The 43,980-nt window shown below is 68.3% G+C and carries 40 protein-coding genes and 4 tRNA genes; 12 read left to right on the plus strand and 32 right to left on the minus strand.

Annotated features, from left to right (window positions below):
* The first annotated feature begins 239 nt into the window (after positions 1-239).
* Together MR1_RS02120 and MR1_RS02125 are read left to right on the plus strand one after the other, a co-directional pair.
* Positions 240-1,598, plus strand: a complete 1,359-nt coding sequence (locus MR1_RS02120) for a DUF349 domain-containing protein (protein ID WP_084344296.1) — start codon at positions 240-242, stop codon at positions 1,596-1,598.
* A gap of 77 nt (positions 1,599-1,675) precedes the next feature.
* Entirely contained in the window at positions 1,676-2,266 is a 591-nt protein-coding gene (locus tag MR1_RS02125; protein WP_067242972.1) for a hypothetical protein, read from the plus strand.
* Here the strand turns inward: MR1_RS02125 and MR1_RS02130 are convergent.
* The 8 genes from MR1_RS02130 to MR1_RS02165 all read right to left on the minus strand — a co-directional run bounded on the left by MR1_RS02130 (position 2,245) and on the right by MR1_RS02165 (position 10,932).
* On the minus strand, positions 2,245-4,494 hold the full coding sequence (locus MR1_RS02130; protein WP_067242974.1) for a RelA/SpoT family protein: 2,250 nt from the start codon (positions 4,492-4,494) through the stop codon (positions 2,245-2,247). The two genes, MR1_RS02125 and MR1_RS02130, sit on opposite strands and share 22 nt — an antisense overlap.
* A gap of 65 nt (positions 4,495-4,559) precedes the next feature.
* Positions 4,560-5,555, minus strand: coding sequence for a protein translocase subunit SecF (gene secF / locus MR1_RS02135; RefSeq protein WP_067242976.1), 996 nt, complete (start codon positions 5,553-5,555; stop codon positions 4,560-4,562).
* Positions 5,555-7,285 (minus strand): protein translocase subunit SecD, encoded by a 1,731-nt coding sequence (secD, locus tag MR1_RS02140; protein WP_067242978.1) that lies wholly within the window; start codon positions 7,283-7,285, stop codon positions 5,555-5,557. Before secD ends, secF begins: the two co-directional genes overlap by 1 nt.
* A 38-nt stretch (positions 7,286-7,323) precedes the next feature.
* Entirely contained in the window at positions 7,324-7,737 is a 414-nt protein-coding gene (locus MR1_RS02145; RefSeq protein WP_067243043.1) for a preprotein translocase subunit YajC, read from the minus strand.
* 91 nt (positions 7,738-7,828) lie between these two features.
* Positions 7,829-8,857 carry a Holliday junction branch migration DNA helicase RuvB gene (ruvB, locus tag MR1_RS02150; protein ID WP_067242980.1) on the minus strand — a complete coding sequence of 343 codons (1,029 nt, stop codon included), beginning with the start codon at positions 8,855-8,857 and terminating at the stop codon, positions 7,829-7,831.
* On the minus strand, positions 8,850-9,476 hold the full coding sequence (ruvA, locus tag MR1_RS02155) for a Holliday junction branch migration protein RuvA (RefSeq protein ID WP_067242982.1): 627 nt from the start codon (positions 9,474-9,476) through the stop codon (positions 8,850-8,852). Before ruvA ends, ruvB begins: the two co-directional genes overlap by 8 nt.
* 9 nt (positions 9,477-9,485) lie before the next feature.
* A complete protein-coding gene (gene ruvC / locus MR1_RS02160) occupies positions 9,486-10,058 on the minus strand; it encodes a crossover junction endodeoxyribonuclease RuvC (RefSeq protein ID WP_067242983.1) in 573 nt (190 codons plus the stop codon).
* Between the two features lie 115 nt (positions 10,059-10,173).
* A complete protein-coding gene (locus MR1_RS02165; protein ID WP_067242985.1) occupies positions 10,174-10,932 on the minus strand; it encodes a YebC/PmpR family DNA-binding transcriptional regulator in 759 nt (252 codons plus the stop codon).
* A gap of 136 nt (positions 10,933-11,068) precedes the next feature.
* Between MR1_RS02165 and MR1_RS02170 the strand changes: the two genes are divergently transcribed.
* A complete protein-coding gene (locus MR1_RS02170) occupies positions 11,069-11,992 on the plus strand; it encodes a phosphotransferase (protein ID WP_067242987.1) in 924 nt (307 codons plus the stop codon).
* 19 nt (positions 11,993-12,011) lie between these two features.
* Here the strand turns inward: MR1_RS02170 and pdxT are convergent, their stop codons facing one another.
* Both pdxT and pdxS read right to left on the minus strand, forming a co-directional pair.
* A complete protein-coding gene (pdxT, locus tag MR1_RS02175; protein WP_067242989.1) occupies positions 12,012-12,602 on the minus strand; it encodes a pyridoxal 5'-phosphate synthase glutaminase subunit PdxT in 591 nt (196 codons plus the stop codon).
* 4 nt (positions 12,603-12,606) lie between these two features.
* A complete protein-coding gene (gene pdxS, locus MR1_RS02180; RefSeq protein WP_067242991.1) occupies positions 12,607-13,512 on the minus strand; it encodes a pyridoxal 5'-phosphate synthase lyase subunit PdxS in 906 nt (301 codons plus the stop codon).
* Positions 13,513-13,609: 97 nt separating this feature from the next.
* Between pdxS and pdxY the strand changes: the two genes are divergently transcribed.
* Positions 13,610-14,461 (plus strand): pyridoxal kinase PdxY, encoded by an 852-nt coding sequence (pdxY, locus tag MR1_RS02185; protein WP_067242993.1) that lies wholly within the window; start codon positions 13,610-13,612, stop codon positions 14,459-14,461.
* 25 nt (positions 14,462-14,486) lie between these two features.
* Here the strand turns inward: pdxY and MR1_RS02190 are convergent, their stop codons facing one another.
* Complete coding sequence (locus MR1_RS02190; protein ID WP_067242994.1) at positions 14,487-15,062, minus strand: HIT family protein; 576 nt, start codon at positions 15,060-15,062, stop codon at positions 14,487-14,489.
* The gene (gene thrS / locus MR1_RS02195; protein ID WP_067242996.1) at positions 15,059-17,068 is read right to left on the minus strand and encodes a threonine--tRNA ligase; all 2,010 of its coding nucleotides are present in this window, start codon (positions 17,066-17,068) and stop codon (positions 15,059-15,061) included. The genes MR1_RS02190 and thrS overlap by 4 nt, the downstream gene beginning before the upstream one ends.
* Before the next feature lie 38 nt (positions 17,069-17,106).
* Here thrS and MR1_RS02200 point away from each other — a divergent pair, with 38 nt between their 5' ends.
* Both MR1_RS02200 and MR1_RS02205 read left to right on the plus strand, forming a co-directional pair.
* The gene (locus MR1_RS02200; protein ID WP_217996166.1) at positions 17,107-18,378 is read left to right on the plus strand and encodes a low temperature requirement protein A; all 1,272 of its coding nucleotides are present in this window, start codon (positions 17,107-17,109) and stop codon (positions 18,376-18,378) included.
* A gap of 93 nt (positions 18,379-18,471) precedes the next feature.
* Positions 18,472-18,645 (plus strand): CsbD family protein, encoded by a 174-nt coding sequence (locus tag MR1_RS02205; protein WP_067242998.1) that lies wholly within the window; start codon positions 18,472-18,474, stop codon positions 18,643-18,645.
* A gap of 97 nt (positions 18,646-18,742) precedes the next feature.
* Here the strand turns inward: MR1_RS02205 and MR1_RS19975 are convergent, their stop codons facing one another.
* The 5 genes from MR1_RS19975 to MR1_RS02225 form a co-directional block, all read right to left on the minus strand.
* Positions 18,743-18,907, minus strand: a complete 165-nt coding sequence (locus tag MR1_RS19975; RefSeq protein WP_169797637.1) for a hypothetical protein — start codon at positions 18,905-18,907, stop codon at positions 18,743-18,745.
* 123 nt (positions 18,908-19,030) lie between these two features.
* Entirely contained in the window at positions 19,031-20,176 is a 1,146-nt protein-coding gene (locus MR1_RS02210) for a calcium:cation antiporter (RefSeq protein WP_067243000.1), read from the minus strand.
* 114 nt (positions 20,177-20,290) lie between these two features.
* Positions 20,291-20,362 (minus strand) — tRNA-Val (locus tag MR1_RS02215).
* A gap of 25 nt (positions 20,363-20,387) precedes the next feature.
* Positions 20,388-20,458, minus strand: a tRNA-Cys gene (locus tag MR1_RS02220).
* A gap of 54 nt (positions 20,459-20,512) precedes the next feature.
* Positions 20,513-20,585: transfer RNA gene (locus tag MR1_RS02225), tRNA-Gly, on the minus strand.
* Between the two features lie 235 nt (positions 20,586-20,820).
* On the opposite strand from MR1_RS02225, the gene MR1_RS02230 reads away from it, so the two are divergent.
* A tRNA-Val gene (locus MR1_RS02230) sits at positions 20,821-20,893 on the plus strand.
* On the opposite strand, the gene MR1_RS19210 is transcribed toward MR1_RS02230, so the two are convergent.
* The 7 genes from MR1_RS19210 to dprA form a co-directional block, all read right to left on the minus strand.
* Complete coding sequence (locus MR1_RS19210; RefSeq protein WP_084344301.1) at positions 20,853-22,553, minus strand: recombinase family protein; 1,701 nt, start codon at positions 22,551-22,553, stop codon at positions 20,853-20,855. The genes MR1_RS02230 and MR1_RS19210 overlap by 41 nt on opposite strands.
* 353 nt (positions 22,554-22,906) lie before the next feature.
* On the minus strand, positions 22,907-23,512 hold the full coding sequence (locus MR1_RS02250; RefSeq protein ID WP_067243008.1) for a hypothetical protein: 606 nt from the start codon (positions 23,510-23,512) through the stop codon (positions 22,907-22,909).
* An 8-nt stretch (positions 23,513-23,520) separates the two neighbouring features.
* Positions 23,521-23,979: a single-stranded DNA-binding protein gene (locus tag MR1_RS02255; protein WP_067243010.1), complete on the minus strand. Its 459-nt coding sequence runs from the start codon at positions 23,977-23,979 to the stop codon at positions 23,521-23,523.
* A 45-nt stretch (positions 23,980-24,024) separates the two neighbouring features.
* Complete coding sequence (locus MR1_RS02260; protein WP_067243012.1) at positions 24,025-25,821, minus strand: type IV secretory system conjugative DNA transfer family protein; 1,797 nt, start codon at positions 25,819-25,821, stop codon at positions 24,025-24,027.
* Positions 25,818-26,336 (minus strand): hypothetical protein, encoded by a 519-nt coding sequence (locus tag MR1_RS02265; RefSeq protein WP_084344299.1) that lies wholly within the window; start codon positions 26,334-26,336, stop codon positions 25,818-25,820. Before MR1_RS02265 ends, MR1_RS02260 begins: the two co-directional genes overlap by 4 nt.
* Positions 26,337-26,570: 234 nt before the next feature.
* Positions 26,571-29,579, minus strand: coding sequence for a hypothetical protein (locus tag MR1_RS02270; protein ID WP_157517864.1), 3,009 nt, complete (start codon positions 29,577-29,579; stop codon positions 26,571-26,573).
* A gap of 90 nt (positions 29,580-29,669) precedes the next feature.
* The gene (dprA, locus tag MR1_RS02275; RefSeq protein WP_067243016.1) at positions 29,670-30,692 is read right to left on the minus strand and encodes a DNA-processing protein DprA; all 1,023 of its coding nucleotides are present in this window, start codon (positions 30,690-30,692) and stop codon (positions 29,670-29,672) included.
* A 175-nt stretch (positions 30,693-30,867) separates the two neighbouring features.
* On the opposite strand from dprA, the gene MR1_RS02280 reads away from it, so the two are divergent.
* The 3 genes from MR1_RS02280 (at position 30,868) to MR1_RS02290 (ending at position 33,431) form a co-directional block, all read left to right on the plus strand.
* A complete protein-coding gene (locus MR1_RS02280; protein WP_067243018.1) occupies positions 30,868-31,233 on the plus strand; it encodes an ArsR/SmtB family transcription factor in 366 nt (121 codons plus the stop codon).
* A gap of 41 nt (positions 31,234-31,274) precedes the next feature.
* Entirely contained in the window at positions 31,275-32,522 is a 1,248-nt protein-coding gene (locus tag MR1_RS02285) for an MFS transporter (RefSeq protein ID WP_067243020.1), read from the plus strand.
* A 285-nt stretch (positions 32,523-32,807) separates the two neighbouring features.
* Positions 32,808-33,431 carry a CueP family metal-binding protein gene (locus MR1_RS02290; protein ID WP_067243022.1) on the plus strand — a complete coding sequence of 208 codons (624 nt, stop codon included), beginning with the start codon at positions 32,808-32,810 and terminating at the stop codon, positions 33,429-33,431.
* Between the two features lie 64 nt (positions 33,432-33,495).
* Here MR1_RS02290 and MR1_RS02295 read toward each other — a convergent pair whose 3' ends face one another.
* Positions 33,496-33,705: an HAD family hydrolase gene (locus MR1_RS02295; protein ID WP_067243024.1), complete on the minus strand. Its 210-nt coding sequence runs from the start codon at positions 33,703-33,705 to the stop codon at positions 33,496-33,498.
* 45 nt (positions 33,706-33,750) lie between these two features.
* Positions 33,751-35,172, minus strand: coding sequence for a mercury(II) reductase (gene merA / locus MR1_RS02300; RefSeq protein WP_067243026.1), 1,422 nt, complete (start codon positions 35,170-35,172; stop codon positions 33,751-33,753).
* A gap of 105 nt (positions 35,173-35,277) precedes the next feature.
* Here merA and MR1_RS02305 point away from each other — a divergent pair, with 105 nt between their 5' ends.
* Positions 35,278-35,667 (plus strand): heavy metal-responsive transcriptional regulator, encoded by a 390-nt coding sequence (locus MR1_RS02305; protein ID WP_067243028.1) that lies wholly within the window; start codon positions 35,278-35,280, stop codon positions 35,665-35,667.
* Positions 35,668-35,930: 263 nt separating this feature from the next.
* Here MR1_RS02305 and lspA read toward each other — a convergent pair whose 3' ends face one another.
* The 3 genes from lspA to cmtR are packed head-to-tail and all read right to left on the minus strand — an operon-like array spanning position 35,931 to position 38,838.
* Entirely contained in the window at positions 35,931-36,578 is a 648-nt protein-coding gene (gene lspA / locus MR1_RS02310; protein ID WP_409366234.1) for a signal peptidase II, read from the minus strand.
* A complete protein-coding gene (locus MR1_RS02315; protein ID WP_067243029.1) occupies positions 36,575-38,521 on the minus strand; it encodes a heavy metal translocating P-type ATPase in 1,947 nt (648 codons plus the stop codon). Before MR1_RS02315 ends, lspA begins: the two co-directional genes overlap by 4 nt.
* Positions 38,479-38,838 (minus strand): Cd(II)/Pb(II)-sensing metalloregulatory transcriptional regulator CmtR, encoded by a 360-nt coding sequence (cmtR, locus tag MR1_RS02320; RefSeq protein ID WP_067243031.1) that lies wholly within the window; start codon positions 38,836-38,838, stop codon positions 38,479-38,481. The genes MR1_RS02315 and cmtR overlap by 43 nt, the downstream gene beginning before the upstream one ends.
* A gap of 112 nt (positions 38,839-38,950) precedes the next feature.
* Here cmtR and MR1_RS02325 point away from each other — a divergent pair, with 112 nt between their 5' ends.
* The gene (locus MR1_RS02325; protein WP_067243033.1) at positions 38,951-39,931 is read left to right on the plus strand and encodes an arsenic resistance protein; all 981 of its coding nucleotides are present in this window, start codon (positions 38,951-38,953) and stop codon (positions 39,929-39,931) included.
* Positions 39,932-39,997: 66 nt separating this feature from the next.
* On the opposite strand, the gene MR1_RS02330 is transcribed toward MR1_RS02325, so the two are convergent.
* The 3 genes from MR1_RS02330 to MR1_RS02340 are packed head-to-tail and all read right to left on the minus strand — an operon-like array spanning position 39,998 to position 43,742.
* Positions 39,998-41,485: an ATP-binding protein gene (locus MR1_RS02330; RefSeq protein ID WP_067243035.1), complete on the minus strand. Its 1,488-nt coding sequence runs from the start codon at positions 41,483-41,485 to the stop codon at positions 39,998-40,000.
* Positions 41,482-42,258, minus strand: a complete 777-nt coding sequence (locus tag MR1_RS02335; RefSeq protein WP_067243036.1) for a hypothetical protein — start codon at positions 42,256-42,258, stop codon at positions 41,482-41,484. The genes MR1_RS02330 and MR1_RS02335 overlap by 4 nt, the downstream gene beginning before the upstream one ends.
* A gap of 14 nt (positions 42,259-42,272) precedes the next feature.
* On the minus strand, positions 42,273-43,742 hold the full coding sequence (locus MR1_RS02340) for an SCO6880 family protein (protein ID WP_067243038.1): 1,470 nt from the start codon (positions 43,740-43,742) through the stop codon (positions 42,273-42,275).
* Positions 43,743-43,980 lie beyond the last annotated feature (238 nt).

The raw sequence follows: 43,980 nt of genomic DNA on the forward strand, positions 1-43,980 counted from the left end.
CCCCGACCCCGACCGGCACCCCTTCCCCGGCGCCATCGGGCTCGCCGTCCCCGTCCGGGACCCCGACCCCCGCGGCCACGCCGTCCGCGACGCCGACGACGGCTCCTGCCCCGACGCCCACCCGCACGTCCGCCGACTGATCCCTCGTCACGGCGTCCTGTGCCGCGTCCGTCCGCCGTATTAGGCTGAGCCTTGTCCTTTCCGCCTCCCGCGGTCCTGCCGCGCAAGGAGTTCCCATCGTGTCTGCCGAAGAGTCCGCGAACAGCCCCGTCCCCGCCCCGCCGAGGATCCCGCGGCCGAGTCCGTCCGCACTGAAGCCCGCCGCTGCCGCGGTTCCGGCGGCGCCGGTCGTCCCGGCCGTGCCGTCCGTCGACGCCTCGGAGTGGGGCCGTGTCACCGACGACGGGACCGTCTCCGTCCGAGAGGGCGACGACTGGCGCGTGGTCGGCCAGTATCCGGACGGCACTCCGGCCGAGGCGCTGGCCTACTTCGCCCGCAAGTACGAGGACCTTGCCTTCAAGGTGCGCGCGCTGGAGCAGCGGCATCAGGCCGGCGGCGCCGCCGCCGGCGACCTCGCGAAGCAGGCCCGCCATCTCCTCGGCGAGGTCACCGACGCGGCGGCCGTGGGCGATCTGGCCGGCCTCCGGGCACGACTCGACGCCCTCGTCGCCTCGCTGGCCGACGCGTCGGCTGCGGAGGCCGAGGAGGCCAAGGCCGCGCTCGACCAGGCCATCGCGGACCGCACCGCCCTCGTGGAACGCGCCGAGGCCATCGCTGCGCAGGACCTCTCCTCCGTGCAGTGGAAGAAGGTCACCGCCGAGGTGACCGAGCTCTTCGACAGCTGGCAGGCTCAGCAGCAGTCGGGGCCCCGCCTTCCCAAGGGCGTGGCGAACCAGCTGTGGAAGCGCTTCCGTGACGCGCGCGCGACGGTCGACCGCCAGCGGCGGGCCTTCTACGCCGAGCTCGACGAGAACCACAAGGCGGCCCGCGACCGGAAGGCGCGCCTCGTCGAGCGCGCCGAGGCGCTCGCGCCCCGCGGCGTGGACGGCATCCCGGCGTACCGCGGTCTGCTCGACGAATGGAAGGCGGCGGGTCGGGCCGGACGCAAGGCCGACGACGCCCTCTGGGCGAAGTTCAAGGCCGCCGGCGACGCCCTCTACGCCGCCCGCGCCGAGCAGTCCGCTGCCGAGGAGGCCGAGTCCGCTCCGCGCATCGAGGCCCGCACGGCGCTGCTCGAACAGGCGAAGGCCGTGGCCGACGAGGCCGACCTCGGCAAGGCGCGGGCCCTGCTCACGCGCATCCAGCGCCAGTGGGACGAGGTCGGGCGCATCTTCCCGCGGGACAAGGAGCGCGCGCTCGACGACAAGCTGCGCGTCATCGAGCAGGCGCTGAAGACGCGCGAGGACGTGGACTGGAAGCGGAACAACCCCGAGACGAAGGCACGTGCCGGCGACATGAGCCGTCAGCTCGTCGAGGCGATCGAGAAGCTCGAGTCCGAGCGCGCCGCCGCGGAGGCGGCGGGCGATGCCAAGGCCGTCGCGGCCGCCGACGAGGCGCTGTCGGCCCGGCGTGCCTGGCTGCGGGCGCTCGAGGGCTGATCCCTCGCACGGTCGACTGTCCACAGGGCGGGGGTCTTCGGACCACCCGCCCTGTGCGTGTGCGGCACACTGAGCGGGTGCATCCCGTCTTCCTCTATCGTCCGGGCGACCGCCTCTCCGAAGCCGAGCTCTGTGCCGCCCGGCTGGACGGCGACGTCATCGACATCGACGACATGTTCGTGCCGGCGGACCTCGTCGACTCCCCGGCGCTGCGGGCAGCGGTCCTCGTCGCCCACCGGCAGGGACGAGAGCGACTCGCCTTCACCGGCGCCAGCGCGGCATGGGTCCACGGAGCCGGGGATCGGCCGCCGCACCGACACGAGGTGCAGCCGGTCGGTGACCGGCGGGTACGGATGCCCCCGTCGCCACGGCTGCTCCTGCACGACCTGCGCCTGGATCCGGGCGACACGGTCGTGATCGGCGGAGCCCTCGTCGCCACGCCCGTACGGACCCTTCTGGACCTCGTCCGCGGAATCACGAGGCACCCCGGAAACGCGGTCTGGGCACGCGCGCTCTTGTCGGTGCGGCCCGACATCCTGGACGAGACCGCCGACCGCCTCGACGCCTACCGCAGGACCCCCGGTCACCGCCAGGCGCGAGCGGTCCTCGACGAGGCCCTCCGGGAGACCTCAGCGGCGCGGCTGCCTCAGGACGACGTGACCCGGTAGACGTCGTAGACCGCGTCGATCCTCCGGACCGCGTTCAGCACGCGGTCGAGGTGCACGGTATCGCCCATCTCGAACACGAATCGGCTCAGAGCCAGGCGGTCGGACGTGGTCTGCACCGTCGCCGAGAGGATGTTCACGTGATGCTCGCTCAGCACACGGGTCACGTCGGAGAGCAGCCCGGAACGATCCAGCGCCTCGACCTGGATCTGGACGAGGAACACGCTGCGAGTGGTCGGGGCCCATTCCACGTCCACGAGCCGATCCTTGTCGGCGGACAGCGCCTTGACGTTGACGCAGTCCGCCCGGTGCACCGACACCCCGCTGCCCCGGGTGACGAAACCCACGATCTCGTCCCCGGGAACCGGGGTGCAGCACTTGGCCAGCTTGACCAGGATGTCGGCCGCACCGCGCACGAGGACGCCGGAGTCCGCCTCGCGGGGGATCCGAGCGCGCCCAGGCGCCGGGATGTCGATCGCACCGGTGTTCGTGTCCTCGTCGCCGCCGACGAGGGCCGTCACCTTCTCCAGCACGGACTGGGTGGAGACGTGCCCCTCCCCGACCGCGGCATACAGGGCCGAGACGTCCTCGTAGCGCAGCTGCTGCGCGACCTCGGCGAACGACTCCTGGCTCATGAGGCGCTGGAGCGGCATGTTCTGGCGACGCATCGCCCGGGCGATCGCCTCCTTGCCCTGCTCGATCGCCTCTTCGCGCCGCTCCTTCGTGAACCAGCCGCGGATCTTGTTGCGCGCGCGCGTGCTGCGGACGAACGTGAGCCAGTCCTGGCTCGGACCGGCGTCGGGGTTCTTCGAGGTGAACACCTCCACCACGTCGCCGCTCTTGAGCACCGACTCCAGCGGCACCAGCCGCCCGTTCACCTTCGCACCCATCGTCCGGTGGCCGATCTCGGTGTGCACGGCATACGCGAAGTCGACGGGTGTGGCGCCGGAGGGCAGGCCGATCACGCGGCCCTTCGGGGTGAAGACGTAGACCTCCTTCGCCCCGATCTCGAAGCGGAGGGAGTCCAGGAACTCGCTGGGATCGGCCGTCTCGGCCTGCCAATCCGAGATGTGCGCCAGCCACGCCATGTCGGTGTCCGAGGCGCGCAGCTCGGTGCGCCCGCCGTTCATCCGCTCCTTGTACATCCAGTGCGCCGCGACGCCGAACTCCGCCTGCTGGTGCATCTCGTGCGTGCGGATCTGGATCTCGACGGTGCGTCCGCCCGGACCGATGACCGTCGTGTGCAGCGACTGGTAGAGATTGAACTTCGGCGTCGCGATGTAGTCCTTGAACCGGCCGGGCAGCGGCGTCCAGCGGGCGTGGATGGCGCCGAGGACGGCGTAGCAGTCGCGCACGGTGCCGACCAGGACCCGGATCCCGATGAGGTCGTAGATGTCGTCGAACTCGCGCCCGCGCACGACCATCTTCTGGTAGACGGAGTAGAGCTGCTTCGGGCGGCCCGCGACCTTGCCGCGCACGCGGAGGTCGCGCAGGTCGCTCTCGACCGCCTCGACGACCTCGCCGATGTACTTCTCACGCTGCGGCGTGCGCTGCTTGATGAGACTGTCGATCTCCGCGTAGATCTTCGGATGCAGGACCGCGAAGGAGAGGTCCTCGAGCTCGGACTTGATCGCCTGGATACCGAGGCGGTGCGCGAGCGGAGCGTAGATCTCCAGCGTCTCGGTCGCCTTGCGCGCCGCCTTCTCGGGAGGCACGAAGCCCCACGTGCGGGCGTTGTGCAGCCGGTCGGCCAGCTTGATGAGCAGGACCCGGATGTCCTTGGACATCGCGACGATCATCTTGCGGACGGTCTCCGCCTGCGCACTGTCGCCGTACTTCACCTTGTCGAGCTTGGTGACGCCGTCGACCAGCATCGCGACCTCGTCGCCGAACGTCGCCGTCAGCTCCGTGAGGGCGTAGCCGGTGTCCTCCACCGTGTCATGCAGCAGCGCCGCTGCGATCGCGCGCGGCCCGAGGCCGAGCTCGGCCAGGATCTGCGCGACCGCCATGGGGTGCGTGATGTAGGGCTCGCCGCTCTGGCGCTTCTGTCCCGCGTGCTTCTCCGCCGCCACCGCGTAGGCGCGCTCGATGATCGCCAGATCTCCGCGGGGATGGTTCTGCCGGACCGTGCGGATCAGGTTGTCGAGGTCGTTGATCCGCGGGGCGCGCGAGAAGATGCGCGGAACCAGCCGGCGCAGGCTCGATCCCTGCGCGGTGCTCGCCTCGCTCATGCGCCCACCTCCCCGAGAGTGAACATCCTACGCGCGCGCGACACCGCGGGGACCGCCGGCACGGATCAGGCCTGCGCCGTCGTGACCGCGCGTTCCCGCGCCTCGGCCACCCGCCGGTCGTGCTCCGCGATCGACCCCTCCTTCTCACGGAACAGCGAGTACAGCGGCGCTGCCACGAACAGGGTCGAGTACGTCGCGACGAGGATGCCGACGAAGATCGACAGCGAGATGTCGGTAAGCGTCTCCGCCCCGAGCCACACGGCGCCGATGAACAGGATCGCCCCGACCGGGAGGGCCGCCACGATCGACGTGTTGATGGAGCGGATGAGCGTCTGGTTCACGGCGAGGTTCACCGACTCCCCGAAGGTCCGACCGGATCTGATCCCCTCCTCGGACGTGTTCTCGCGGATCTTGTCGAACACGACCGTGGTGTCGTACAGGGAGTAGGCGAGGATCGTGAGGAAGCCGATGACGGCCGCCGGCGAGATCTCGAAGCCGAAGGCGGCGTAGACGCCGACCGTGATGACGAGCACGTCCAGCAGACCGATGATCGCTGCGGCGGACATCTTCCACGTCCGGAAGTAGATCGCCAGGATCAGGAAGGTCAGGGCCAGGAAGATGGCCAGGCCCCACAGCGACTGCCGGGTGACGCTCTCCCCCCAGCTGGGTCCGATGAACGACGAGTTGACGGCGTCCGGCTCGACCCCGTAGGCCGAGGCCAGCGCCTCGGCGACCTTGTGGGTCTCCGCGTCGGTCATCTGGTCGGTCTGGACGCGGATGTCCTTGCCGCCGACCGTGGTGACCTTCGTGGTCGCACCGGGCACGACCGTCCGCACGGCCTCGCCGGCCAGGGACTGGTCTGTGGTGGCCGGGGCCTCGACCGTGAACTGCGAGCCGCCCGTGAACTCGATCGAGAACTGGATCGGCCGGAACAGCGGCACGAGGGCCGATCCGACCACCAGGAGGATGGCGAGGACGAACCACAGCCGGCGCTTGCCGACGAACGGGAACGAGGTCTTGCCGCTGTAGAGGTCGTTTCCGAATTGATTCATGGACCGCATCAGGCGTTCTCCTCCGGGCCGCCCGCGGCGGGTCTGTCGTTCACGAGGGTCTCCGCGCGCTTGCGCTCCGCGATCGTCTGGCGACGCTCCGCCTCGCCGCGCGAGCGTCCTGCCCGCGCCGCCTTGCCCATCGAACCGGCGGCGACCGCGCGGTACTGGGTGCGGGTGCGGTACACGGCGCCGAGGGCCTCGGGGTCCATTCCGGAGAGCGGGTGGCCGTCGCCGAAGAACCGGGTTCGGGCCAGCAGCTGCATCACCGGGTGCGTGAAGATCACGAAGATGAACACGTCGATGACCGTCGTCAGGCCGAGGGCGAAGGCGAAGCCCTTCACCGTGGCGTCGGCGAGGATGTACAGGACCACGGCCGCGAGGATGTTGATCGACTTCGAGATGTAGATCGTCCGCTTGGCACGACCCCAGCCGTCCTCCACCGCGCTCGTGATGGACTTGCCGTCGCGCAGCTCGTCCCTTATTCGCTCGAAGTACACGATGAACGAGTCGGCGACGAACCCGATGGACACGATCAGACCGGCGACGCCGGCCAGGGAGAGCCGGAAGCCGAGGCGCCACGCCAGGATGCAGACGATGATGTACGTCAGCACCGCCATCACGGCGATCGAGGCGATGATGACGAAGCCGAGGGCGCGGTAGCTCAGCAGCGAGTACACCGCGACCAGGCCGAGGCCGATCAGGCCCGCGATCAGGCCAATCTGCAGCTGCTGGGACCCGAGGGTGGCCGAGACCGTCCCCGAGCTCTGCACCTCGAAGCTCAGCGGCAGGGCGCCGTAGCGCAGCTGATCCGCGAGCGTCTTCGACGTCTCCTGTGTGAACGACCCGCTGATGGACGGCTTTCCGTTGAGGATGATCCCGTTCATCTGCGGGGCGGAGATCACCTTGCCGTCGAGCACGAACGCGAACTGGTCACGGGGCGTGAGTCCCTGGCCCTTGTAGCCGAACAGACGCTGGCTCACGTCCGCGAAGGCCTTTGTGCCCTTGTCGTCGAACGTCAGGTTGACGACCCAGCGGCCCGAGTCCTGCTCGCGGCCGTTGGTCGCATCGTCGATGGACGAGCCGTCCAGTGCCACCGGTCCGAGCAGGTACTTGACCTGACCCGCCGGGTCGCACGAGATCAGCGGCTGGTCCGCCGGCGCGCCCGCGGGGTCCTGGTCCGTGGCGGAGCAGGGCGTGGACAGGAACTCCGCCTGGAGCTTCTCAGTGATCCACGCCAGGTCGCTGCCGTCCGTCGGCTCCGGAGAGGGCGTCGACGGCATGGTCTCGTTCGGCGTCGGGTACGCGGTCTCGTTGCCGTCTTCGCCCACGAACGACGTCGCCGGACTGGTGGCGGCGAGCACCGGACGCAGCTCGAGCTTCGCCGCGGACTGGATGCGGTTGCGCGTCTCCTCGTCCGCGGTGCCGGGGATCTGGACGACGATGTTGCGCCCGCCCTCGGTGGTGATGTCCGACTCACCGACGCCGGCGGCGTCCACGCGCTGGCGGATGATCGCGGCGGCCTGGTCCAGCTGCTCCTGGCTGGGGTCCGCGCCGTCCTCGGTCTGGGCGCCGAGGATGATCTGCGTCCCGCCCTGGAGGTCGAGCGCGAGCTCGGGGGTCCACGAGCTCTTTCCGAAGCCGTACACGCCGATGGCGTTGATGCCGAACAGCACGGCGGTGGCGATCAGGAGGCCGATCAGGACCCGCCAGGCGTGCTTGACGGGAGAGGAAGATGCCACGGAGTCTCAGGGCTTTCTGTGCGGGGCGTGCGCGCGAGTCACTTGTCGTCGTCGGAGTCGCGCTCCAGGCGGGCGCGCGTCTCCTCCGGCGTCTCGACGCTCGGTTCGGCCGGAGCGTCGCCGGACGGCTCGCGCTCGTCGAGCGGCGTCACGGGCGTCTGCGGCGCCGGCTCGTCCGTGACGACGCGCAGGATCGCCTGGGAGTGGACGTCGATGACGACGCCCGGGGCGACCTCGATGCGCGCGGGCCGGTCCAGGTTCTCCGCGTCGAACTCGACGATGGTCCCGTAGAGCCCGCCCTGCAGGAGCACGCGGGCACCGGGGACGCTCTCGCGCTGCTTCTCCTCCTGCTCCGCCTTCATCTTCTGGTTCCGCTTGCGCGTCGAGAAGATCATGAAGACGAGGAGGAGGGCCAGTACGAAGAAGAGGCCGTACTGGGAGAGGAAGGTCATGAAGGCGTTGTCCATGCGAGTGCGTGGCCTTTCAGCGCGTGCGCGCCGCCCTTGGCGGGCATCGGGGAACGAGGGGTGAAGTCTTCAGCGATTATAGGTCATCGAACAACGCGGCCCCCTCGGGATGCGCCACGCCCAGGTGCGCATACGCCGCGGGCATCGCGATCCGTCCTCGCGGCGTGCGCCCCATGAAGCCGATCCGCACCAGGTACGGCTCGACCACGCTCTCGACGGTGTCCGCCTCCTCGCCGACGGAGACGGACAACGTGCTGAGCCCCACCGGCCCGCCGCGGAAGCGGCGCACCAGGGCGTCCAGCACCGCCCGGTCGAGACGGTCGAGCCCCAACGGGTCGACGTCGTACAGCTCGAGCGCGGCACGGACGTCCTCGATCGTGGCGGCGTCTCCCCCGCCGTGCACCAGGGCGTAGTCGCGCACGCGCCGCAGCAGTCGGTTCGCGATGCGCGGGGTGCCCCGGGAGCGGCGAGCGATCTCCGCACGCGCCGCCGACGGCACCTGCACGCCCATCACCACCGCCGACCGCTCGACGACCTGTTCCAGCTCATCGGCCTCGTAGTACTCCAGGTGGGCAGTGAAGCCAAACCGGTCGCGCAGCGGGTTGGGCAGGAGGCCCGAACGGGTCGTCGCGCCCACGAGCGTGAACGGCGCGAGCTCCAGGGGGATGCTCGTCGCGCCGGCGCCCTTGCCCACCATGATGTCGATCCGGAAGTCCTCCATCGCGAGGTACAGCATCTCCTCCGCGGAGCGCGCCATGCGGTGGATCTCGTCGATGAAGAGCACCTCGCCCGGGGTCAGGCTGGACAGCAGCGCGGCGAGATCCCCCGCGTGTTGGATCGCCGGGCCGCTCGAGAGCCGGAGCGCACGCCCGCTCTCGTGCGCGACGATCATCGCGAGCGTGGTCTTGCCCAGTCCGGGAGGCCCCGAGAGCAGGATGTGATCCGCCGGCCGGCTCTGGATCCGGGCGGCCTCCAGCAGCAGCTTCATCTGCCCGCGCACCTTCTGCTGGCCGACGAACTCCTCGAGGCTGGTGGGCCGCAGGGCCCCCTCCATCGCCAGCTCGATCTCGTCGACGGCCTCGCCCACGTCGCGCGGATCAGCCACGGCCGCTCCCCGGTGCGGGCTGCTGGGCCGGCCCGAGCGTCGCCAGCGTCCGCCGGAGCAACAGCGAGACGGAACCGAGCTCGGTGGCGCTGGCGCCGTCGGTGCTCTGTGCGGCCGCCTCCGCGGCGACCTTCTCCGACCACCCCAGCCCCACGAGCGCCGCCACCAGCTGCTGCACGATCTCCGTGGGCGCGGACGAGGCGGCCGGCGCGGGAGCCGGTGGCGCGAGCTTGCCCGCCAGCTGGACGACGATCAGCTTCGCGGTCTTCGGCCCGATTCCGGACACGCGACGGAACGGCGCGTCGTCGTCGTCCGCCACGGCCGCGGCGATCTGGTCGACGGAGAGGTGCGAGAGCACGCCGAGCGCGGACTTCGGCCCCACGCCGGTGACGCTCAGGAGGTGCCCGAACACCTCCAGCTCGGTCGCCTCCGCGAAGCCGAACAGCGACAGGGAGTCCTCCCGAACGATGAGCGAGGTGTGCAGCAGGATCTGCTCGCCCACCCGCGCCGTGTGGGCGACGTCGCCGGGGACCGCGACCGAGAACCCGACGCCGCCGACCTCGACGACGACCGAATCGGAGGCCGTGGCCAGGACGGTGCCACGCAAGGAGGAGATCATCGTCCCAGTCTAGGCCCGGGCTCGTACGTATGTTCGAGCGACACGCTCCGCCTCGGCCCAGGCCTTCTGGGCGGGCGTCGCGGCGACGTCGGATCCGGTCGCCGCCCCCCGCCGCCACGCGTGGCAGAGGGCGATCGCGAGAGCGTCCGCCGCGTCGGCCGGCTGAGGCGGCGCGTCGAGGCGGAGGATGCGGGCGATCATCGCCTGCACCTGCTTCTTGTCCGCGGACCCGTATCCCGTCACCGCCGCCTTCACCTCGCTGGGTGTGTGCGTGGCCGCCGGGAGGCCCGCCTCGGCCGCCACGAGCAGCGCCACGCCGCTCGCCTGCGCCGTTCCCATCACCGTCTGCCGGTTCTGCTGGGCGAACACCCGCTCCACGGCCACCGCATCCGGACGATGCACGGCCACGACCTCGCGGATGCCGGCGGCGACCGCGGCCAGACGTTCGCCGATCGGGGCGTCCACCGGGGTTCGGATGACGCCGACGTGCACCAGCGTGCCGCGCCGCCGCGCATCGACGTCGACGATGCCCACACCGCAACGGGTGAGACCGGGGTCGATGCCGAGGACGCGTCTGCTCACCGTCCCAGGCTAGGCGCGCCGCCGCCCGCAGGGGCGACGGCGCGCCCGTAGCGGGCGTCCGGATCGCACGCCGCGCGGTCCCGACGGAGCCGAGGTCCGCCGTGTCACCTCCGCGTCAGTCGTCGTTCTGGAGCTCGGCCTGCACCTCGGGCGTGAGGTCGAAGTTGCTGAAGACGTTCTGCACGTCGTCACTGTCCTCGAGCGCGTCGATGAGGCGGAACACCTTCCGCGCCGTCTCGGCGTCGACCTCGACCTTGAGGTTCGGCACGAACTCGACGTCGGCGGACTCGTACTCGATGCCCGCCTCCTGGAGCGCGGTGCGGACGGTGACCAGATCCGTCGCCTCGGTGATGACCTCGAACCCCTCGGCGTGCGGCTCGACCTCCTCGGCGCCGGCCTCCAGCACCGCCATCATCACGTCGTCCTCGGTGGTTCCCTCGGAGCCCACGACGATCACGCCCTTGCGGGTGAAGTTGTAGGCGACGCTGCCGGGGTCGGCGAGCGTGCCGCCGTTGCGGGTGAGCGCCGTGCGCACCTCCGCGGCCGCGCGGTTCTTGTTGTCGGTCAGACACTCGATCATCAGCGCGACGCCGTTCGGGCCGTAGCCCTCGTACATGATCGAGGTGTACTCGACGGCCTCGCCGCCGATGCCCGCGCCGCGCTTGATGGCACGGTCGATGTTGTCCTTCGGGACCGAGGTCTTCTTCGCCTTCAGGACGGCGTCGAAGAGGGTCGGGTTGCCCTGGAGGTCGGGGCCGCCGAGCTTCGCCGCCACCTCGATGTTCTTGATGAGCTTCGCCCACGACTTCGCACGGCGCGCGTCGATGACGGCCTTCTTGTGCTTGGTCGTGGCCCACTTGGAATGCCCGGACATAGATCTCCGCTCGTCTTCGGCCTGCGGGTCCGCCCGCAGGGCGTCGTCCATTCTAAAACGTCCGGGCGCGCCGTGCGGGGATCCCGGGGTCATGACGGAAGCCGAGCACTCGTCCGGTCCGTCATAGGATCGCGGGATGCGCATGGGTGCCGAACGTCTGCGACCGGAGTGGAGCGCTCTCCCGGAGGGGCTGCGTGCGCGGATCCTCGCGGCCCTCGGCGGGGCCTATGTCTCGGACGCGCCCGCACACGGCGGATTCAGCGCCACCTACGCCGGCGTCGTCCGCACGACCGCGGGCGTCGGCTTCGTCAAGGCGACCGGCCATGGCGGCCACGCCGACTCCCGGGACTTCCTCCGGCAGGAGATCGCCGTCCTCACCCGGACGGAGGCGTCGACCGCTCCGGGCTTGCGAGCCGGGATCGACGACGACTTCGGGATCGCCCTCGTGACGGAGGCGATCGACGGCGTGCACCCGGGGTCCCCCTGGACGCCGGCCCAGCTCCATGCCGTCGCCGAGGCCCTGCGCGCCGTGGCCGAATCGCCGGCGCCGGCGGGGCTTCCCGAGGCCGCCTCGTCGATGCCGCCCCGCTTCCTCCGCTGGGGCCGGATCTCCGCCGACGCGGACCTGCGAGGGGGGCTCCCGGACGCGGTGCGGCGACGCCTCCCGGACCTCGTCCGCCTGGAGCAGCGGTTCCCGGAGGCGGTGGCCGGCACCCGCCTCGTGCACGGCGATCCGCGCGCCGACAACATCCTGCTCCAGGGGACACGCGCTCGCCTGCTCGACTGGCCGCATGCCCTGGCCGGCGCGCCGTGGCTCGACCTCCCCCTCCTCCTGCCGTCCGTGGAGGCGGGCGGCGGGCCGCGGTGCGAGGAGGCGTGGGAGATCTTCCGGCAGCACGGCGCACCGGCCGCGTCGGAGCTCCTGCCGATGATCTCCGCCTTCGCCTCGTTCCTGTGGTTCGAACAGGCGCAGGCGGAGATCCCCGACCTGCCCGGGCTGCGCGCCTTCCAGCGGGCGCAGGCGGTGCCCGCCCTGCGCTGGATCGGCGACCTGCTCTGACCGCGGTCCGGATGGCTCGTCAGGCGGCCGCGCGGACCTGATCGAGGAAGCGCCGGTGGAACCAGGTCTCGCCGTTCATCTCCGGGTGGAAGCTCGTGCCCAGGAGGGCTCCCTGCGCGACGGCGACGACCCGGCCGTCGGGGAGCGCCGCGACGGGCCGCGCGCGAGCCCCGACGTCGGTGACGAGCGGGGCGCGGATGAAGGTCGCCGACACCGGGGCCTCCGCGCCGTCGACCTCCAGCAGGGTCTCGAAGGAGTCGACCTGCGCGCCGAAGGCATTGCGGGCCACCGTCACGTCGAGCCCGCCGAAGGTGCGTTGCCCCTCGATCCCTCCCGTGATCCGGTCGGCGAGCAGGATGAGCCCGGCGCACGTTCCGTACATCGGCATCCCCGCCCGGACGGCGGCGCGGATCGGGCCGTCCAGGCCGAACGTGCGCGACAGCTTGTCGATGACGCTGGACTCGCCCCCGGGCAGCACCAGCCCCCGCACCAGGGCGAGGTCGGCGGGGCGTCGCACGAGGACGACCTCCGCGCCGAGGGCGTACAGCACCGCCACGTGCTCGCGGACGTCGCCCTGGAGCGCGAGAACGCCGACGACCGGTGCGGTCACCGCGTCACCAGCCGCGCTCCGCCAGGCGGTGCGGCGCCGGCAGATCGGACACGTTGATGCCGACCATCGCCTCGCCGAGGCCCCGGGACGCCGCGGCGATCGCTGCGGCGTCATCGTACGCGGCGGTGGCCGTGACGATGGCGGCGGCGCGCGCTGCGGGGTCTCCCGATTTGAAGATCCCGGACCCGACGAAGACGCCGTCCGCGCCGAGCTGCATCATCATCGCGGCGTCGGCGGGCGTCGCCACTCCCCCGGCGACGAACATCACGACGGGCAGCCGCCCTGCGGCCGCGACCTCGGCGACGAGCTCATAGGGCGCCTGGAGCTCCTTGGCAGCGACGAAGAGCTCGTCCTCGGCGAGCGATCCGAGTCGGGCGATCTCGCCGCGGATCGTACGGATGTGCTTCATCGCCTCGGAGACGTCGCCCGTGCCGGCCTCGCCCTTGGAGCGGATCATCGCCGCCCCCTCCGTGATCCGCCGCAGCGCCTCGCCCAGGTTCGTCGCGCCGCAGACGAACGGGACCTCGAAGCGCCACTTGTCGATGTGGTTGACGTAGTCCGCCGGCGAGAGCACCTCCGACTCGTCGATGTAGTCGACGCCGAGCTCCTGGAGCACCTGGGCCTCGACGAAGTGGCCGATCCGCGCCTTCGCCATGACGGGGATCGAGACCGCGTCGATGATGCCGTCGATGAGGTCCGGGTCGCTCATCCGTGCCACGCCGCCCTGCGCGCGGATGTCCGCGGGGACCCGCTCCAGGGCCATGACGGCGACGGCGCCCGCGTCCTCCGCGATCTTCGCCTGGTCCGCGGTGACCACGTCCATGATCACCCCGCCCTTGAGCATCTCCGCGAGCCCCCGCTTCACGCGAGAGGTCCCGGTCGTCGTCTGATCTGCGCTCTCATTTGTCATAGGCCAAAGCATAGCTTGACTGCAGGGCACCACGCCAAGCGACAGACAGATCACGGAATGTGCGGCGACGACGCTCACGAGATGCGAGGATCGGAGGATGAGCATCCTCTCGATCCAGTCCGCGGTCGCGTACGGCCACGTCGGCAACTCCGCCGCGGTCTTCCCTCTCCAGCGCATCGGCGTGGAGGTGCTGCCGGTCTACACGGTGAACTTCTCCAACCACACCGGGTACGGAGCGTGGCGCGGCCCCCTGATCTCCCCCGAGGACGTGCACGAGGTCATCCTCGGGATCGAGGAACGCGGCGCGTTCGCGGGCGTGGACGCCGTGCTCTCCGGCTATCAGGGCGGCGAGGGCATCGGGGACGTGATCATCGACGCGGTCGCCAGGGTGAAGGCCGCCAACCCGTCGGCGGTGTACGCGTGCGACCCGGTGATGGGCAACGCCAAGTCCGGCTGCTTCGTCGCCCCGGCGATCCCGGATCTGCTGCGCGACCGGGTCGTCCCGGTCGCCGACATCATCACGCCGAATCAGTTCGAGCTCGGATACCTCACCGGCACGCAGCCGGACACGCTGGAGTCCACGCTGGCCTCCGTGGACGCGGCGAGGGCCATGGGGCCGCGCACCGTGCTCGTCACGAGCGTGGAGCGCCCCGACCGCCCCGAGGGGACGATCGAGATGCTCGCGGCGGACGACGACGGCGCCTGGCTCGTGCGCACCCCGCACCTGCCGATGAAGGCGAACGGCTCCGGCGACGTCACCGCCGCGCTGTTCACCGCGCACTATGTGCGCAGCGCCTCCGCGGCCGAGGCGCTCCGCAAGACGGTGTCGAGCGTCTTCGACCTCCTGAGGACGACCCTGGACGCCGGCGCCCGCGAGCTGCAGCTCATCGAGGCGCAGGACTTCTACGCGAACCCCCGCGAGCAGTTCGAGGTCGTCAGGGTCCGCTGACCCCCGCCCCGGCGACGCGCGCGGGTCAGCGGGGCCAGGCGGCGGCCAGCGTGTGCCGGACCTCACCGAGCAGCTGCGGCAACGCCTTCGTCTTGGCGATGATCGGGAAGAAGTTCGCGTCCGACGTCCACCGCGGCACGACGTGCTGGTGCAGGTGGGCGTCGACGCCGGCGCCGGCGACCGCGCCCTGGTTCATGCCGATGTTGAACCCGTCGCAGCGGGAGACCTCGCGGAGCACGCGCATCGCCGTCTGGGTCAGGTCGCCGATCTCGGCGACCTCCTCCTCGGTCGCCTGGTCGTACGTCGCGATGTGCCGGTACGGGCAGACCAGGACGTGGCCGGAGTTGTACGGGAACAGGTTCAGCAGCACGTACGCGGTCTCGCCGCGGGCCACGATCAGACGCTCGGCGTCCTCGTGCTTCGGCGCCTCGCAGAACGGGCACTCCTCGCGCAGCGGCTCGGGCCCGGCCTGGATGTACGCCATGCGGTGCGGGGTCCACAGTCGCTGGAACTCGTCCGGGACCCCCGCGAGGTGCGCGGCGTCCTCCGCGGGCGCCGCGGCCGGACCTTCCGGCCCCTGGTCGGTCGCCCGGTCGGTCACGCCGACGCCCCCTCCGGCCGCAGATCGGCGGCGGAGGAGACCAGCGCGTGGGCGTCGATCGCCCGGCGGACGAGCTCCACGGCGTCCGCCAGCGGGACGCCGTTCTCCTGGGAGCCGTCGCGGAAGCGGAACGACACCGTGCCGGCCGCACGGTCCTGTTCTCCGGCGATGAGGATGAGCGGGACCTTGCCCGTGGTGTGCGTGCGGATCTTCTTCTGCATGCGGTCGTCGGAGTGGTCGACCTCGGCGCGGACGCCCGCAGCGCGGAGAGCCGCCACCGCGTCGTCCAGGTAGTCCGCGTACTCGTCGGCCACCGGCACGCCGACGACCTGGACGGGGGCGAGCCAGAGCGGGAAGTCACCGGCGTAGTGCTCCAGCAGGATCGCGAAGAACCGCTCGATCGAGCCGAACAGCGCGCGGTGGATCATGATCGGACGCTTCTTCTCGCCGTCCCGGTCCGTGAACTCCAGTTCGAACCGCTCCGGAAGGTTGAAGTCGAGCTGCACGGTCGACAGCTGCCACGAGCGGCCGATGGCGTCCGTGACCTTGAGGTCGATCTTCGGGCCGTAGAACGCGGCCTCGCCCGGCTCCTCGATGAGTTCGAGGCCGGTGGCGAGGGCGACCCGACGCAGTGCGTCGGTCGCCGTCTCCCAGACGTCCTCCTCGCCGATCCACTTCGACTTCTCGTCGTCGCGCATCGACAGCTCCAGGCGGAAGTCGCTCAGCCCGAAGTCCTTCAGCAGCGACAGGACGAACTCGAGGACCTTCGTCGTCTCCGCCTCGAGCTGGTCGGGAGTGACGAACAGGTGCGCGTCGTCCTGCGTGAAGCCGCGGACGCGCGTGAGCCCGTGCAGGGCTCCCGAGAGCTCGTTGCGATAGACGGTCCCGTTCTCCGCCAGCCGGAGCGGGAGGTCGCGGTAGCTCCGCGCGCGCTCCTTGTAGATGAGGATGTGCATGGGGCAGTTCATCGGCTTCAGGTAATAGTCGACGCCCTGCTTGGTGACGTTGCCCTCGTCGTCGCGCTCCTCGTCCATGCGGATCGGCGGCCAGATGCCGTCCGCGTACGTGACGAGGTGGTTGGAGGTGACGAAGAGGTCCTTCTTCGTGATGTGCGGGGTGTAGACGTAGCTGTACCCCTCGGCGATGTGCCGACGACGGGCGTGCTGCTCCATCTCGCCGCGGACGATGCCTCCGCGCGGATGCCACACGGACAGGCCGGATCCGATCTCGTCGGGGAAGGAGAACAGGTCGAGCTCACGGCCCAGGCGCCGGTGGTCGCGCTTGGCCGCCTCCTCGAGGCGGTGCTGATACGCGCGCAGCTCGTCCTTGCTCGGCCACGCGGTGCCGTAGATGCGCTGCAGCTGCGGGTTCTTCTCGCTGCCCCGCCAGTACGCCGCCGCGATCCGCGTCAGATCCCAGCCGTTGCCGATCATGCGGGTGTTCGGCAGGTGCGGGCCGCGGCACAGGTCCTTCCAGACGACCTCGCCGTCCTTCGTGACGTTGTCGTAAATCGTGAGCTCCCCCTCGCCGACCTCGACCGAGGCGCCTTCCGCGGCGGACGGGCTCTTCAGCCCGATGAGCTCCAGCTTGAACGGCTCGTCGGCGAGCTCGGCATGCGCCTCCTCGTCGGACACGACACGGCGGACGAACCGCTGCCCCTCCCGGACGATCCGCTGCATCTCCTTGGAGATCGCCTTGACGTCCTCAGGGGTGAAAGGCGTGTCCACGCCGAAGTCGTAGTAGAACCCGTCGGTGATCGGCGGACCGATCCCGAGGTTCGCCTGGGGCTTGATCCGCTGGACGGCCTGCGCCAGGACGTGCGCGGTGGAATGGCGCAGGATGTTCAGTCCGTCCGGGCTGTCGATCGTGACGGGCTCGACCGCGTCCGTGTCCGCGACCGTCGTTGCGAGGTCCTTCAGCTCGCCGTTGACGCGCAGGGCGACGACGGAACGATCGGGGAACAGGGCGAAGCCGTCGCGGGTGCTCGGCTGGGCGTTCTCAGGCACAGACACTCTCCATCCAGGGTCGCCTCTAGGCTACTCGCATGAGCAGCACCACCCCGACGGGACGCGAGCACCGCCTGCGCCGGATGATCGGCCGTGACCCCGAAGAGGCGCACCGCGCCGCGAGCCCCCTGGAGCTCCTCTACGACCTCACCCTGGTCGTCGCCTTCAGCCAGGCCGGCACCCAGATGGCGCACCTTCTGGAGGTCGGGCACTTCGGCGCGGCCGTCGGCGCCTTCGCCTTCGCCTTCGCCATGTTCGCCATCTGCTGGGCGTGGATCAACTACACGTGGCTCTCGTCGGCGTTCGACAACGACGACGTCTTCTTCCGGCTCGCCACGATGGTCCAGATGATGGGCGTGCTCATCATGGCGCTCGGCATGCCCGCACTGTTCCACTCCATCGACGAGGGGGTGCACGTGGACAACGCGATCGTGGTCGCCGGTTACGTCGTCATGCGCCTGTCCACCCTCGCCCTGTGGCTGCGGGCCGCCGCGCACAATCCGGGGCTCCGCCGCACGGCCCTGACGTACTCCGCCCTGATCGCGGTGGCGCAGGTGTACTGGATCGTCCTCATCTTCATCAACCCGCCGATGGGCGTGACCATCGCGCTGACCCTCGTGGTGGCGGTGTTCGAGATGGCGATCCCGGTGATCGCCGAGCGACTCAAGGGCGCCACCCCGTGGCACCCGCACCACATCGCGGAGCGGTACAGCCTGCTCGTCATCATCGCGCTCGGCGAGGTCGTGCTCGGCACCATCCTGGCCATCTCGGCCGTCGTGGAGGACCAGGGCTGGACTATGGAGGCGGCTCTGGTGGCGTTCGGCGGGACGGCGCTCGCCTTCGCCCTGTGGTGGGTCTATTTCACGATGCCCTCCGGTGAGGTCCTGGCCCGGCATCGCGAGCGCGGCTTCGCGTGGGGCTACGGCCACATCGTGCTGTTCGGCGCCATCGCGGCCGCGGGCGCCGGCCTCCACGTGGCGGCCTTCGTGATCGAGGACAAGGCCCACATCGACCACACCGCAGCGATCCTCACCCTCGTCATCCCCGTCGCTGTCTTCACGACCGCGCTGTTCGTCCTCTACTCGGTGCTGCTGCGGCAGGTGGACACGCTTCACCTGTGGCTCTTCGTCGGAGCGCTGGCGGCACTCGCCATCGCCGTCGCCGCGGTGGCCGGCGGGGCGAGTTTCGGCACCGGCATCCTGCTCACGGTCCTCGCGCCCGTCGTCGTGGTCGTCGGCTACGAGACCGTGGGGCACCGCCACCAGGCGGAGGCCGTCGCCCGGATCGTCGAGGCGCCGCGGGCCTCATAACGCCTCCCTCTGACCGAGTCAATCCCTTCGACGCCGACGGTCCGCCCCGGCATCGTGGGCTGCGACCACCGAAGGACGGATGAGGAGGCTCCCATGAGTGCCGGCGACAAGATGAAGCACACCGCCGAGAAGGTCGGCGGGAAGGTGAAGGAAGGCGTCGGGAAGGTCACCGACAACGAGGACCTCGAACGCGAGGGCCAGGCCGACCAGGCGAAGGCGAACCTGAAGAAGGCCGGAGACGATCTCAAGGACGTCGTCGACGAGTAAGACGGACCGAGGGGCGGGGAGGCGGGCTCAGGCCCGCCTCCCCGCCCCTCGGGGTCTGTACGCGGGCGCGGGGTCGACGACCTCGCGCCCGCGGTTCTCAGGTGCTGTTCCGTCCGGACATCGCGCGGATCAGCCAGGCGATGACCGTCAGCGCGAGCAGCACCAGCCCCACCCACAGCAGGAAGTTCAGCGACTGCACGAACCCGCCGGTGAAAGCCAGGATCACGGCGATGATCGCGATGACGATGAGAAGGATGTTCATGTCGTCGGCTCCTCTCGGCGAACGCGTCTGCGTCACCGGTCCCCACGCTAGAACGCCCCGATCCGCTCACGGAGGGGCTTGACGGCCGGGCCGCTCCCCCGCTAGCGCTCCTCCGCCCGCGGGTCAGGAGAAGACCGTGATGCCGTACAGCGCGAACACGAGCAGATGCGCGGCGCCGTGGAGCGCGGTGAGGCGGCGCCCTGCCACCGTGGCGACGGACAACAGCAGCGTGACGCCGAGCAGGGCGAGATTGACCGGCGTCTCCGCCAGAACGACCTGCTGGCCGGTGAGGAGACCGATCGCCAGCACGGCCGGGATCGTGAGCCCGACCGTCGAGACGAGGGCGCCGTGGCAGAGGTTGCTGACGCGCTGCATCTCGCCCGTGACCGCGGCACGGATCGTGGTGATCGTCTCCGGGAGGAAGACGATCATCGCGATGAGGATCCCCGACAGAGCCACCGGCGCCCCCGCTCTGTCCAGGCCGTCGTCGAGCAGAGCCGCCATGTCGTGGGACAGCAGGACGATCGGGATCACGGTGATGATCAGGACGAGGGCGCGCGCCACGAGCTCCCCCCGGTGCGCGGCGACGACGGCGGCGAGCGTCTGCGGCCGACCGGGGACGGCTGCGACCGCCGCTGACCCCGCCTCCTGGAAGTCCCCGCTCTGCGCGCCGGTCTGGCGCGCGAGGAAGAAGGCGTAGAGCAGGACCGTCATCACGAGGACGGGCACGGCCTGAGCGGGTGCGTACGCTCCCCCTTCGCCGATGAGTCCAGAGACGGCGAAGGCGGCCGCCAACAGCACGATGAGCACGGCGAGATAGGCGGAGGCGCCGGTGCGATTGAGTCGGAGGTCGCCGCGACGAAGGCCGCCGACGACGAGCGCCGCGCCGAAGACGAGGTTCAGGATGATCATCGACACGGCCATCACGGAGTCGCGCGCGATCGTGGTGTGCTCGCCGGGGCCGAGCATGACGGCCGAGATCAGGATGACCTCGATCAGCACGATCGACAGCGTGAGGACCAGCGTCCCGTAGGGATCGCCGAGACGGTGAGCGAGATGCTCGGCCTCGGTGACCACGCCGAACGCGCAGACGACGATGATGCCGACGATCGCGGCGAGGACCGTCCAGAGCACGAGTGTGGGCAGCCCCTCGGCGAGCACCGGGGCCAGCAGCGTGACGACGAGATAGCCTCCCCAGCCGACCGCGAGTCTGAGGATCACGGTCGGCGTGAGGACGGCACGGAGAGAGGACGCAGAAGTGGTGGACACGGGTGATCAGCCGATCTGCGAGGCCGTCCCCGCTTCGGACCACTCCGCCGGGTCGTCCCGTCGGTGTCTTTCACAGTGCACGAAAACCCCCGGGAGACCGGGGGTTTTCTTCTGTGCGCGATACTGGGATCGAACCAGTGACCTCTTCCGTGTCAGGGAAGCGCGCTACCGCTGCGCCAATCGCGCCCATGGGCTATTCAGTTGTGCGGAGAGGTGGCGACGGGATTCGAACCCGTGTAAACGGCTTTGCAGGCCGGTGCCTAGCCTCTCGGCCACGCCACCGCGAGGTGGATTCGAACCCACATGCCGAAACCCCCGAAGGGGCTCCTGCACTCGAGCGGATGACGAGACTCGAACTCGCGACCCTCACCTTGGCAAGGTGATGCGCTACCAACTGCGCTACATCCGCATTTCGTTCCCGGCGTCCCGGGCACTTCAAATACATTAGCCGAGGATCGGCGCTTCGCCAAACCGGCCCGGGTCGTCGGGCGTGTCCCGCAGCCTCCCGCACTGTCGGCGCTCACCGCCGCCGTCCTCCCCTCCCCGAGCGCGCGGCGGCACGCCCGGGACGCGGGCCTGGTCGGCGCACCGCCCGGGATCGGGTATGCTCAATACCTGTGCCGCACGGCACCACAACTCCACACGGGCGATTGGCGCAGTTGGTAGCGCGCTTCCTTCACACGGAAGAGGTCATCAGTTCGAGTCTGGTATCGCCCACCCAATGTTCGATGTTCAAACTTGCGACGTCCGCAGGTTTGACATCCTCCCCCGCACGCATCCTGGCCTCGTAGGTCAGCGCTGCGGCGTGGAGTTTCGGATCGAGAAGCGCATCGAACGGTTCACCGGGTTCGCCTTCCACCATGTCGACGTTCTCGACTTCGTAGACATGGATGCGTTCGAAGAACGCCTGGTTGCAGATGCGTCGTAGTGAGTCGTCAATGCTCATGTAGATCGCGTGCATGTCACCCGCCAACGCAAGGCAGTCTTCCAGGTGCGCTTTGGCTTGGTCATACTCGATCTGGCCGGCGTCGATCTGCGCGTCGAGGAACGTCAGCCGTCTGGCGATGCGGTCTTGTTCTTCTTTGAGCAGGTCCAGCGGGACTGCCCCCGAATGGTGTGCGTGCAGCAGGCTCCGGCGTTCGTCACGAAGCTTGTCGCGCTCAGCAGCGAGCGTGTGACTTTCTGCTTTGTTCGCGGCGTGGAGGTCATCGAACTGGCGGACGAGCATGTGGCGCAGTGCGGTGACGATGTGCTCGGGTATCTGCACACGCCGGTAGTAGTCCTCTACTTGCCGTTCGATGTCCTCGATGGGCATGGCCTGACGGACGCAGTTGGTGCGCTTGGAGTGCCGACCCGCGCACATGAAGTACGGGTAGATGACGCCCTTGCCGTTTTTAGCATGACTGACCATGAGCCGAGCGCCGCAGTCGCCGCAGTAAATCGTGCCTTTCAGGTAATGCTCGTGCGTCTGAGTTTTCTCCCCGGAGACTTGGTGCGCGGTGAGGACGTTCTGCACCCGGTACCAGAGCTCCGCGCTGACGAGTGGTTCGTGGAGCCCGTCGTAGCGAGCACCGCGAAAGATCACGTCGCCCTTGTAGTAAGGGTTGGAAAGCATCTGCTGGATCGTGGATAGCCCCGGCGCTTTGGACGGACGTTTCGGCGTCGGCACGGTCATCAAACCACGGTCAACCACCTCACTGTGCAGCATCGAGGTCGAATAGTTCCCGGTCGCGTACGCCTCAAACGCCCACCGCACCAGCGCGGCACGGTCGGGGTCAGGGATGACCGTGGGAACGTCGCGGCCGAGCTCGTCGCGGCTGTGGACATTGAGGTATCCAAGGGGCGCACGGCCGACTGTGCCTCCGGTGGCGGCCTTCTGAGTCATGCCCTTGGCTACCTCGCTGGCGAGGTTGCGGGAGTAGAACTCCGCGATGGTGGACATGATGCCGTGCAGCAGCATCCCCGATGGTGTCTCATCGATGTTCTCGGTGGCTGAAACGAGGATCACGCCGGCGTCTTTGAGGGCGAGGTGGATTGCTACATCGTCGGCGCGGTTGCGGGCGAGCCGGTCGACTTTGTGCACGATGCAGTACGCGACCTGGTGCGTTTTGACGTACTCGATCATCCGTATCAGCTCGGGACGGTCGGCCTTGCGGGCGGATTCGCCCGCGTCGATGAACTCTTCTACGACGATCGCGTTGAGGTCGCGGGCTTTGCGGAGGTTCGCGTCCCGCTGGGCTGGGATCGAGAATCCTTCGTCGCGGCCTCCGCGCTCGGCTTGCTCCTTGGTAGAAACGCGCAGGTAGGAGACAGCAAGGGTCGTGGTCTCGCCGAGGCGGTCGATGCTGGTAGGTGGTACCGGGGGCGCAAGTGTCATGAGTCGTGTTCCTCTCACCGGTGGTGGGAGCCAACGCGACGAAGGAGCGTCACGCGGTGCGACTCGTAAGTGGGAAACACGACCCTCCGGCACGAGGCCGGGGGTAAGCCACGAGGGCAAAGGGACTGCGCACCCGACCTGGCATGGTCGTGGCGTTGGGTTCTATTCTACGTTGTCGGGCTCAGAAGGCCCAGGATCGCCAGTATCGGGCATGGGAGCGTCGGAGTGCTTCGCTCTGGCGATCGCCATGCCGAGGAAGACCTGAGCGAGTTTGTGCAAATCGGGCTGACTGCGTGGGACTGTCTCAACCCGGAAATAGCGGTTTTTACGTCGGCTACGCCTCTCCTGCCGGTTCATGGTACTTCTCCGGTGTCTAGATTGACGCTAGAAATGATGAACTCGTCCTCGATGCGGAGTCGGGCTTGTACGTCGGCGTGCATGTACTCCACGAAGTCTTCTTCACGGTTGGTGATGATGATGTCTTCGACTGGATCGGTCGGTGCTTCGCCGGGCCATGCGGTTTGACGTGTCGGCCGGTCACGGTCCAGTCTCGTGCCGGATGCTGCGACCCAGTCGCGGAGGCGTTGGCGGGCTTCGGCGAAGTCGCGGTGCCAGACGAGCGGCGCGCTGCCTTTTGCGTCCGGGTCGTAGGCGCACAGCCAGTGCAGGTGCAGTGCGGACAGCTCCCAGACGAGTTCAGGGTGCCGGTGCCAGAACGGTGGGACTACGGCGGCGGGGATCCCGTAGGTGTGGCGCAGCCAGTGCACCCATTTGTTCAGCGCAAGCCATTCCTCCTCGGCGGCTTCTCCGGTCAGAAGGTTCCAGTTGATCGGGTTGGGTGGTCCCGATGGTTCTTCCTGTTCCTGGGCGTCGTCGGGGTCGTAACTCTCATCGAACTCGTCATCTTCGATGTCTTCGGTGTCAGGCTCGTCCAGGTTGAGTCTGTTGTTGCCTGTCATGACCGGACTCACCTTCCGATCGCGGATGCTGCTGCCGAGGTGCGCGGTGCCTCGGGTGACATTTCGGGGTCTTCGATCCCGCTGTCCAGCGCCTCGGGTGGGGTGCGTCGGGGGCGGTCGACGGTGTAGTTGGTGCGGGCTAGGTCGTGGCCGATCTTCTTGGCGACGAACTCTTCAGCCTGAAGCGGCTGCCCCTCCGAGTCGGTGCGGTCGTAGCGGTGGGTGTAACCCTCGGCAACGAATTTGTCACCCTTGGCGAAGCGGGCGTGCGCGCGTTCGGCGGTCTTCCGGAACGCGACAAGGTCGTGGAAAGTGGTGTCGGTCTGCGTGAACGATCCGTCGTCCTCGCGCCGGTAGTGTTCCTGCCCGATCTTCATGTACAAGCGGGCATCCCCGCGTTCGGTGACGGTCAGCTGCGGGTCGGACGCGATAAACCCCGATAGGGACTCTTGCGTGTGGATAGCCATTGGACGCTCCTTGTGACGGTGGCACCCCCGGGCGGGGGTGCTCTGTCAGGCAGGTGCGCCCTCGCCTCCCAGCGGCACCTGGTGCAGCAGATTCTCGATGTCGGTGCGCTGTTGACGGAGCTCGGCAGCGTCACGCCTGGTTGTCCAGGCGCGAAGGCGGGTGACGATCGGTGGTGCGGAGCGCAGCAGCACGAGGCCGGTGCCGAACGGGAGCGTGCGGATTACGTCGGGCGGCATGATCGGCACCCGGCGGATGGAGCGTTGCGCGGAGCGGGAGCCGTGGTCGCCGATGGTGGTGGAGTCGGTGATTTCGTCGCGTTCCCCGATGAGGGTGGTGAGGTCGTGCAGGTCGCGACTGTTGGACGCGCCGCCGAGGATGATCTTCACGATGGACGCGTCCCAGATCGCACCGGCCCCGTTCTCTGACCACTTCTCCCGTGCTTGAGCTAGTGACTGCAACACCGGCATGGTCGTGATCCCGGTGCCGCCGCCTTCGGCCATCAGCGTGGGCAGGGACGGAAGCGGGGCGAGGTTCCCGATCTCATCGAGTGCGAGCAGGAGGGGCGGGTCGAGGCGCGCGGCGGGTGATCGTGCGGCGATGCGGCGGGCAGTTTCGACGAGGTCTTCCACGAACGCCGCGACCAACGCTGAGGAGTTGTTCGCCCCGGCCCCGGTGGCCAGCAGATACACCGTGCCCCGTTTACGGAGGAACGCTTCGGGATCAAACTGCTCCTCCGGGCCGGGACTCACCGCGTCAAGCACGCGCGGATCAGCAAGGGCTGCAAGCGAGAGGGAGACGCCTTGCCAGATGGAGTCGCGGGTTCGGGGGTCGGAGTCGATCATCGCTTGCAGCGAGTCCGCCCACCCGGTCGCCGCTCTCGGGTTGGCGGTGAGGATCGCGACCGCATCGGACGCAGCAGCAGGGTCGAGCGTCCACCGGAACAGCTCTGCCGGTGAACGGCGATCGAGGGCAGCGGCGTGCAGGAGCGCTTGGAGGGCGGTGCGGGTTTTGCCTTCCCAGAAGTCGCCGCCTTCAACACCGCCGGCCGAGAGCCCGGTGCCTGCGGCGAGTCCGGTGGCGCGGATCATCGCCGTCAGAGGGTCATCACATCCGCGGATGGGTGACCAGCGCAGCCCTGCCGGGATGCCTTCGGCCAGGCGTTGCGGGTCAAACACCGCCACCGGCCCGTGGTTCTGCCGTGCACGGAGCGTCGCGGTGAGGTTGTCTGGGCGGGTGGAGGTGGTGATGACCGCGCCGGGCGCGTCCAAGATCGCGTTGATGACGATATGTAGGCCTTTCCCGGAGCGGGGTGGGCCGATGAGGAGGATCGAGTCCTCGACGCTCGCCCACACTTCGGCACCTCGGGACACCCCGAGCCGGTATCCGACATCCCCCGGCGTGGGCTTCGCGAGCGAAGGCCGAAGCTGGTGCGCGCGGCGAAGTAGCGCCTTCTCGGACGCGGCACTATGCACATCGGTGCGGGTGGCGATCCCGACGATCCGATACGGGTCGACCTTCGTTTGCCTCCCGTGCTCGCGCATCGCCTGCCACACCCACCACAAGGCTGTGCCGACGGCAAGCATCAGTAGTCCGGCGGTGATCCAGTACACGACAGGGTGCAGTCTGTCCGCGCCGAGCGGCACACCGGGATCGGCGGGATTGAGCAGCACCCCGAGACCTGCTTCGATACCACCTGTGGGTTGCGCGATCCCCGTGACCCATGCGGCGAAAGAGCCTGCGCCGCGGAGGATGCCGGCGAGGATCGCGGCGGCAATGAGGACGAGGATGCCGAGGTTTGTGAGCTCATCTCCCAGCACACCGCCCTGACGCGGGGTGCTCATTGCGGGCGTCCGATTACGAACGTCCCGGAGATTCGGCCGAGCAAGATGATCTCGCCGGTCGGTGACGTGGCGAGTTGTTCCAGGGTGAGGAGGGCGCGGGCGGTGCCGTCATTGCCGGCGTCGCTGTGCGTGTGGACGATCGCGACGGCGACATCCTCACCCGGCACGAACCCTTCGCCGACCACCTGATGCACCACCGGCATGGTCGCCGCTGTCGGTTGGGTGATGGCCAGTGGAGACGCATCGGGCGGTGGTGACGTGATGGATGCCGGTGGGGGGTCGGTGCGGCGGGTGCGGGGTGGGGTGATGATGTCGGTGAAGGTCGAGCCGTCGGCTTCGCGGACCTGGACACGCAACGGGGTCTGCAGCCGGGTGGTGAGTGCGTCGAGGATCGCGGGGAAGGATTCGCGGCGCCACGGCGGAGCGAACGGTGCTGGGGCGTGCGGGGTGCCGTCGATGGTCACGGTCATCGTGCCATCGACGGCCACGGTGAACTCCACCACCGGCACTGCCATCGGCCCCTCGGGAGTGCTCGGCGACCCTGGTGCTTCGTCGGGAGAGGTCGGGGTGGTTCGGCGGTAGCGGGGTTTCGGGGTCACAGGGTGTCCTTTCTGACGTGGGCACGGGTCGTCATGCAGGTGCGCCGACTGGTACCGGTGCAGAAAGGTGGGAGGGCACGACCCTGGGGTGGTTCGTGCCCTCCCTGAGCTGACCTGCCCTACTGGGGGTGCCGGGCAGTTCAGCCGTCTTTAGTCCCCCTTTGCCTCGAACAGGTCCTGGAACTCCTGGAACGCTTCGTCTTCCTCCCGGACGTACCCGGCGCGATCGCGGGCGATAGCGAGGCGGCGGCCGAACAGCAGCACCCCACCTGTGGCAGCGGCGATGAGTCCACCGGCGAGGCCGAGGGGCCACCAGTCGCCCCCGCCTGTCTGCGCCAGCTTCCCGGGTGTTCCAGGATGCCCTGGTTCCTCCGGTTCCGGGGTGACGGTGGTGGTCTCATCCGGCGCCCCGCACAGGCCACGATGCAGCACCGTGCCATCGGCATCCGTGACTGTCTCGACCCAGTAGTACGTGCCCACCTGGTCGAATACCACCTCATTGGAGCGGTACTCGCCCGGCCCATTCAGCTCGATGAGCTTCGAGGTGAAGACGAGCTCATCCGGGGTGCAGATCGCGCTCTCGCCGTCCTGCCGGTACGCCTCGAACACCAGCCGTGCCCCGTCGGGAATCGTGCCGGTGACCGTGGCGACATCGTGCGCGGGCTCACCCAGCACGACCTCCGGCAGGGCGGTTGTCTTCACGGTGAGGTTTTCGGGCTGCTCGTGGATCACTGTTGTCTCACCGGGTGCCCCGCACTGGCCTTCGGCGATGATCTCGCCGTCCGCGCCGTACAGCGTCTCGACCCAGAACACGTTGCCCGCCGCATCGGCGATCGTAGTCCCGGAACGGTAGACGGCGGCTTGAGTAACAGGGATCTCCTCACTGGTGAAGAACGGTGCTTCACAGACCGCACCGACCTCTACCGGGTGGGGTCCGTAGGCGCGGAACACGAGGTTTGCGCCGTCGGGAATGGTGGTGCCTTGCACGAGCGCGGTGTCTTCGAACGGCTGCCCCACGAATGCTTCCGGGGTTGCCTGTGTGATGACCGTCACCGGCGCCTGGCTTCCGGTCGGTGGTAGGTAGAAGCGTTCCAGCACATCCGCCGGAGACGACGCATAGGGTTGCACCCGGTCATCTCCTGCGAAGGTGGTGACGAGGACGTAGTAGCCGGGCTCGGTCGGCACGATCTTGTCGGCGTCGGTGTAGCCGAGCTGGTAGACCCCGTTGCGTGCCGGCGTCGTCAACTCGATCAGCACCGGCGCGCCCGCCAGGTCCAGATCCTCAGTGAGTTCGGTGTCGGTGGCGAACGGGCCGTAGATGGTGTGTGCCAGTTTGTCCACGTCGGCGGTCCAGTAGCCGTCGCCGGAGAAGTCGCCGTGGTTCGCGGGGAACCCGGTGACGGTGATGACATCGAATGCCCGCCCGCCGGGATGCACGTTGTACTCCCGCATCAGCGAGGTGACAGTGATCGGCCACCGCACCGAGGTGGTTTCGATGCTGATGCCGTACTCGTCCCGCCAGTCAGCGGCGAGGTAATCGCGTACCCACTCGGGCTGCGACGACTTCTGCACCTTCCATACCCAGGTGATGAACCCGCCCGTCGGCGCGATCACCTCTGGAGATGTGTAGACGCCGGGGCCGTCGGCGGTGATTGTCACTGTGCCGAGCGGCACCGCGGCTGGGTCGATCGTGACGGATTGTGCTGGGGGCAGGGTGCCGGGCACCTGGTAGGCGGTGCCCTCGAATACCACCGGAATGTGGGTGCCATCCTTCTTCAACCACGCACCGTTGGCACTGGAGACGGTGATGGTGTCGGTGAGTGCGTCGCCGGGGATCGCGAGGCGCTGATCCGCCTCTGACACCGCGACCGGCTGGAACGGGACCACCGATGTTTCCGCGACCTGACCGTATCGGTCGGTGAAGGAGTCGGTGAGGTATTTCGCGTTCTCGCCGTGGGCATCCTTGTCGATTGCCCACACCCACGTGTAGAACCCCGACTCCGCAGCGATGATCGAGCCCGGCGACGTGTATGAACCGGCACCCGTCAACGTGACGATCTCGGTGCCCGCGACGGGCGCGCCACTCGGCGCAGTGTCGGCTTCGGCAGGTTGCTCATCGAACGGCCCATACAAGGTCCCGTTCGCGGTGACCTCGATCGGGTTTCCGTTCAGGTGAATCCAGGTGCCCTTCGTCACTGACACGGCGAGCTCATCGGTGAATGCGTCTCCTTCGGCGACGAACCGAGACGACACCTGCGTAGCGATCACGGGTTGGAAGTCCAGCTCGATCACCGGCGACTGCGCGGTAGCGGACAAGCCTGTAGAGGAGCTGGCGACGGAGGCGACCAGCCGTTGCGCGCCGGGCGTCGTGTACAGGTCAATCACCGCGCCGTACCCGGCTGCGGGAACGCTCATCGACGCGGCAATCTGGTACGAGGGGACTCCGTCTGCCGGGGTACCGGTGACCAGATGAGCACCGGCTCCCAGAGTGCGGGTAGCCAACCCATTAGTGAAGGTGGCATCGGTGAGGGTCGCGGTGCCCTGCAATCCGGCCGGGTGGGTGCCGACGGTGAGTGTCCCGGCGTACTGATCCGTCATCGTCAGGCTCAGCGTCAGCGTCGGGTCGGTCACCGCGTTGACCGCGGCTTGCTGGCGCATGGTGCTGAGGTTCGCCAGGATCGCCGGACGCTCCGACGCCGGCGCGCGCCCGACGTAGTAGATGTCGCCGGACATGCCGTGCGAGTTGTACGTGCCCGGATCGGTGATCGACCAGGTGAACAGCGCTACGGCGGCGGTGATGTTGCGGTCGCCGGACTGCCCCCACCGGTCCAGCACGAAGTTCAGCTCCGCAAGCTGCTGCCGAGTGAGGGAATCCAGCGAGGTGATCGTGTGGGGTCCGGAGGTCTGCCCGAACGGGGCCGGGGCACCCAGGTCGGCGCAGTACGCCTGACGGCCGTCGACATCGGTGTTGTATGCGCCGAGGAACCCCAGCCCAATGTTGTAACCCACCCCCTCGCTCCCCGCATATGCAGGCGGAGCAGTGAGGGTGAACGTGCTGGCCATCAGCAACAGCGCGACGAGCACTGACAGCACCCGCCGGAGCGCTGTTGGTGGTGGAGCCGTGTTCTGCTCCGGATTATGGGTAAGCGATCCTGACACGACGTGCCTCCTGACTTGCAGTCCAGACAGCGACCCAACCGGCCGCCTTCACAGCAGGTGCACCACCACCGCCCAGGCGGCCACCGCTTGTCAGAGGCTTAGCCCGCGTCCCGACGGCCGAGCTGACGCCCGGGACGCGGCGGATGGGTCCAGCGGGTCGTTCTCGAGTCCCGCCGTGCGCCGCACTGCCCGCTGCGCACCCTCGCGCACTTCGTGAAGCAGGGCGCGGATGTCGTCGTATCCCGTGATCACGGACGCGAGCCTGTCGTGCAGCAAGCGGTGGCATCCCGCCGACGCAGCGGACGTGATCGGCCCCGGCACTGCCCCGACGGGTCGGCGCAACTCGACGGCCTGGGCGGCAGTGTGTAACGCCCCCGACCGGTACCCGGCCTCCACGACGACGACCGCGCCGGACAGTGCCGCGAGGAGCCGGCCACGTTGCAGGAACCGCCACTTCGTCGGCGCGGCCCCCGGCGGCAACTCACTCAGCAGCAGCCCATCCCGCCCGACGCGGGCGAGGAGTTCGGTGTGCCCGGCCGGGTAGAGCCGATCCAGCCCGCCGGCCATCACCGCGATCGTGGAACCGCCCGAAGCCAACGTGGCACGGTGCGCAGTCCCGTCGATCCCATACGCTCCGCCCGAGACGACCTGGCGCGTATCGGTCACCGCTGAGTGGGCAAGCTCCATGGCGACATGCTCCCCATACCCGGTCGCCGCCCGAGCTCCCGTCACCGTGACCCGATCCCACACCGGCGCGGCCAGCACACTCGTGTCGCCTTTCGCCCAAAGTACGACCGGGGCACGGTCACCGAGCGCATCCACCCCGGCCGGCCATTCCTGGTCACCGGGGATCAATACCCGCAGGCCGTGCCGTTCGGTATCGGCTAGCACTCGCCGTATCTGGGCGGTGTTGATGCGCGGCGCGAGACGCCGCTGCCACGTATCCCCATCCGGCCCTGGCGGCGGCTCGTCAGCGACTGCGCGGGCGACGGTCTCGGTCGCGCCGACCGTGCGCAGCAGTTGCCCCGTCGCCGAGTCTGCGGGTTCTGATGCCAGCGCGAGGATTACCCTCGCCGTGCGCTCATCCGCTGCCAGTTCCTTGATCGTCTCCATGATCCGCTCCCTTGTTATCTCGGATGGGTCGAGGGATAGGTGCGAACCCGCACGCCGAGAGACCTCAAGACCGTGGTGCAGGGCGAGGCCGATATCGGGAACTCGACCCCTCAGCGGGTGCGCTTGGGTCTTCCTCCGCGTTCCAACAATTCCAACAGAGTGTTATTATCTGCGTATGAATGCGGATACGAAGGTTTGTGGTCTGGACCCGTCTTCGGAGTATGTCGACCTGGCCGCGGAGGTGCTGAGTCTCCTATCTGACCCGACGCGGATCAAGATCGTGCTCGCCCTCCGTCAGGCTGACGAGCTGCCGGTGAACGCGTTGGCGGAGATCGTGGGCAAGAAGCCGTCCGGGGTTTCGCAGCATCTCGCGCGGTTGCGGATGGCGCGGATGGTGACCACGCGGCAGGAGGGCACGAGCGTGCTCTACCGCCTCACCGACGAGCACGCCCTCGCGCTCATAGTCGAGGCAATCAAACAGGCTGAACACGCGGTCGCAAACGGACAGATCCCGCCCCACCATCACGCACCCCAGCAGTAACCCCCACCTGATCCTTCTCACCGACTTGTTAGGCGCGAAGCATGATAGCCGTCCTCCGAAACCCGACCTACGCCAAGCTGTTCAGCGCGCAGATGATCGCGCTGCTGGGCACCGGCCTACTCACGGTCGCGCTCGGCCTGCTCGCCTTCAATATCGCCGGCGGGGATGCCGGGATCGTGATGGGTGTGGCGATGACGATCAAGATGGTCGCCTACGTCGCTGTCTCGCCGATCACCACCGCCTTGACGGCACACCTTCCGCGCAAGCCCGTCCTCATCGGCGCCGACCTGATCCGGGCCGGGGTCGCCGTCTCACTGCCGTTTGTCACCGAGGCGTGGCAGATCTACATCCTGATCTTCCTGCTCCAGTCCGCGTCAGCGACATTCACGCCCGCATTCCAAGCCGTCATCCCCTCCGTACTGCCGGATGAAGGCGACTACACCCGAGCCCTGTCACTCTCGCGTCTCGCCTATGACCTGGAATCGCTCGTGAGCCCGATGCTCGCCGCCGCCCTGTTGACGGTGATCAGCTTCCATAATCTGTTCGTTGGCACCGTGATCGGGTTCCTCGTCTCCGCCGCCCTGGTGATCGCATCCCGCTTCCCGCACATCGACATACCACCGCCCTCCAGGTTCTTCGACAGGCTCACCCGCGGAGCCCGAATATTCTGGACCAGCAGGGAGTTGCGCGGCCTGATGGGTCTCAACCTCGTCGTCGCCACGACCACCGCGATGGTCATCGTGAACACAGTCGTCCTCGTCCAGGGCGACCTCGGGCGCCCACAGCTCGATGTCGCGCTACTGCTGGGAGCCTATGGCGGCGGCTCCATGATCGTCGCCCTCGGGATGCCCAAGCTCCTGGAGAAGCTTCCGGATCGGCGGGTCATGCTCACCGGCGGTATCGCCCTGCCCGTCCTGCTCCTGATTGGGACCGGGGTCATCGCGTGGATGGACGGCACACCGCAGTGGGCGACCCTCCTCCTCGTGTGGGCGCTGCTCGGGGCCGCGACCTCGACAATCCTCACCCCATCGGCACGCCTCCTACGCCGCAACAGCACCGAGCAAAACCGGCCCGCGGTCTTCGCCGCACAGTTCTCCCTCTCCCACGCCTGCTTCCTGATTACCTACCCCCTCGCCGGCGTCGTCGGCGCGACCATCGGACTCTCCGCGGTCGCGCTCGTGCTCGTCGCCATCGGCATCCTCGGAGCTGTTCTCGCTGTCTTGACCTGGCGTGGCATCCCGGACGCTATGGAGCAAGGCTCCAGACAGCACACCGAGGCCCGGGATTGACGAAAGAAGGCTGAACCCTCTTGCGCTGTAGACAGATCTATCCCCAACGGTTCTACGACTTCGTCACCACCGTATTACCAAACGAAAGCGCCCCAACCCGCGTTAGCGTGAGGTTGGATTGCGGCGCTCTCAGCGACCGACCTTAAACTGTGGGATCCGTGGTGGCGACGCGAACCATGCACGCCGCCAGGTTTTTTACATTCATGCTGTTGGACGGTCTGCTCGCAGTCGGCGTCCGTTTCTGACACTGATACTGCTTCCGACTTCTCTTGAAAGATCATTGCCATGAGCCACCGCACCACCATGCCTCGCAGAAGGCTGTTCGCCGCGGCCGCCGCCGTACTTGTTTCTGGGCTCGCCCTGACCGGATGCGCCGCCCCCGCGCCTACCGCTGCACCGTCCGCAGCGAGCAGTGAAACCAGCGACAGTGAGTTCCTTGCCGAGCACAATCTGGATGGCCTCGGCGCGGCCCAGATCATCGAACGGCTCGACACCCTGCCCGTTGCTGACCGTCCGACTAACCTGATCGCATCCGTGCGGCCCGACGTGCTCGTCCTCACCGACGGCCAGGGCCGCGAAACCCAGGTCGCGATGCCCGAAGACGAGGTGTACATCTCGGTCGCCCCCTTCCGGGCGCAAACCCACTACTGCTACTTCCATAGCTTGACCACCTGCCTCGGTGAACTCGCGAACACCGAAGTGCAGGTCACACTCACCGACGAGGCAACCGGTGACGTGCTGATCAACGACCTGCGGCAGACGTTCGACAATGGTTTCGTCGGATTCTGGGTCCCTCGCGGTCTCGAAGCCACCCTGACCATCGGACTCAACTCGCAGACCGGCACCGCGACTATCTCAACGGTGAACGCAGACGACCCGACGTGCATCACCACGCTGCAACTGACCTGACCCAGCGGTAGGCCCGCCGCGCCCCGGTCACACCTCAGGGTGCCGGCCATCCTATTGCTCCCGGCTACGCCGCTGTAGGCGCCGTTAAGCGTGCCGTGATGTGGGGTGCTTGTTCAGCGGCAGTGTGGCGGCGGGTGCGTGCGGTGCGGAGCCCGTTGGCGACCACGATCACCTCGGCAACTTCGTGGACGAGCACGACGGCCGCGAGGCCGAGTACACCGGTGATCGCCAGCGGCCGCAACACGATGATGATCAACAGCGACTCGGCCAGCACCCGCCGTATCTGGACCTCCGCTCTCGACGGGCACTGGTGTGGCACTCAGGCGCAGCAGGATAGTTGCGATGGGTCGATGGTGAAGGACTTAGCGGCAATACGGATGCCTTCGGCCATGGTCAGGTAAGGGGCCCACGAATCGGCGACCTCAGCGATGGTCTTACCCAAGACGTGGACGCCCGCGGCGGCGAGCTCGCCAGCATCCTTGGCGACGACGGTCAGGCCGAGGATCTCGCTCGTTTCGGCATTGACGACGATCTTGATGAACCCGCGGGTGTCCCGGTTCACCAGTGCGCGGGGTACGTGGTGCAGCGGCAGCACGCGGCAGTCGCAGCGGATACCGGCGGCGATGACCTGCTTCTCGGTCATGCCGACCGCGCCGATAGCGGGACCGGTGAACGTCACCCGCGGCAGCCGTGAGTAGTCGACGGACCTCTCGGCGGCGGCGAAGGCGTTCTCAGCGACCAGGGTGCCGTGGTGGGCGGCGACGTAGACGAACTCGGGATGCCCGGTCACATCGCCTGCCGCCCAGATTCGCGGGTTGGACGATCGAAGTTGATCCGTGACCACGACTTCGCCTGAGTCTCCGGTCTGCACTCCCACCGCGTCGAGACCGAGCCCGTCAGTGACTGGACGGCGTCCGAGGGCGACCAGGACGTGATCGGCCCGGAACTCCTGGACCCCTCCAGCGACATTAGCACTCGCGACGATCTCGCCGTCCGCATCGCGGGACACCAGGGTGGGCACCGCGCGGCGGATCACGCGGATGCCCTCGTCGGCGAACGCTCCTTCGAGCGCTCGGGAGACCTCCGGCTCCTCCTTCGACGCCAGCCGGGAGCGTGCCAGCACGGTGACCTGGGAGCCGAGCCGAGCGAACAACTGTGCCTGCTCCAGGGCGACGTAGCCGCCGCCGAGGACTAGCAGCGAGGCGGGGACCTCGGTCAACTCCATCGCGGTGGTCGAGGTCAGATAACCCGCGTTATCCAGGCCATCGATCGGCGGCACCCAGGGCCGGGACCCAGTGGCGACTAGGTAGTGGTCGGCCTCGATGGTCTCGACGTTGCCGTCAGGTCCGGTGACTTCGAGGAAGGGCGCATCGGGCGTGCCTGCGAACGCAGCGTCCCCGCGGCGCATCTGCCACCCGTAGGAGTCGGCGACGTCAGCGTACTTCTCGCCCCGCAGTGATTCGACCAGCGCTTGCTTGCCACCGATCAGGGCAGGCATGTCGACCAGTGCTGCCGTGGTCGCGATTCCCGGGAACCGGTCAGAAGCGTCGGCAGCGACATGCCGGGCATCGGCGGCGGCGATGAGGGCCTTCGATGGCACGCAACCGGTGTTCACACAGGTCCCGCCGAGCGTGCCGCGCTCGATCATCACCACCGACTTCCCGAGCGTGGTCGCGCGGATCGCGGCGGCGAACGCGCCACCCCCGGATCCGATGATGGCAAGGTCATACTTCGTTGGCATCGCTGCTCCTGTCGCCACTTGGTTTCTTTCTCCGTGTCACCCATACTTGACCTTCCAGTGCGGGGGAAGGTCAAGTATGCTCCTGTTGATCGATCGGAGGCCGTGATGCGGATCGGAGAACTCGCCGAGCGGGCGGGCACGACGGCGAAGACGCTGAGGTTCTACGAGGAGCAGGGGCTGCTTTCACCGGCTGACCGCACACCGTCCGGCTATCGCGACTACAAGTCCGATGCCGTCGCCCGGGTCGGGTTCGTTCACCGTGGACAAGCGGCAGGCCTTACCCTCGCCCAGATCCGTCAGATACTCGACATCCGCGACGGCGGCAGCGCGCCCTGCGAGCACGTGCGCAACCTCCTCCACACACGTCTGGCCGCGATTGAACAGCAGATCGCCCAGCTCACTGCACTACATGCCTCCATTGCAGTCCTGCGCGACACTGCCGCTGACCCCGCACCCGACAGCTGCAATCCCGATCTGGTCTGCCGATACCTCTGAACTCCTCCCGAATGCCAGGACCTGCACCATTGCCCCAGCGTTGCTAAAAAGCAGAATGTGTCGGCACAGTATCCACCGCACCGGAGGCAAATCGTGGGAGAGCCTCCGAATTGGATGTTCGCAGCTCCGGCATCGGAGTGGATCGTTACCGACTCGACGGGCACATCCGCGAGACCCAGGGTGTCCAATGCGGCGCGTGTGCGTGCTCGGCATCCGCAGTGTTCGGGCGGCCCTCGATGTGCGGCACTTGCACCTTCATTCGATTAATTCTCTCGCTCACTCGCCATGAACTCAGGGTTAGGTCGATCCGCACGATCGGTGACTGGCGCGGAGCCGGTGTTCCCGCTCGTGGGTGTTTTCGTTTTCTGGCTCGTCGTGATGAGGATCAGGCAGAGCAGGGCGACGCCGACGACGACGAGGACATCGGCGACGTTCCCGACGAAGAGGTTGCCGTAGGCGATGAAGTCGGTGACATACCCTTGCCCGAACGACGGGGGCTTCACGAGCCGGTCTAAGAGGTTGCCGACCGCACCGCCGAGGATCAGGCCCAGTGCGATACCCCAACGGATGCCACGCAGCCGTGCGGCGAACGCGGTTATCACGGTGGCGGCGAGGACACCGATGATCGTGAACACCCAGGTGCTTCCGGAGCCGATGGAGAACGCGGCTCCGGGATTGTACACGAGCGACAGAGACAACAGGTCACCGACGAGCGGGACGCGGTCGCCAGGCTCCAGCTGGGTCGTCGCAAGCGCTTTCGTGCCCTGGTCGAGGATCAGCCCGATTCCGGCGACGGGGAGTGTGATGCCGAGCGCGCGGGCAGGCCTCTTCGCGACCTTCGGTCCGGGCGACGACTCGTCGTAAGCCCCCGGGGTCTCGAAGGCGCGCAGCCCGGTGCCTCGGGCAGTCAAGCGGATGCCGTCCGCGTGCGGGCGGCACGGAGCCCGTTGAGGATCACGATGACCTCCGCGATCTCGTGGATCAGGACGACAGCGGCGAGCCCGAGGACACCGAACAGTGCGAGCGGGAGCAAGGCAGTGATGATCAGCAGCGACAGGACGATGTTCTGGTTGATGATGCGTCGTCCCCGGCGGGCATGGGCGAACGCGCGCGGGATGAGGCGCAGGTCGTGGCCGGTGAAGGCGACATCAGCGGATTCGATCGCCGCGTCTGAGCCGGTCGCGCCCATTGCGATGCCTATGTCGGCGGCGGCGAGGGCGGGGGCGTCGTTGATGCCGTCGCCGATCATCGCCGCGGGAGCGGTGCGGGACAGTTCGCTGATCGCGGCGGCCTTGTCCTCGGGACGGAGCTCGGCGCGCACGTCGTCGATCCCTGCCTGGGTGGCGAGGGCGGCGGCGGTGCGGGCGTTGTCGCCGGTGAGCATGGTGACTCCGATGCCCTGATCGGTCAGGGTGCGAATCACCTCGGGTACCTCGGGGCGCAGCTCGTCGCGCACCCCGATCGCGCCGACCAGCCGCTCGTTCCGATGCACGATCACCACGGTCATGCCCTGTTCCTCCAGTTCGGCGACCCGGTCTGCGAGGACTCCGGCGGACAGCCATCGGGGACTGCCTACGGTCACGCTCACGCCGTCGATGACACCGGTGATGCCGTGTCCGGCCTGCTCGGTCACCTCGGTCGCGGCGGGGGCGTCGGGTGCCTTCGCGGTGATCGCGGCGGCGAGGGGGTGGGTGCTGTGCTGTTCCAACCCGGCAGCCCAGCCGAGCATTTCGCTCTCGGTGGCGTCCTCGGTGGTGAGGACGGCGGTGACGGTAGGCTGGTTGCGGGTGAGGGTGCCGGTCTTGTCCACGGCGACGTGGCGGATACCGCCGAAGCGTTCGAAGATCGCGCCGGACTTGATGATCACGCCGAACTTGCTGGCTGAACCGATCGCGGCGACCACGGTGATCGGCACCGAGATCGCCAACGCGCACGGCGACGCAGCCACCAGCACCACCAGCGCGCGGGTAATCCACAGTTCCGGGTCGCCGAACAGCGACCCGATCAGTGCGACCAGGACGGCGAGGATCAGCACCCCGGGCACCAGCGGGCGGGCGATCCGGTCGGCCAGTCGGGCACGGTCGCCCTTCTCGGCCTGCGCCTTCTCGACCAGATCCACGATCGTGGTCAACGAGTTGTCCGTGCCCGCCGCAGTCGCCTCGACTTCCAGCGCCCCGGCGGTGTTGATCGCCCCGGCGGACACCGCATCGCCGGGAGCGACCTCGACGGGGATCGACTCGCCGGTGATCGCGGAGGTGTCCAGACTGGAGCGCCCCGAGACCACGACCCCATCGGTCGCGATCCGCTCACCTGGACGCACCAGCATCACCTGCCCTGGCTCCAGGTCATTGGCCGCGACCTCGACCGAGGCCCCATCACGGCGAACGGTGGCGGTGTCGGGGACGAGCTTCAGCAGCGCCCGCAGCCCACCGCGGGCGCGGTCCATCGCCTTGTCCTCTAAGGCCTCGGCGATCGAGTAGAGGAACGCCAGCGCCGCGGCCTCCTCGACATAGCCGAGGATCACCGCACCGATCGCGCTGATCGTCATCAACAGGCTGATCCCGAGCTTGCCCTTGGCCAGCTTCTGGATCGCGCCGGGCGTGAACGTCGACGCGCCCGCCAGCAGCCCGATCCAGAACAGCACCAGCGCGGGAATCTCCGCCCCGGACCACTCGCAGATCAGCCCCGCAAAGAACGCGACCCCGGAAAATACCGGCAGCAGGATCTCGCGATCCTTCCACCACGGCCCGTCGTGATCGTCGCCGTCCTCGTCGATCTCCACCTCGTCGATCTGCGACCCCGACACCGCGCTCACGCGCCCGCTCCCGGCTTGCAGCAGCCCGTGACCGAGCATGCCGGGTCGATGCACGGCGCGTTCTCATCGACCCCCAATGTCACATCAACCAGCGCGTTCAGCGCCGCAGCCAGATGCGGGTCCGCGATCTCATACCGCGTCTGGCGGCCCTCCGGCTCAGCCACCACGATTCCGCAATCCCGCAGACACGTCAGATGGTTCGACACGTTCGAGCGCGTCAGCTCCAGCCTCCGCGACAGCACCGCCGGATAGCTCGGCCCCTCCAGCAGCGTCATCAGAATCCGCGACCGCGTCGGATCGGCCATCGCCCGGCCAAGCCGGTTCATCACATCGAGACGGGAAGCAACAGTCAGCATGCACTGACTATACAGTGCTTACTGTCACGTCTGGGGCCTGTAGACCAACAGCCACCATACGCTGACTGTTCAGCAAGCGATGGCCCATCGACTGTTCCGGGAGAATGGAGACATGCGAACAAGTGTGGAGTGGATGGAACGGCATCAAGTGCCACTGTATCTCGCTGCGCTTATCATCGGTGCCGCGGTCGGCCTCCTGAACCCCGCGATCGTCCACCCGGCGGGGACGGCGATCAACCCCGTTCTCGGGTTGCTCCTGTACGCAACCTTCCTGGGGGTGCCATTCGCCAGGATCGGGCAGGCGTTCCGTGATTGGCGATTCCTAGCCACCGTCCTAGTCGTGAACTTCGTCCTCGTTCCGGTCGTCGTGTTCCTGCTATCGCGCCTCGTCTCGCACGATCAGGTGCTGCTCATCGGGGTGCTGTTCGTGCTGCTCACGCCCTGCGTGGACTACGTCATCGTGTTCACAGGCATCGCCGGCGGCGCCAAGGAACGCCTCCTCGCGGCGGCACCGCTGCTAATGCTCGCGCAGATGCTCGTACTGCCGCTCTACCTCTGGCTTTTCATCGGGGACGAGTTCGTCGCAACCATCGATCTTGCTCCCTTCATCGAGGCATTCCTGCTCCTCGTCCTCCTGCCTCTGACCGCAGCCGGACTCACCCAGCTCGCTGCCCGCACCCGCGCCGGGCGCGGAGTGCAAACGGTCGTGCTGTCCGCAACGGTGCCGCTCATGATGCTCACCCTCGCCATCGTCGTCGCCTCCCAGATCGCTGGCGTTGGCCAGCAGATCGGCTCGCTCCTGCTCGCAATCCCCGTCTACGTCCTGTTCGTCGCCCTCATGGTTCCCATCGGCGCAGTTGCAGGCCGGATCGCGCGCCTCGATATCCCAAGCCGGCGGGCGATCGTGTTCAGCGGCGCCACCCGCAACTCCCTCGTCGTCCTCCCGCTCGTCCTCGCCCTCCCTCCCGCATTCGACCTCACCCCGCTCGTCGTCGTCACCCAGACTCTCGTCGAACTCATCGTCATGGTCGTCTTCGTCCGCCTCATCCCGCGCCTCATCTCGAATCGCGCGGTCGAGGCCGCGACCGCATAGCGGCACGAACCCACGACGGGCATCAGCCGTGAGTTCCCGCACTAACCTGCTTCGGAGAACATGAACTTACGGGAGTTTCGCTGTCATTCGCTGGGTGGTATCGAACGTCGCCAGCTCCGCCGGGTGGAGCTGGTGCTGCACGACGAAGGATCGTTCCTTGATTCGCCACAGCCCTTGTCCGGTGCCGAGTCCTGGGAGGAGTTTCTGTTCGGTGCCGGTGAGGCCGAGGGCGGCGGCGGTTGCTCCGAGTTGGTCGGGTTCTTGCCGGTAGATGATGCGCGTCTCCGCATTCGCCAGCAGCGAGTTCGCGAGGGCGCGCATGGCGGAGCCGGAGTCGCCGACGTTGTCGAGGTCGGTGAGCTTGTGGAAGATGAGCATGTTCGCGATCCCGTAATGTCTCGCGAGCCGCCATTGCGCATCCATCCGACGCAGCAGTGCCGGGTAGGCCATGAGTCGCCAGGCTTCGTCGTAGATCACCCACCGGTGCCCGCCGTTCGGGTCCATCAGCGCCGACTCCATCCACGCCGACGAGCAAGTCATCAGCACTGAGATCAACGTGGAGTTCTCCGCGACCCGTGACAGGTCGAGCGAGACCATTGGGAGGGATGGGTCGAACCGCACCGTCGAAGGCCCGTCAAACAACCCCGCAAGGTCGCCTGCGACGAGCCGTCGGAGTGCATGCCCGACGAGCCGGCCGTCTTCGGCGAGTCGCCCATCGGTATCGGTTGCAGGTTCGGGGTTCAGGATGTGGTCGACGACTATTGGCAGGATGGGCACCTCCGACGAGCGGACGGTGTCTCGGAGGGCGAGGTCGATCGCGGTGTGCTCCAACGGCGACAGCACCCGATCCAGCACCGTTTCCGCCAGCGCCCCGATGAGTTCACGGCGGCGGGAGGCGACTTGCGCGGCCCATTCCGCGTCGCTGGTCCCGGAGGGGCGGTGGCCTTCATCGAGCGGGTTGAGACGGTTTCGGAGCCCGTGCCCGAGGACGATTGCCCGCCCGCCGACGGCTTCGGCGACGGCGGTGTGTTCGCCCTTCGGATCACCGGGGACGTACACGCGGCGTCCGAACGGTATCGACCGCGTGTAGAGGGACTTGGCGAGGGAGGATTTGCCGGAGCCGACGATGCCGGCGAGGACGATGTTGGGTGCGGTGATGATGCCGCGGGCGTAGAGGGTCCAGGGGTCGTAGACGAACGAGCCGCCGGAGTAGAGGTCCTGCCCGACAAACACACCGTCTGCGCCGAGGCCGCCTTCGGCGAGGAACGGGTACGCGCCCGCGAGCGTCGCGGACGTGTCCTGATGCCGCGGCAGACGGAACCGGCCCGGCGTCCTGAGCGCCGCAACTCCGGGCTCGCCCGCGGCGGGCAGGTAGGTGGTGTTACGCCGCTCGGCACGCTCCGCCGCGACCCGTGCGCGTTCCTGCGCTTGCGCGGTCTTACGGGCATTCGTTTCGATGTTCGCGGCGGCGCGCTTGCGTGCCTTCCGGTGTTTGCGGTGTTCCCCGGCGGGTTCGACCAGTGCCGCTGTGTGGAGCTTCTGTGGCTCGTTCACAGTGCTCGCCCCCGAGACGGTGACGACGCCTGCGATGCTGCGAAGTAATCATCCTCCTCGACGGAGGGCACTGCGCGGGGAACTCTCGCCGGCGGCACCGGCCTCGTCACCGCAGGCGGCACGTCGACTTCCCGAGCTTCGAGGTGTGTGCGGAGCAGGGAGACGTGTCCGTGGTCGTGGTTGTATGTCAGCGTGTATTCGCCACGGGTCACCGTCCGGTCGAGGGGTCCGGTCGGGGGTTCGTCGTAGACGTAGCCGTTGACCAGCGCCGCCTGGGTGGTGTCCTCGCCCATGTCGAACCCGGCCAGGTGCTCGATCGCCGCATCCGTGCCGTCTCGATCGATGATCGCCAGCACCTCGTCGGCGTCCTGCCCTCGCAGGAACACGATCCCGACCCACCGGGCAGGAGGGGTTGGGTCTGAGGGCGCGGGCCGCCACGCGATGCGGCCAGAGACACCCCTGGCCACATCCACCTGGTCATGCACCCCATCGAGCAGCACCGCAGCATGCCGCAGATCGGCCGCGGCGGTAAGAGCGTGACTTGCGCCCGCAGCCTGGTTTCCGTCGTCGTCGCATGCACGCACCTGGTTCGAGGCATGCGCGGTGGCGAGTTGGTCGAGCACCTGCCGGAGAGACCTGACCCCGGCGAGGAGGTCACCGAGCACCGCGTAGGTGTCGGCGGGGTCCTCGAACACGCGGGTCGCGTGCGCGAGTCCGCGGAGCGCTTCGGACGCTTCCGCAGCACCGGCGGTGGGGTTCTGGAACGTCGGCATCACTACTCCTGACATCAGACGGTGCGGCACAGCGGTAGCGCTGCGACGGTGAAGGCTTGCGCTTGCTGCCCGACGAGGCGTCGCGTTTCGCAGGAGGCTTGGATGGCGGCTTGCTCGATCGCGGCGACGGCGGTGTCGAGTTCTTCCGGGGTGGGGGCGCTGATGGAGATGAGGCCGGTGTAGCGGAGGACGCCGTGGCCGGCGGTGAGGTCGGCTTCTTGTTGCAGCACGTCACCGTATTCGGCGGTTTGTGAGGCGTCTTCGATCTGCCCCATTTTCTGCCGTTGCGCCGCGTCCGAGATCAGCTCGGTCTTCTTCTTCCGAATATCCCGTGCCGCCTGATCCGAACGGATCGGCGTACACACCAACGAGAACGCCCGCTGAATCCCAGACGACAACAGCACCGGGGCGAGGAACCCCGGATACACCTGCGACCTCGGCCACTCCGACACCCACAACACCGCATGAAACGCGGAATCCGACCGCAACCGATCCCACGACTCCGTCACCGCGACCGGGCCCGCGGTGGCAAGCGTGCGGCCGATGTCGCTGTGGCGTTCCAGGATCGCGGCGGTTGCGGGGTCGTAGGCGGAGCGGAGGATCACGGCGACCTGGGCGGGGGTGAGCCACCCGGTGACGGTGAGTTCCGCCGCCCGCAGCGCCGTGACGAGGGTGGTCATTTCTTGTCGGAGGACGGCGGCTGCGCCTTTGATGCCGCCACCGTTGGTGCGGACCTGTCTGGCGGCGGCTTTGAGGTCGAGGGCGAGGCTGATGGTGGTGGCGTGGCGTTCCCCGGCGGGCCCGGCACGGTCGATGAGTTCCCGATACACGGTCGACGTCCATGACCCGTCGTCGTGGCCGTGGCGGTGCCACCACTCCACGAGCCCGGAGCCGCCGTCAGGGAGGGTGCGTTCGCACACTTGGAGGCGCGCGATCCGCCCGGACCGGCAGGTGGTGGCAAGCACCCGCCCCCAGGTCGCGACGCGGCGTTCCTGCTCGCCTGGGTCGAGGAGCACGAATGCGGGGTGTGAGACGCCGATGATCGCGGTGAGGGTCTGCTGGTGGGGGTCGTGGATCATCGCCGCCCCCGTCTCCGGGTCCTCCCACTCCCGAAGCGCTGCCGCATCACCCGGCAACGCGAGCGTCCCGGCGGGGCGGGGCTTGACCACTCGCCGCCGGAACACGGTCTGCTTCTTCTGGGTGCGGGCGACCCAGCGGAAGGTGACGGGCACCCACTCGATCAGCTTCCGTCCGCCGACCGGGGTCCAGGCTAGCGCTGCGCACAGCAGCCAGACGGGTGCGGTCCAGGCCAGGAGGATTCCGCCTCCGGCGTAGAGGGCGCCGACGATGGAGAGGACGCCGGTGGCGAGGACGATCAGTTGCGGGAGGGAGAGGCCGAGGAGGATGCCGCGGCGGGTGAGGCGGGAGAACTGCACCGCCCGCAACCCAAACTCCACACCGCTCGTGGACTGTTGAGACGACATCGGTCACTCCTTCTCGACGGACGGCTTCGGAGCAGGCGGCGGCGACTTCGCCGGAGGCACCGAAGTAGCTGGCCTCGTAGGTGCCGTCGGTGCCGGGCTGGGCGCGGCTGAGGGCTGCACGGTCTCACCAGCACCCGCAGCGTGCCCTTCCGCCGCGCCGCCCACGACGCCGCCGAGCTTCGGTCCCGCGGTCGCGGCGACCTTCGCGACCTGCGCACCCACCACGACCGCAGCGGCA

This window comes from Microbacterium resistens NBRC 103078 (genome assembly GCF_001552355.1).
In the GTDB taxonomy this organism is placed as follows: Bacteria; Actinomycetota; Actinomycetes; order Actinomycetales; family Microbacteriaceae; genus Microbacterium; species Microbacterium resistens.

What these genes read in the sequence shown, in the direction of transcription:
- MR1_RS02305 (WP_067243028.1), top strand. Translation starts at nt 35,278, where the DNA reads ATGCGGATCGGAGAACTCGCCGAGCGGGCGGGCACGACGGCGAAGACG.
- MR1_RS02250 (WP_067243008.1), bottom strand. Translation starts at nt 23,512, where the DNA reads ATGACAGGCAACAACAGACTCAACCTGGACGAGCCTGACACCGAAGAC.
- MR1_RS19975 (WP_169797637.1), bottom strand. Translation starts at nt 18,907, where the DNA reads ATGAACATCCTTCTCATCGTCATCGCGATCATCGCCGTGATCCTGGCT.
- MR1_RS02255 (WP_067243010.1), bottom strand. Translation starts at nt 23,979, where the DNA reads ATGGCTATCCACACGCAAGAGTCCCTATCGGGGTTTATCGCGTCCGAC.
- secF (WP_067242976.1), bottom strand. Translation starts at nt 5,555, where the DNA reads ATGCGGTCCATGAATCAATTCGGAAACGACCTCTACAGCGGCAAGACC.
- MR1_RS02170 (WP_067242987.1), top strand. Translation starts at nt 11,069, where the DNA reads ATGCGCATGGGTGCCGAACGTCTGCGACCGGAGTGGAGCGCTCTCCCG.
- MR1_RS02130 (WP_067242974.1), bottom strand. Translation starts at nt 4,494, where the DNA reads ATGAGCGAGGCGAGCACCGCGCAGGGATCGAGCCTGCGCCGGCTGGTT.
- MR1_RS02205 (WP_067242998.1), top strand. Translation starts at nt 18,472, where the DNA reads ATGAGTGCCGGCGACAAGATGAAGCACACCGCCGAGAAGGTCGGCGGG.
- MR1_RS02260 (WP_067243012.1), bottom strand. Translation starts at nt 25,821, where the DNA reads ATGAGCACCCCGCGTCAGGGCGGTGTGCTGGGAGATGAGCTCACAAAC.
- MR1_RS02290 (WP_067243022.1), top strand. Translation starts at nt 32,808, where the DNA reads ATGAGCCACCGCACCACCATGCCTCGCAGAAGGCTGTTCGCCGCGGCC.
- MR1_RS02285 (WP_067243020.1), top strand. Translation starts at nt 31,275, where the DNA reads ATGATAGCCGTCCTCCGAAACCCGACCTACGCCAAGCTGTTCAGCGCG.
- MR1_RS02325 (WP_067243033.1), top strand. Translation starts at nt 38,951, where the DNA reads ATGCGAACAAGTGTGGAGTGGATGGAACGGCATCAAGTGCCACTGTAT.
- MR1_RS19210 (WP_084344301.1), bottom strand. Translation starts at nt 22,553, where the DNA reads ATGACACTTGCGCCCCCGGTACCACCTACCAGCATCGACCGCCTCGGC.
- MR1_RS02340 (WP_067243038.1), bottom strand. Translation starts at nt 43,742, where the DNA reads ATGTCGTCTCAACAGTCCACGAGCGGTGTGGAGTTTGGGTTGCGGGCG.
- dprA (WP_067243016.1), bottom strand. Translation starts at nt 30,692, where the DNA reads ATGGAGACGATCAAGGAACTGGCAGCGGATGAGCGCACGGCGAGGGTA.
- MR1_RS02335 (WP_067243036.1), bottom strand. Translation starts at nt 42,258, where the DNA reads ATGCCGACGTTCCAGAACCCCACCGCCGGTGCTGCGGAAGCGTCCGAA.
- MR1_RS02280 (WP_067243018.1), top strand. Translation starts at nt 30,868, where the DNA reads ATGAATGCGGATACGAAGGTTTGTGGTCTGGACCCGTCTTCGGAGTAT.
- MR1_RS02200 (WP_217996166.1), top strand. Translation starts at nt 17,107, where the DNA reads ATGAGCAGCACCACCCCGACGGGACGCGAGCACCGCCTGCGCCGGATG.
- MR1_RS02165 (WP_067242985.1), bottom strand. Translation starts at nt 10,932, where the DNA reads ATGTCCGGGCATTCCAAGTGGGCCACGACCAAGCACAAGAAGGCCGTC.
- cmtR (WP_067243031.1), bottom strand. Translation starts at nt 38,838, where the DNA reads ATGCTGACTGTTGCTTCCCGTCTCGATGTGATGAACCGGCTTGGCCGG.
- MR1_RS02145 (WP_067243043.1), bottom strand. Translation starts at nt 7,737, where the DNA reads ATGACCTTCCTCTCCCAGTACGGCCTCTTCTTCGTACTGGCCCTCCTC.
- ruvA (WP_067242982.1), bottom strand. Translation starts at nt 9,476, where the DNA reads ATGATCTCCTCCTTGCGTGGCACCGTCCTGGCCACGGCCTCCGATTCG.
- pdxS (WP_067242991.1), bottom strand. Translation starts at nt 13,512, where the DNA reads ATGACAAATGAGAGCGCAGATCAGACGACGACCGGGACCTCTCGCGTG.
- MR1_RS02265 (WP_084344299.1), bottom strand. Translation starts at nt 26,336, where the DNA reads ATGGCAGTGCCGGTGGTGGAGTTCACCGTGGCCGTCGATGGCACGATG.
- pdxY (WP_067242993.1), top strand. Translation starts at nt 13,610, where the DNA reads ATGAGCATCCTCTCGATCCAGTCCGCGGTCGCGTACGGCCACGTCGGC.
- MR1_RS02315 (WP_067243029.1), bottom strand. Translation starts at nt 38,521, where the DNA reads ATGCTCGGTCACGGGCTGCTGCAAGCCGGGAGCGGGCGCGTGAGCGCG.
- merA (WP_067243026.1), bottom strand. Translation starts at nt 35,172, where the DNA reads ATGCCAACGAAGTATGACCTTGCCATCATCGGATCCGGGGGTGGCGCG.